This is a genomic window from Pseudarthrobacter ribosi, from assembly GCF_055412865.1.
On the sequence record NZ_JBVAYZ010000002.1, the window covers coordinates 73,679 to 129,156 of the forward strand.

The following is a 55,478-nucleotide window of genomic DNA, read 5'->3' on the forward strand; positions in this document are numbered from 1 at the left end:
CCCCCCCCCCCCCCCCCCCCCCCCCCGCCCGCAGGTCACGCGCAGTTTTCGCGCAGGGGAAATACAGGGAACGTGCAGTTTGGTAAGACTTGGCACAGGATCACACAAGAACGGATCGTCGGCGTGGCGGCGCTTGCTAAGTTCCTCTCAGTGCTGGTGCAGGGCCAGCCGCCAAACTCGCTCAGGAGCCGCCATGCTTTCTCTTATCGCAACCCTTCAGACACTTGGGTTCACTGCCAAGAACCGCCTTCGCGATGAGAAGGGTGCAACTGCTGTGGAATACGGCATTATGGTCGCCCTCATCGCCGTCGTCATCATCCTCGCCGTCACCGCCCTCGGCGGCCAGCTCACTACCGTCTTTACAGGAATTGTCGAAGACCTCGGCGGCACCGTCCCGGAGGGCTGATTAAGCGCAACCGTCGGAAGCCCTGGGGCGGGGAAGCGGCAGTTCGGACGACAGGTCCGGTGCCATCACACCCGCCCCTGGGCTTCTTTCGTCCGCGCCAGCGTAGATTCGGCAGATCTCAAAGCTCAGGAGGGGTCGTGCAAAGTCTCATAGTTGGGACGAAAGTCACTGCATCGCGAGTGATCGACGTTTGTTCTTCCGTGCGTTCGCCGCAATATGGCGGTCCTACAACCGTTCCTGGATTCCACTCCACTAAGGCCAACCTGTAATGAAAATCCGGGTCAATCGCCGTAGCGCGAAGAAATCCAAGGAGTTGGGAGCTGTCGCAGTGGAGTTCGCACTCCTGGCGCCCGTCCTCATAATGCTGCTGCTCGGCATCATGGAATTCGGCCGTGCCTACGATGCGCAGATCACGCTTTCGAGCGCCGCCCGCGAAGGCGTTCGGGTCATGGCAATCGGCAATAAACCCACAGATGCCCGAACCGCGGCCTTGAGTGCGGCCGTAGGGCTGCAACCCCCGCTGACAGACGGCGAAATCACCATAAGCCCGGCAAGCTGCACCACTGGCGCGCAGGTGACCTTCACGATCACGTACACCCTCTCGACCATGACACGCATGGCCGGGCCGTTCTCGATGGAAGGCAAAGGTGTGATGCTATGCGGCGGCTAGCTGGCGTTGTCCCGCCCAGGGAACGCGAGCGCGGGGCGATCAGCATCATGGTCGCCGTTCTCATGGTGACGATGCTGGGCTTCGCCGCCATCGCCGTCGACGTCGGAATGCTCCACGCCGAACGGACCCAGCTTCGCAACGGGGCGGATGCTGCCGCCCTCGCCATAGCCCAGAAATGCGCCCGAAACATCAACGATGCCGACTGCGCTGCCACTTCCGCGCTGGCAAGAGACCTCGCAAGCAACAACGCTGGCGACGGCACAACCAACATTGCGTCCATCGTCCTAGACAAGTCCGCGGGCACCGTGAAGGTGACGACCGGGGCGCAGGAAACAGGGCAAGCGCCTAACCGCGTTTCCCTCTTCTTCGCCCGGGCCTTGGGGATCAACGACGCCGCCGTAGCCGCCGCCGCCACCGTGCAATGGGGCCGCCCGGTGGCAGGCCCGACGGCGTTCCCCATCGCGTTCTCCATCTGCCAGGTTAAAGACCACGTCGATGGCGGTCTGCAACGTCTGGTGAGCCACGGAAGCAAGGGCGAGACGAGCTGCAATTACGGGCCGTCCGGAGCCGTCGTTCCGGGTGGATTCGGCTGGCTTCTGCGCCCCACAAGTACGTGTGCAGGAACTGTCAACGCCGCGAATTGGGCGGCTGGCGAACCCGGAAACAGCTATCCCAACATCTGCGATGACCAGTTGAGGGCCTGGGCAGCAGATATCACAGCAGGCAAGGACGTGACTGTCCTGCTCCCGATCTTCGACCAGGTCACCGGTACCGGAGCCAGTACCAGCTATAAGCTCGTGTCTTTTGCGGCCTTCGTCGTCAAAGGCTGGAGCTTCAACGGCAATACGTTCCCCCGCACTTATCACAACAAGCCTCCCTACGTCCCGTCGGCATTGACGTGCGACGGGAGCTGCACCGGTGTCATCGGCAGCTTTGTCCACTATGTCTCCCTCGATAAGGCATACACCTACGGGACACCGGAGGACTTTGGCGCCGGCGTCGTCAAACTCACGCAATAGCACCCATCGTTGACACACCGTCCACCAACCATTTCAGGAGCAGTTTTTGAAGTCACGCCTATTGGCCGGGATCGCCGCCGTGGTCCTGGCCCTCGTCGGAGCCATCCTCGTGATGTCCTACGCCAGCGGCGCGGACGAGCGGGCCGTCAAGGACCTCGAGCCTGAAGATGTCTTGGTGGTGGCGAAGCCCGTGCCGGCCGGCACCGCCGTTGAAAGTCTCCTGCCCTTCCTGACCGCCCAGAAACTTCCAGGCACCGCCGTGGCCAAGTCCGCGCTACAGAGCCTCGACGGCGTGGCCGGCAAGGTCACCGCAGTCGAACTGCTTCCGGGTGAGCAACTCGTCGCTGAACGACTGACCGCACCGGAAACCCTGCAGTCCAGCGGGGCTGTGCAGGTGCCGGAGGGGCTTCAGGAGCTCTCCTTCCAGCTGGACCCCCAGCGCGTTGTCGGCGGACGGCTCACTGCCGGAGACCACATCGGCATCTTCATCTCGCTGAAAAGTGGCGGCATCGAGGCCAAGCCGGAGAAGGAGACGACGCAGCTGGCCCTCCACAAGGTCCTGGTGACGTCAGTGCAGCGGGCTGCCAGCGCCGCCCCTTCTCCCGAACCCACGGCCAATGGCTCCGGGGCCCCGGTCGAGGATACGTCCCTGCCCACCGGATCGTTGCTGATGACCGTCGCCGTGAACGACGTGGACGCCACCAAAATCGTCTACGGCTCCGAATTCGGCACGCTCTGGCTGAGCAAGGAGCCGCTCAATGCCACGGACAGCGGCCGCCCTGGAATCATGACGAAACCGGAGCTTTACAAATGAGCCGTTTTGTACTGATCACGCCCAATGCCGACTTCGAGTCCCGCGTGCGTCTTGCCCTGGCCGGGAGCCTGCCGGGCGGTCTGCAGACCTTCGCCTTCGTCAATCCCGCAGATCCCGAAGAGTTGTTCGCAAAGCTGGACCAGCAGCGTCCCGAGGTCCTCATTCTGGGACCGGATGTGCCCGTCGATGACGCCCTACGGTTGGCCACGATCTTTGACGTGCAGCTTTCCGAGCTCAGCGTCATCCTGGTGGGCGAACCGGACCCCGACTTCTTGCTGCTGGCGATGCGCGCCGGCATTCGGGATATTCTCAGCCCACACGCCGATGCTGCCCAGATCCGGGTCATGCTGGAACGGGCATGCCAGTCCTATGCCAGCAAGAACAGGTCTGCGGCCGTCCAACTGCCGGATGCCCCGAGTGGTCTAGTGATCGGCGTCTTCTCGCCCAAAGGTGGAGTAGGCAAAACCACCATTGCCACCAACATCGCCATCGGGCTGGGGCAGGTGGCCCCGATGAGCGTTGTGATCGTGGATCTGGACCTCCAGTTCGGAGACGTCGCCTCAGGTTTATACCTCCACCCGGAGCACACCGTGACCGACGCGGTCTCCCCCGCGGCGAGCCACGATTCCCTGGTCCTCAAGGCGTTCCTGACCGTGCACCCCAGCAATATCTATGCTCTCTGCGCGCCCAGGAGCCCCGAAGAAGCAGACAACATCACGCCCGAGCAGGTGACGCGCCTGCTCGGGCAGCTCGCGCAACAGTTCCAGTACGTCATCGTGGACACGGCCCCGGGGTTACCGGAGGTGGGCCTGGCGGCCATGGAGCAGTGCACCGACATTGTCTGGGTGACCGCCATGGATGTTCCCAGCATCCGCGGGCTGAGGTCCGGCCTCGAAATCCTCCGACGCCTAGACCTCCAGCCGGAGACGCGCCATGTTGTCCTGAATCTGGCCGACTCCGCATCCGGACTCAGCGTTCAGGATGTCGAAGCCACCATCGGTGCGCCTGTGGACGTCAGTATCCCGCGGTCCAAGGCTGTGGCGTTCTCCACGAACCGCGGCATACCAGTGCTCCAGGAGGGTCGCAAGGACCCGGCCGTCAAAGGGCTGCGACAGTTGGTTGAACGATTCGATCCTGCTTGGCGTGCCAGGGCAAAAAAGAAACTGCACCGCCGAGTGGTGGTCCAGTGAAGCTCTCTGACCGGCTCGCCGCCGCTGAAAGCGGGTCCGCTGCAGCTCCCAGGCTCGCTCCCGAGTCCGCTCCAGCCGCACCTCCCCACATCCGCAAGGCACCGCCTGTGGAACGGCAGCGCACGCCAGTCGCAGCCCCCACTTTCGAAGAGCAAACAGACGTGCACCGGCCTTTTGGCCAGCAGCCGGTGGATGTCTTCGCTGCCCTCAAGCAGCGCGCCGCCACCGCCCTCTTCGAGCGCATGGGCGCACGTTTTAATGATTCCGGCGTCACGGAAGACGATTTGCGTTCGTCCGCCCGCGAAGAACTGATCCGCATCATCGACGCCGAACAGGTCCCGCTGTCCGGAGACGAACGGCTCCGGCTGGTCCAGGACGTGGCCGACGATGTGCTGGGCTACGGGCCGTTGCAGCGCCTCCTCGATGATTCCGCAGTGACGGAGATCATGGTCAACGGCATGGACCAGATCTACGTTGAGCGTCACGGCAAGCTCACGCTCACTGAATCTCGGTTCAGTTCCGAAGACCACCTGCGCAAGGTCATCGAGCGCATTGTCTCCAAGGTGGGGCGCCGCATCGATGAGTCATCCCCGCTCGTGGATGCACGCCTCGAAGACGGTTCCCGTGTCAACGCAGTCATACCGCCACTCGCGGTGGGTGGCTCCTCGCTGACGATCCGAAAGTTCAGCAAAGTTCCGCTCACGGTCCAAAACCTCATCGAGTTCGGCACCCTGACACCTGAGATGGCGGAACTCCTCAACGCCTGTGTCAAAGCAAAGCTCAATATCATCGTCTCCGGCGGCACGGGCACCGGCAAGACCACGCTGTTGAACGTTCTTTCATCGTTCCTGCCCCATGACGAGCGCATCGTGACGATCGAGGACGCCGTCGAACTCCAGATCCAGCAGCGCCACGTCGTACGGCTGGAAAGCCGGCCGCCAAATACCGAAGGCAAAGGTGAGGTCACCATCCGTGAGCTTCTGCGGAACTCACTGCGTATGCGCCCGGACCGGATAGTGGTCGGTGAGGTTCGTGGCGGCGAATCGCTGGACATGCTCCAGGCCATGAACACCGGCCATGACGGCTCGCTGTCCACAGTGCACTCAAACTCGCCCCGGGACGCCGTCGCCCGCCTGGAAACCCTGGTTCTGATGGCGGGCATGGACCTGCCGCTCCGCGCCATCCGCGAGCAGATCGCCTCCGCCGTCAACCTGATCATCCAGATTTCACGACTGCGCGACGGCACCCGTCGCATTACCCACGTCACGGAAGTGCAGGGCATGGAAGGGGACATCGTCACCCTGCAGGACGCCTTCGTCTTCGACTACTCCGCCGGTGTGGACGCCCACGGCCGGTTCTTGGGCAAACCGGTCCCCACCGGCATCCGGCCACGGTTCATCGACCGCTTCGAGGATTTCGGCATCCACGTCTCACCCAGTGTGTTCGCCGCTCCCCTGGCGCCGGCCGGAAGGCAGTGAGCCGGCCGTGACGGTACTGCCCTTCGGCGTTGGCCTGTTCTCAGCTGCCCTGTTTTTGTTCGGTTTCGTCTTGCTCGCCCCGCGAGGGGCACGCGTGCCGCTGGACCGCCGCCAGCCCCTCCAGAACCAACCAGACTCGCAGCTGACCAGGTTCGCCGGCTCGGCGGTCAACCTCGTCGACGGATACTTCGCGCAACGAAAAGTGCGGCTCTTCAGCCGGGAAGCACTCGAAAACGCCGGCCTGCGGATGAGCCAGTCCGACTTCTTTGTGCTGGTACTGGCCGGCGCCTTCGTCGGCGCATTGGCAGGGTTCGTCGTCGCGGGGCCGTTGCTGGCAATTCTGTTCGTGCTGCTGGCTCCGTTGGCGGGGCACCTCGTGATCGGCTACCTGACGGGTAAACGTCGAGTCATGTTTGACCAGCAACTCGGTGACACGCTCCAGCTGCTCTCCGGCGGCCTCAGGGCAGGCCACAGCATCCTCCGCGCCATTGACGCCGCGGCAGCCGAATCGCAAAGTCCCACGGCGGAAGAGATGCGCCGGGTCATTACCGAGACGAGCCTCGGCCGGGACCTCCAGTCATCCCTCACCGACACCGCCGAACGGATGCGGAGCGATGACTTCGTCTGGATCGCCCAGGCCATCCAGATCAACCGGGAAGTAGGCGGGAACCTCGCCGAGGTTTTGGATCAGGTGGGCGAAACCATCCGCGAGCGCAGCGAAATCAAGGGTCACATCAAGTCCCTGGCTGCCGAAGGAAAGTTCTCCGCATACATCCTGATGGCTATGCCGTTCGGCATCGTCGCGATGCTCATGCTGGCCAACCCGGGCTATATGAACTCCATGTTCACCAGCCTGCTTGGTTGGTTCATGATCGGCGCGTCCCTGATCATGATGACCATCGGCGGCCTGTGGATGCGCAAAATCATTGATCTGAAGTTCTGAGGCGGCCATGGATACGTCGGTACTGCTCGCCCTGCTCCTGGTCTCCCTGCCGCTCGGCTATCTCGCCTGGTCAGCGCTCTCCGTCGATCGGAAGTCCCACCGGGCCACCCGCGAGCTGCTCGCGGCGGGCACGGAGACCGCTGAGTTCACCGAGGCACAGCGGACCTCGCCGCTGGAACGGATCGGCTACCGTCTGACGCCGGCCGGTTATGTCCGCAAACTCGACAAGCTGCTCTCCCTGGCTGGCCGTCCCACGTCCCTTCCCCTCGGACGTGTGCTGGCGGCCAAGCCCTTGCTGGGCCTGACCGGCGCACTGCTGGGCTTCTACATCAGCGCGACTGGACCCACGCCCATCATCAAGGCGGTGGGGATCTTTGTGGCTCTGCTGGGCTACTTCATCCCCGATTTGATGCTCTACAGCAAGGGGCAGGAGCGGCAGACAGCCATGCAGCTGGAACTGGCCAACACCCTCGACCAGATGCTCATCTCCGTGGAAGCGGGCCTGGGCTTCGAAGGAGCCATGGCCCGCGCCGGCGAGAACGGCAAGGGGCCGCTGGCGGAAGAACTGGTCCGCACGCTGCAGGACATGCAGGTGGGACGCAGCCGCCGCGAGTCCTACCTCGCCCTCGCCGAACGCACCAACATCCCCGAGCTGCGCAGCTTCGTCCAGGCCGTGGTGCAGGCGGACACCTACGGCATCGCCATCAGCCGGGTCCTGCGCGTCCAGGCCAAGGTGATGCGCGTCAAGCGCCGTCAGCGGGCAGAAGAGAAGGCGATGAAGCTGCCGGTGATGATCCTGTTTCCGCTGCTCTTCTTCATCTTTCCGGTCCTCTTCATCGCCATCCTGGGGCCCGCCGTCATCAACACGATCGAGACGTTCAGCGGCCAGTAGCGTGCCCGCACACGCCCTGGACCGTGGCCTGCAGGGAACCCTCAGGAAGCCATCGGGATAGCGCAAGGGTTTGCGCAGGATCGCCCGGAGCACGGGGCAGCGGCCGGGGCAGGCAGTAGCGTGGACGCATGTCCTTTCAGGGTGCTCCAGACGACGGCGACGCAAACACCGGCCTCTCCGCCGAGGCGTCCCCCGGCGGTGCGGGGCTGTCCCGCGCGTCGGCCAGGGACACTGTCCCTGACTCGACGCCGCCGCTCGTGGACCCCTCCGCCCTCCAGGAGCTCGGATCCCAGCTGGAGAGCCCCGCCGTGGCCAAGGGATTCGCGCGGGACTACACCAACCTGTGGGACCGGCGCTACCAGTCCCTCGCCAGGTCCCTCGACAGCGGGGACGAGGCAGCGGCACTGGATGCTGTGCTCAGCCTGAAGACATCCTCAGCCATGGTGGGCGGGGTCCGGCTGGCCGGGCTCGCCAGGGAGCTGGAGGACGCCATCCGGGTCCGCGACGCCGACCGCGCGCGGCTGCTCCTGCAGGAAGTCGCCGAAAGCGGCAACGAAACAGTCCACGAACTGCAGTTCAGCTACCTCAAGGACAGCTAGTCCACGGCCGGCGCGAGCCGGTACCCCACGCCACGGACCGTCTGGAGCCAGCGCGGCTGCAGCGGATCCTCCCGCAGTTTGCGCCGCAGGTTGCCGATGTGGACCTCGACGGCACGCTCGTCGGATTCGCTGATGTACGCATCCGCGCCGTAATACTCTCCCCGCACCACCCGCACCAGATCGACCTTGGTCCGGACGGCGCCGGACGCCTTCAACAAGGCGTGCAGCAGGTCGAACTCACTGCGGGTCAGACTGGCGGGGATGCCATCAAGGGTGACCGAACGGGTGTGCGGGTTCAACACCAGGCCGTTGTGCCGAAACACCGAATCCGGGGGCAGGACCCGACTCGCCGACGGCGCTGCCCCCGGTTCCGGGGACGTGCCCCCGAATTCCTTCCGGGGCCGGCGCATCATCGCGGCGACCCGGGCCCGGAGCTCGCGCGGGCGGAACGGTTTAGTCATAAAATCGTCGGCGCCGGTGTGCAGCGCGGTAAGTGTGTCCAGCTCATCCGTCCGTCCGGACAGCATGACCACATAAGCGTCACTGAACTGCCGGATCTGGCGCAGGACTTCAAAGCCGTCAATGTCGTTCAGGCCAATGTCCAAGGTGACAACGCTGGCCTTCTGGCTCCGCACCACCTCGACCCCCTCCCGCCCGCTGGCGGCGCCGTGGACGTCAAATCCCGCCTGGCTCAGCACCGCTTCGACGAGGTTACGTACGTCTTCGTCGTCCTCAACGACGACTGCTACTCCCAAGTCAGTCATGGTCCCCCTCTACATTCTGATGATGCGGCATCCACCCCCATAGAGGCCGCATTGTTACAGCTGCGCACTCGTGGTGCGCCAGTAATGTCAGGGTACCCACGGTATAACGGTAATTGTTGTTTAGGCACAGCCACGGCCACAAATATTCATCCTGTGTCAAGCTAACGTGACGCACGCTGTTAAATTGAAGCAGCGAGAAAAGGGGCGCGGCTTCATTGGGTAAAGAAGAACTGGTCCGGGACCCGGAAGGATTCTTTGCGGGGATACCGCGGCGTGCGCAGCTGGCTTTCGTCAAGCTGACGGGGTCCCGGGAAGCCGAGCTGCACGCCCTTCTCGCGGACAGCGGCGAACGCGAACGGCTGCTCACCGACGAGGTCACCGCGCTTGCCGCTGCCCTGATGGCCAAGGACAGCCTTGTCTCCACCGTCTCGCACGAGTTCCGTACCCCGCTGACCTCGATCATCGGCAACCTGGACCTGGTCCTCGGCGAATCTGCGGACTTCTCCCCTGCCACCGTGCGCCGGCTCCAGGTTGCGCAGCGGAACGCCGAACGGTTGCAAGCACTCGTGTCGGACCTGATGATGTCCGCCGACGCCGCGGTCCACGTCCACCCGCGCCGGACCGATCTGGCGGGCCTGGTCGAAGCCAGCCTCGGCTCGGCCCAGGCCCACGCCCAGGCAGCCCGGGTCTCGCTCTCCATGGACCTCCCGGCTCCGCTCTGGGCCGAGGTGGATCCGCTGCGGATCGGCCAGGCCCTCGACAACCTCGTCTCCAATGCCATCAAGTACTCGCCCGACGGCGGCGCCGTCCACGTGTCCGCCAGCTGCTCGGGAGGCCGGGTGCGGCTGCACGTCAAGGATGCCGGAATGGGCATGACAGCCGCCGACGCCGAACGGGTCTTCACCCGCTTCTTCCGCAGCCCCGCCGTCCGCGAAGGCCCGATCCCCGGAGTCGGGCTGGGGCTGGCCATCACGAAGGCGATCGTCGAACGGCACGGCGGCTCCATTTCCTGCAGCACGCGTCCCGGCTGCGGGAGCACGTTCACCGTGGAGCTTCCCACGGAAGCGGCGCCAGCCGCCTAATCCGGGGCGCCAGCCAACTAGGTTCCGCGGACGCGGACGTCGCTACCGGCGCCTAGCGCGCGTCAGCTCGGCCCTGGCCAGCAGTCCGCTGGCCAGGGGGTAGGCCACCTCTTCGAGCACCAGCGGATGCGGGGCGGCCAGCACGGACTTGGCGTCCCGCTGCCGGGTGATCAGCCGTTCGTGCAGCCAGCCGGGCGCCTCGATGCCGGCCCCCACAAACAGTGCCGATCCCACGAGCGAGCGGACCATGTTGTGGCAGAACGCATCGGCCTGGACCGTGGCCACCACTACGCCGTCGGCGCCGCGGGCGAACTCGAAGCGCTGGAGTTCCCGGATGGTCGTGGCGCCCTCGCGCGGCTTGCAGTAGGACCGGAAATCCTGCAGTCCCACCAGCTGGGAGGCGCCTTCGTTGAGCAGACCGACGTCGAGCGGTTCCTGATGCCACAGCGTGGAGCTGCGGCCCAGCGGGTCCCAGAGGAGCGGGCCGTCTGCAATCCGATAGCTGTAGCGGCGCCAGAGCGCGGAGAACCGCGCGTCGAAGCCCTTGGGTGCGACGGTGACCTTGTGGACCTCGATGGACCCGGTGAGGTCGCCCAGCCCGCGGCTGAGGGCGCCGCGGAGCCGCCGCAGCAGCGCGACGGCCGGATCCAGCTCCACGCCGCGGTTCAGGCCCAGCCACTCCGCCTCCGTGAAGTCGACGTGAACCACCTGGCCGCGGGCGTGCACCCCGGCGTCGGTCCGTCCGGCCACGGTGACGCGGATGGGCCGGCGGATGAGCAGCGCCAGGGCTTCCTCCAAGGTGCCCTGGACGGTACGCCGTCCGGGCTGGACGGCCCACCCGCTGAAGGGTCCGCCGTCGTACGCAAGATCAAGCCGGACACGCAAAAACCCGCCGCCCCCTCTAACGGGGGCAGCGGGTTTCTGGTCGTTCATAGACTTAAGTCTATGCGAAGAAGTCAGCGAATTATTTCGCTTCCTTCTCGGACTTAGCGGGTGCTTCCTCAGCGGCCGGAGCCTCTTCGGTAGCTGCTGCTTCAGTCTCAGCTGCTTCAGCGGCCGGAGCCTCTTCGGTTTCAGCGGCTTCGGTCTCGGCAACCGGAGCAGCTTCTGCCTTGTCGGCGTCCTTCTTGTCAGCATCGCGCTTGGCGGCGGAGGTAGCCTCGGCTACGACAGCCTGCTTGGCGGAAACCGGCTCGAGAACCAGTTCGATGACAGCCATGGGAGCGTTGTCGCCCTTGCGGTTGCCGATCTTGGTGATGCGGGTGTAGCCGCCGTTGCGGTTCTCCACTGCCTGGGCAATGTCGGTGAACAGCTCGTGGACGATGCCCTTGTCGCTGATCAAGCCGAGTACACGGCGGCGGGAAGCCAGGTCGCCACGCTTGGCGAAAGTCACCAGGCGCTCGGCGTACGGCTTCAGGCGCTTGGCCTTGGTCACCGTGGTGGTGATCCGCTTGTGCTCGAACAGTGCGGCGGACAGGTTCGCGAGCATCAGACGCTCGTGACTCGCTCCGCCTCCGAGGCGCGGACCCTTAGCGGGGGTAGGCATAATAGTTTCTCCTCATATGGAAGCCGTTGGGCTGCGCACACCGTGGTGCATCCAGCCGGCAGGCCAAGATCTGTTTGTTAGAGCTCGTCGTCGCTGAAAGCGGCGTCGTCCTCTTCAATTGCTGCGGCGCGGGCTGCGAGGTCAAAACCGGGAGGCGAGTCCTTGAGGGACAGGCCCAGTTCAACCAGCTTTGCCTTGACCTCATCGATGGACTTCGCACCGAAGTTACGGATGTCCATGAGGTCGGCCTCGGAGCGGGCCACGAGTTCACCCACGGTGTGGATGCCCTCACGCTTGAGGCAGTTGTAGGAACGGACGGTGAGATCCAGATCCTCGATCGGCAGGGCCATGTCTGCTGCCAGGGCAGCATCCGTCGGCGACGGGCCAATCTCGATACCTTCAGCTGCGGTGTTCAGCTCGCGGGCCAGACCGAACAGTTCCACCAGGGTGGTACCTGCCGAAGCAACGGCATCGCGCGGGGCGATGGCCTGCTTGGTCTCGACGTCGACAATGAGCTTGTCGAAGTCAGTGCGCTGCTCAACACGGGTAGCTTCCACGCGGAAAGTAACCTTCAGGACCGGCGAGTAGATCGAGTCGACCGGAATGCGGCCGATCTCGGAGTCGCCGGACTTGTTCTGAGCTGCCGAAACGTAGCCGCGGCCGCGCTCGATGGTCAGTTCGAGTTCGAACTTGCCCTTCGAGTTCAGCGTGGCAATGTGCAGATCCGGGTTGTGGAATTCGACGCCGGCCGGCGGAGCGATGTCCGCGGCGGTGACGACTCCCGGGCCCTGCTTGCGCAGGTAAGCAACAACCGGCTCGTCGTGCTCGGAGGAAACCGACAGGTTCTTGATGTTCAGGATGATCTCGGTGACATCTTCCTTGACACCCGGAACCGTGGTGAACTCATGCAGCACGCCATCGATCCGGATGCTCGTGACAGAGGCACCGGGGATGGAAGAGAGCAGGGTACGGCGGAGGGAGTTTCCGAGGGTGTAACCGAAACCGGGCTCCAGCGGTTCAATAATGAAACGGGAGCGGTTGTCGGAGACGACCTCTTCGGAGAGGGTGGGGCGCTGTGCAATGAGCACTTAGGTTTCCTTTCGGCGAGCATCCGCTATATGACGCAACACAGGTGGTGGAAAGATCGGTCTGAGACTTAACGCGGCTGGGCTTGCCCGGACCCGCGAAGGTCCGGGCAAGCACCGGTGCGCTGGAAAGCCTTAGACGCGGCGGCGCTTCGGCGGACGGCAGCCGTTGTGGGCGCTGGGGGTTACATCCTGGATGGATCCAACCTCAAGGCCAGCGGCCTGGAGTGAACGGATTGCCGTTTCGCGTCCTGAACCCGGGCCCTTGACGAATACGTCAACCTTGCGCATACCGTGCTCCTGCGCACGCTTTGCGGCGGCTTCGGCGGCCATCTGGGCTGCGAACGGGGTGGACTTACGTGAGCCCTTGAAGCCAACTTCACCGGACGAAGCCCAGGAGATGACAGCACCGTTCGGGTCCGTGATGGACACGATGGTGTTGTTAAAGGTGCTCTTGATGTGCGCCTGGCCCAGCGCGATATTCTTTTTGTCCTTCTTACGCGGCTTGCGAACCGCGCCACGAGTCTTCGGGGGCATTATTTCTCCTACAGAAAGTTATCGGGGGGAAGACGAGCGGTTTAGCGCGTCTTCTTCTTGCCTGCAACGGTGCGCTTCGGACCCTTACGGGTACGTGCGTTCGTCTTCGTACGCTGTCCGCGCACTGGCAGGCCCTTACGGTGGCGAATACCTTCGTAGCTGCCGATTTCAACCTTGCGGCGGATATCTGCTGCTACTTCGCGGCGAAGGTCACCCTCAACCTTGTAGTTGCCTTCAATGTAATCACGCAGCTGGACGAGCTCGGCGTCGGACAGGTCCTTGACCCGAACGTCCGCGCTGATGCCGGTGGCAGCCAGGGTTTCGTGTGCACGGGTCTTGCCCACGCCGTAGATGTAAGTAAGCGCAATTTCCAACCGCTTTTCGCGGGGAATGTCTACGCCAGCGAGACGAGCCATAGAGGCAGTGCTCCTTGAATAAACCGGAGGTCGTAGGCAGTACACCCGCACATTCCGTGCGGCCCCAGCCTCCGACCGGGGGTTGGCTGTCCGGACTCGTTCTAGCTCAGTGTCCCAGATCAGCTTGTGCTGCCTTTTATTTACTTGCGTGGGTTAGCAACCCAGGATTTCCCGAAGAGGGAAATTAGCCCTGGCGCTGCTTGTGGCGCGGGTTCTCGCAGATCACCATGACCCGGCCATTACGGCGGATCACTTTGCACTTTTCGCAGATCTGCTTGACGCTCGGCTTGACCTTCATGGCGTTCCTTTGCGTGTTGCAGTGGTCAGCTGGACCGGCCTTCGGCTATTGCTCTGGCCGCCCAGTGTTTACTTGTAGCGGTAGACGATACGACCACGTGTCAGGTCGTACGGGCTCAGCTCCACCACTACCCGGTCCTCAGGGAGAATCCTGATGTAGTGCTGGCGCATCTTTCCAGAGATGTGTGCCAGAACGATGTGCTTGTTGGTGAGCTCAACGCGAAACATCGCGTTAGGCAGCGCCTCAGTCACAACGCCCTCGATCTCAATGACCCCGTCCTTCTTGGCCATACCCTCCGCTAACTGTTGTTTGCCGCAGCCCTTCGGCTTGCACCGGAAAGCACCGCGGACGTTTTTGATTGATTGGCTGATGCCTCCCGGCCCCAAAAGGGCACAACAGGGCAGACAACCAACAGACAACACTACGCCATCACGGCCCGAATGTTAAATCCAGCAAGCGTAGCGCACTCAGCGTCCGTATGCACCAAATTCGCCCGCCGGCGTGCTCACGGCCTCCGCACAGTCGATCCCGTCCAGGATGGCCAGGCGCACGACGTCGGCTGCCGCGCTCTGCAGGGTGATGAGGCTCGCGTGCCGTGCGGCATCGCTGCTGCGGTCGAGTGCGAGCGCGCCGGTGGCGAGGCAGAAGACGGTGTCCCCGTCCGCGAGGGTGTGGCTGGGGTTCAGCGCCCGGGCCAGCCCGGCGTGGGCGGCCGACGCGGTGCGTTTGCATTCGGCCTTGTCCAGGATCGCGTTCGTGGCGACGACGACAAGGGTGGTGTTGAGCGCCGGTGGCGTCTGCTGCACGGATTTCGATGCGGGATCCGGCTGGGGCGTCGAGTTAAAGGGCAGTCCCAGGGCGTTCACGACGGCGAGCGCTCCGACGACGACGCCGTTGTCCAGGGTGATCGAGGCCGTGCCCACTCCCCCTTTGTATTTGCCCCGGCCGATTGCCGCTCCGGTGCCGGCGCCGACGTTGCCTCGTTCGACGTCGTGTTCGATTTTGCGCACGGCGGCGTCCGCGGTGGCCGCGTAGCCCATGGCCGCGTCCGGGCGGGCGGCGAAGTTGCCGCCGCGGCCGAGGTCGAAAATGGCGGCGGCCGGGACGATCGGGACCACGCCGCCGGTCACGGCGAATCCCCGGCCGTGCTCCTCGCACCATTGCTGGGCGCCGTGGGCCGCGGCGAGGCCGAAGGCGCTGCCCCCGGTGAGCACGACGGCGTCGACGATCCGGCTCAGGGTGGTGGGGTCCAGGGCGTCGGTTTCATGGGTCCCGGGTCCCCCGCCGCGGACGTCGACGGAACCCACCGTCCCGACCGGAGGCAGCACCACCGTCACCCCGCTCAGCCAGCCCTCATCCGTCCTGCCGGCGTGGCCCACCCTCAGGCCCGGCACATCAGTAATCGCAGTCATGGCTCTATTGTGCTCCACGGCGACGGCCGCCGCCCCGGTCGTCTTTTCCATCGTCTGGACGAATCGCGCCCGTTTGCCTGTGGTCCAAACGATCGTTATGTAATACTGCATGCAACACAGCGTGAACGGGCAACGAAGCCTAGGACAACAAAGCTCTACTGGTGTCTCGTGCGGGGTTCTGCCCACCAACCTTGTGGTGAAGTGATAGCAAGGTATCCCCGCCCACCCGCCTGCCCCGGCAGGCACGGACCCGTTAGAGACCTGAATGACGCGACAATTGACCGACCGGCCCCGCGCCGTCGTCGAGGCTAAACCGGCCGCGGCGCCGCGTGCCCGCTGGTCCGCCAGAACCCGCCGGGACTTCTTCGTCTTCCTGGCCCTGGCCCTGCCCAACCTTCTTCTGATTGCGGTGTTCACTTACCTCCCGCTCTTCAACAACATCTACTACTCGACCCTGGACTGGACGCTGGGCTCCGCCTCGGCCACGGTGGTGGGCCTGGATAACTACGTCACGTTCTTCACGAGTTCGGACGCCACCAAGGTCCTGGGCACCACCGCCATTTTCACCCTCGTCACGGTCGGCGGGTCCATGGTGCTGGCCCTGCTGGTGGCCCTTGCCCTGAACTCCAGGATCCGCGGCACAACGTTCGCGCGCTCAGCCGTCTTCGCCCCCTACGTGCTCAGCGGCGTCGGCGTCGGCCTCGTCTGGCTGTTCATTTTCGATCCCGGCTACGGGGTGCTCGCCTGGCTGCTGCGCGGCCTTGGCCAGCAGAGTCCGCAGTGGATCAATGATCCCCAGTTGTCCCTGGTCATGGTCATGATCGTCTACATCTGGAAAAACCTGGGCTACTGCGCCGTCGTCTACCTCGCCGGGCTGCAGTCGCTCCCGCAGGATGTCATGGAGGCCGCGTCGCTGGACGGGGCCAACGGCTTCAAGCGCTTCGTGACGATGTCCCTGCCGCTGCTCTCCCCCACCACGTTCTTCCTGCTCATCACCACGATGCTCAGTTCGCTGCAGGCGTTTGACCTGATCCGGATCATGACCCCGCTGGGCAACGGCACCAGCACGCTGATCTACGAGGCCTACCTCCAGGCCTTCGGCGCGTTCAACCGGGCCGGCTACTCGGCGGCCATCTCGGTGATCCTGTTCGCCATCCTGCTCATCATCACCGTGCTGCAGCTGCGGTTCGTCGAACGGAAGGTGCACTACTCGTGAGCCTGCTCTCCCCCGTCAGTCCCGACCCCGCCGCCGATGCCGGCCCCGCCGCCCGTGCGGAGCCCGAGATCCCGCTGCACCGTCACCGGCCGTTCTCGCGGGCCAACCTGACCCAGACCATCGCCGGCGGCTATCTTCCGCTGGTCCTCAGCACCCTGGTGGTCTTCCTGCCGCTGTTGTGGATGGTGCTGAGCTCCTTCAAGCAGCCCGGCGAGATCATCACCATGGACCTGAAGATCCTGCCGGAAGGCCTGACCCTCGAGAACTACAACATCGCCATGACGACGGTCCCGTTCGCGCAGTTCTTTCTGAACAGCCTGATTGTCACCACCGTGGGCGCCACCATCAAGGTCCTCCTGGCCATTCTGACCGCCTACGCGCTCGTGTTTGTCCGTTTCCCGTACAAGAACGTCATTTTCGTGCTGATCCTCGTGGCCCTGATGGTCCCCCCGCAGGTGTCGATCCTGCCGAACTACATCCTGATCGCTGGGATGGGCGGCAAGAACACCCTGTGGGGCATCATCCTCCCGGGCCTCGGCACGGCGTTCGGCACGTTCCTGCTCCGCCAGCACTTCATGACGCTGCCGGCGTCGATCCTGGAATCGGCAGAGATCGACGGCGCCGGCCACTGGCGCCGCCTCTGGCAGATCGTGGCGCCGGTCTCCGGCCCGTCGATCGCCACGGTAGCCCTCGTCGTCGTCGTGAGCGAATGGAACGACTACATCTGGCCGCTCATCATCACGGACCGTCCCGAGACGATGACCCTGCCGGTCGGCCTGACGCTGCTGCAGAACTCCGAGGGCAACGGCTCCGGCTGGGGCATCCTGATGGCCGGCGCCGTGCTGGTGATCGTCCCCATTTTGCTGGTTTTCGCGGCTTTGCAGCGTTACATCGTGGCCGGCCTCACCCAGGGCAGCGTCACCGGGTGACGGCGCCTTCGACAGCTTCAACCCAAACACAGCCATTCAACGAGTCAGCATCATCGAGAGGATCCACCATGGCATTGAATCTTGACCGCAGGCACTTCCTGGGACTGGCAGGTGCCGGCGCCGGCGCCGCCGCACTGTCGGCCTGCGGAGGCCCGTCCACCGCAGGCCCCGCAGCTGCGACCGCGGCCGCCGACATCGACTTCAGCGGCGTCAAGCCCGCAGCCTCCATCGATTTCTGGTCCAGCCACCCGGGCAAGTCCCAGGACGTGGAGAAGGCCATTATCGAGAAGTTCCACGCCAAGTTCCCGGAGATCAAGGTCAACCTGGTCACCGCCGGGGCGAACTATGAGGAAATCGCCCAAAAGTTCCAGACCTCGCAGGCCGCGAAGTCCGGCCTTCCGGGCCTCGTGGTGCTCTCGGATGTCTGGTGGTTCCGGTACTACTCCAACGGCAACATCATCGCCCTGGACAGCCTGATCAAGCAGCTGGACGTCAAGGTCGATGACTTCCAGAAGTCCCTTATCGCGGACTACCGGTACGAGGACAAGCAGTGGGCGCTCCCCTACGGCCGTTCCACCCCGCTGTTCTACTACAACAAGGACCACTTCAAGGCCGCCGGGCTGCCGGACCGCGCCCCGAAAACGTGGCAGGAGTTTGCCGAGTGGGCGCCCAAGCTGAAGGCCAGTTCCGGCGCCCAGTACGCGTACATCTACCCGGCGCTGGCCGGCTACGCGGGCTGGACGCTGCAGAACAACCTGTGGGGCTGGGGCGGCAGCTGGTCCAACGAGTGGGCCTTCAACTGCGATTCCGCCGAGTCGGTCGCCGCACTGCAGTGGGCCCAGGACTCGATCTTCAAAGACAAGTGGGCCGGGGTCTCATCCAAGGAGGCTGCCGATGACTTTGCTGCGGGGATCACCTCGTCAACGATTTCCTCGACCGGTTCCCTGCTGGGGGTGCTGAAGTCCGCGAAGTTCAACGTGGGCGTCGGCTACCTGCCGGGCGGTCCCAAGAACGAAAGCCCGGTGTGCCCCACCGGCGGCGCAGGACTGGGCATCCCCAGCGGCGTCAGCAAGGAAGTGCAGCTCGCCGCCGCCACCTTCCTGAAGTTCATGACGGAACCGGAAAACACGGCGCAGTTCTCCGCGGCCACCGGCTACATGCCCACCCGCACCTCGGCCGACATGACAGCGGTGCTGGCCGCCACCCCGCAGATCAAGACCGCCATGGACCAGCTCACCGTCACCCGTGTGCAGGACAACGCCCGCGTGTTCCTGCCGGGCGCCGACCAGGAGATGGCCAAGTCCGCCGCGGCGATCCTCACCCAGCAGGGCGACGTCCAGGCCACCATGACGGCGCTCAAGGCCACCCTGGAAGGCATCTACACCAAGGACGTGAAGCCCAAGCTCAAGAGCTGACGGCGCACCCCCACCCAACTAGCTCGCAGTTAAGGCCGTCTTGAGCGCTCAAAACGGCCTTAACTGCGAGCTAGTTGGGTTTAAAGCGGGCTTACGGGATCGGGACGGGCACGACGCCGAGCGGGGCCAGCTTCGCCGCTCCCCCGTCGGGCGCGGAGAGCACCCAGATGCCCTGCTCGTGGACCGCAACGGAATGCTCCCACTGGCAGGAACGCTTGCCGTCGGTCGTGACCACGGTCCAGTCGTCCTCCAGCACGGCGGTCTCGATGCCGCCGCGCACCAGCATCGGCTCGATGGCCAGGCACAGCCCCGGCCGGATCTTCGGCCCGCGGTGGTTGGTGCGGTAGTTCGGTACGTCCGGTGCCATGTGCATTTCGGAGCCGATTCCGTGGCCCACGTAGTCCTCCAGGATGCCCAGGGGCTTGCCGGGCACAGAGGAGACATAATCGTCCACGGCATTGCCGATGTCGCCGATGAACTTGCCGGTCGCCAGCGCGGCAATCCCGTGCCACATCGCGGCCTCGGTGACATCGGAGAGCCGCTGGTCCTCCGGATCCGCGGCTCCCACGATCACCGAGCGGGCCGAGTCGGAGTGCCAGCCGCCCAGGATCGCGCCGCCGTCGATCGAGAGGATGTCCCCGTCCTGCAGGACGCGGTCGCCGGGGATGCCGTGCACGACCTCCTCGTTGACCGAGGTGCAGATCGTGGCCGGGAAGCCGTGGTAGCCCAGGAAATTCGACGTGGCACCGGCGTCCTTGAGTACCGCGGCGAAGACGGCGTCAAGGTCCTTGGTGGTCTTGCCCGGCGCGGAGGCCGAAACCGCGGCGTCGAGGGCCCGGCTGAGCACAAGCCCGGCCTCGTGCATGGAGCGCATCTGGGCGTTGGTCTTGTATTCGATGCGTGGCTGGCCGAATGCCATCCGCAACTTCCTTTCAATGGGGCTGTGCCAGGGCGGGAAAGCCGCCGGCGAAATGGCTGAGGCCCCTCCCGATAATCCGGGAGGGGCCTCGAGGTTCGCGGGCCGGTCAGGCCGCCTGAGCCTCTTTGATGGCCTGCATAACGCGGTCGGTGACCTCGTCGATGCCGCCGATGCCGTCAACGCGGGTCAGGATGCCGCGCTCTGCATACTTGGCGACAACGGCCTCCGTCTGCTCGTGGTAGAGGTCAAGGCGGTGCCGGATGACGGCTTCGTTGTCGTCAGTGCGTCCGGTTTCCTTGGCGCGGCCGAGCAGGCGAGTGACGAGTTCCTCGTCATCGGCCGTGAGCTGCAGGACGACGTCGAGCTTCTGGTCGCCGTCGGCCAGGATCCCGTCGAGGTAGTCCACCTGCGCGGTCGTGCGGGGGTAGCCGTCCAGAAGGAAGCCGTTCTCCACGTCGCCCTCGCCGAGCCGGTCGCGGACCATCTTGTTGGTCACGCTGTCCGGGACAAAGTCCCCTGCATCCATGTACGTCTTGGCTTCGATGCCCAACGGCGTCTCACCCTTGACGTTGGCGCGGAAGATGTCCCCGGTGGAGATCGCAGTCACGCCGAGGCGCTCCGAAATACGCTCCGCCTGCGTTCCCTTGCCGGAGCCGGGAGGTCCGATAATCAACATTCTCGTCATCGCAAAAGCCCTTCGTAGTGACGCTGCTGTAGCTGCGCATCAATCTGCTTGACGGTCTCCAAACCTACGCCGACCATGATCAGGATCGAGGTGCCACCGAACGGGAAGTTCTGGTTGGCGTTGATCAGGACCAGTGCGACCAGCGGGATAAGTGCCACAAAAGCCAGGTAAATGGCACCGGGTAGCGTGATCCTGGCAAGCACATACTGCAGGTAATCTGCGGTCGGCTTGCCGGCACGGATACCCGGAATGAAGCCGCCGTACTTCTTCATGTTGTCAGAAACTTCTTCAGGGTTGAAAGTGATCGCAACATAGAAGTACGTGAAGAACACAATCATGGAGAAGTAGAGCACCATGTAGATCGGCTGGTCACCGCGGACCAGGTTGTTATTGATCCACTCCACCCAGGGCGCAATCGGCTCGCCGGGCTGGGGCTGGTTGAACTGCGAGATCAGGCCCGGCAGGTACAGCATCGAGGAAGCGAAGATGACGGGCACGACGCCGGCCATGTTCACCTTGATCGGGATGTACGTGCTGGTGCCGCCCACGGTCCGCCGGCCTATCATCCGCTTGGCGTACTGCACCGGAATGCGGCGCTGGGACTGCTCCACGAAGACCACGGCGGCCACGGTCAGCAGGCCGATGACCAGAACCATGAAGAAGGTGCCGGGGCCCTGCGAGGTCCAGATGGCGCCGAGCGAGCCCGGGAAGCTGGAAACGATCGAGGTGAAGATGAGCAGGGACATGCCGTTGCCGACACCCTTTTCGGTCACGAGCTCGCCCATCCACATGATGAGGCCGGTGCCGGCCGTCAACGTGATGATGATCAGGATCGTGGTGACGATGCTGTCGTCCGGGATGATCGGCAGCTGGCAGTTCGGCAGCAGCTGGCCCGAACGTGCGAGGGACACCAGGGTCGTGGCGTTGAGCAGTCCGAGGGCGATCGTCAGGTAACGCGTGTACTGCGTCAGCTTCGACTGGCCCGAGGCGCCCTCCTCGTACAGCTGCTGGAAGCGGGGAATAACCACCCGGAGCAGCTGAACGATGATGCTGGCCGTGATGTACGGCATGATGCCCAGGGCGAAGACGGACACCTGGAGCAATGCACCGCCGCTGAACAGGTTGACGAGCTGGTAGATGCCGCCCGTGGTCTGACCGTTCTGCAAGCATTGCTGGACATTCTGGTAGTTCACACCAGGCGAGGGGATGAAGGCACCCAAGCGGAAGATTGTGATGATTCCCAGCGTGAACAACAACTTGCGTCGCAGATCAGGCGTGCGAAAGGCCCGGCCAAATGCGCTAAGCAAGCGTCCTCCTGATTAATAAGTAAAGTCGTGTGAGATAGGTCAAATAAACCCAACAACCGAGTCTAACGGGTGGACGCGCCCTGCGGACAATCGCAGGGCCGGGAAAAAAGAAAAACTCCCGGCACCTAAGGGCCTGAGCCCCTGGTACCGGGAGTTTCCACAACGGGCAACTGCCCCGCCGCCTCGTTAGAGGGCGGTGGTGCTTCCGCCTGCTGCAGCAATCTTTTCTGCGGCGCTGGCCGAGAATGCGTGGACGGTGACGTCAACCTTGACGGTGATGTCGCCGGTGCCAAGCACCTTGACGGGCTGGTTCTTGCGAACGGCACCCTTTTCGACCAGGTTCTCCACGGTGACTGCGCCACCTTCCGGGAACAGCTCGTTGAGCTTGTCCAGGTTTACAACCTGGTACTCAACCCGGAACGGGTTCTTGAAGCCGCGCAGCTTCGGCAGGCGCATGTGCAGCGGCAGCTGGCCGCCGGCAAAGCCAGCCTTGATCTGGTAGCGGGCCTTCGTGCCCTTGGTACCGCGACCGGCGGTCTTACCCTTGGAACCTTCACCACGACCAACACGGGTCTTGGCGGTTTTGGCACCCGGGGCGGGACGCAGGTGGTGAACCTTCAGTGCGTTCTGCTTCTCAGCAGCGGCGCCCTGTGCCTTTTCGGCGGTGTTCTTCTCTGCCATTTACTTCGCCTCCTCTACCTTTATCAGGTGCGGAACCGTGTTGACCATGCCAACGGTCACGGGATCGGCGGTGCGGACAACGGTGTGTCCGATCCGCTTCAGGCCGAGGGACCGAAGGGTGTCGCGCTGGTTCTGCTTGCCGCCAATGGCGGACTTAATCTGAGTGATCTCCAACTTTGCGTCGGAGACAAGCACGTTCTTAGCCAACTCAGACACCTGCCTTCTGGTTCAGGAGTGCCTTCACCATTGCCGGCGGAGCGATCTCGTCGAGCGGGAGGCCGCGGCGTGCTGCCACTGCTGCCGGCTCTTCGAGGCGCTTCAGCGCGTCAACGGTCGCGTGCACGATGTTGATGGCGTTGGAGGAACCGAGCGACTTGGAGAGGATGTCGTGGATGCCCACGCACTCCAGTACTGCACGGACCGGACCGCCGGCGATAACACCGGTACCGGCGGAAGCCGGACGCAGCATAACGACGCCTGCGGCGGCTTCACCCTGAACACGGTGCGGGATGGTGCTGCCGATGCGGGGAACGCGGAAGAAGGACTTCTTGGCTTCTTCAACGCCCTTCGCGATTGCGGCAGGAACTTCCTTAGCCTTGCCGTAGCCAACGCCGACCATACCGTTGCCGTCACCGACGACGACGAGGGCGGTGAAGCTAAAGCGACGACCACCCTTGACGACCTTGGAAACACGGTTGATGGTTACGACGCGCTCTACGAACTGGCTCTTTTCGGCTTCGCGGCCACCATCGCGGCCACCACGGCCACCACGGTCGCCACGGCCCTGGCCGCGGTCGCCACGCTCGCCACGACGAGCGCCACCACGGGCGGCGTCGGTGGTAGCAGGCGCAGCGGTCTCAGTTGCCGGAGCAGCTACAGCTTCAGTCACCTGAATGTCCTTTTCGTTATTTTCGGTCACAGTGACAGCCCACCTTCACGTGCGCCGTCAGCGACGGCGGCGATCCGGCCGTGGTACTTGTTACCACCGCGGTCGAAGACAACAGCTTCGATTCCGGCAGCCTTGGCACGCTCGGCGACGAGCTCGCCAACGCGCTTGGCCTTGGCAGTCTTGTCACCGTCGAATGCACGAAGGTCGGCTTCCAAAGTGGAGGCGCTCGCTACGGTCAGGCCCTGGGTGTCATCGACAACCTGGACGAATACGTGGCGTGCGGAACGGTTGACGACCAGACGAGGACGTACAGCCGTTCCGGAAATGCGCTTGCGGATACGAAGCTGGCGGCGGCTGCGCTGGGCAGACTTGCTCTTGTTCGTACGCTTCTTGTTAATTGCGATCGCCATGGTTACTTACCAGCCTTTCCGACCTTGCGGCGGATGACTTCGCCTGCGTAACGGATGCCCTTGCCCTTGTAGGGGTCCGGCTTCCGCAGCTTGCGAATGTTGGCAGCAACCTCGCCGACCTGCTGCTTGGAGATGCCTGAAACAGAGAGCTTGGTCGGGGTCTCTACTGCAAAGGTGATGCCGTTCGGTGCCAAGACGCTAACCGGGTGGCTGTAGCCCAGAGCGAACTCCAGGTCAGAACCCTTTGCCTGAACGCGGTAACCGGTACCGACGATTTCAAGCTTCTTCTCGTAGCCTGCGGTGACACCCTGGATCATGTTGGCGATCAGGGTGCGGGTCAGGCCGTGCAGCGAACGTGAGGCGCGCTCGTCGTTCGGGCGGGCGACAGTCAGGGTGCCATCTTCCAGGGAAACCTCGATCGGGCTGGGCACAGTGTGGCTCAGCTCGCCTTTGGAACCCTTGACATTGACGACAGAGCCGTCAACCTTGACCTCAACGCCGGCAGGAACGGTGATGGGGAGACGTCCAATACGTGACATTATTCTCTTCCTTTCCCGTTACCAGACGTAAGCGAGGACTTCGCCGCCCACGCCCTTCTTGCCGGCCTGCTTGTCAGTCAAGAGGCCGGAAGAGGTGGACAGGATTGCGACACCCAGGCCACCGAGCACGTGCGGCAGGTTGGTGGACTTTGCGTAAACGCGCAGTCCCGGCTTGGAAATACGACGAACGCCAGCGATTGAACGCTCGCGGTTCGGACCGAACTTGAGCTCGAGGGTCAGCTTCTTGCCAACCTCAGCGTCTTCTTCTTTCCAGGAGGCGATGTAACCTTCGGCCTTCAGGATGTCGGCAACGCGTGCCTTGAGCTTGCTGTACGGCATAGACACAGAATCGTGGTATGCCGAGTTTGCGTTGCGCAGACGCGTAAGCATGTCTGCGACGGGATCTGTCATTGTCATGGTGGGCTCTTGCCCTTCCTCATAACGGTTTCCGCCGTGCAGTCATCCCCGAGGGGAACCGGCACGGTCGGACCTTTTACGTAGCTAGATTAATCTTCGGTCTTGAACGGGAAGCCAAGCGCCTTGAGCAGCGCGCGGCCTTCGTCGTCGGTCTTGGCAGTGGTCACGACGGTGATGTCCATGCCGCGAACGCGGTCGATGGAATCCTGGTCGATCTCGTGGAACATAACCTGCTCGGTCAGACCGAAGGTGTAGTTGCCGTTGCCGTCGAACTGCTTGCCGCTGAGGCCCCGGAAGTCACGGATACGCGGCAGAGCCAGCGTGACCAGACGGTCCAGGAATTCCCACATGCGGTCCCCACGCAGAGTTGCGTGTGCACCGATCGGCATGCCTTCGCGCAGCTTGAACTGTGCGATCGACTTGCGGGCCTTGGTTACCTGCGGCTTCTGGCCGGTGATCAGGGTCAGATCGCGGACAGCGCCGTCGATCAGCTTGGAGTCCTTAGCGGCATCTCCAACACCCATGTTCACAACGACCTTGACCAGACGGGGAACCTGGTTGACGTTCTCGTACTTGAATTCCTCAACGAGCGTGCTCTTGATGGAATCCGCGTACTTGGTCTTCAGACGAGGAACGATCTTGCTTGCCGGAGTCTCGAGAGTCTCAGTCATTAGATGTCCTTCCCTGAGCTCTTGGCCACGCGGACACGCACGTCGCGCTTCACGCCATCGCGCTCAACGGTCTCGGTGCGGAAACCGACGCGGGTGGGCTTCTTGGTGGACGGGTCAACCAGAGCCACGTTGGAGATGTGGATCGTAGCCTCGACGACTTCGATGCCACCGGTCTTGGTGCCGCGCTGCGACTGACCGACCTTGGTGTGCTTGGTTACGCGGTTAATGCCTTCGACCAGCACGCGGTTGGTCTCGGGGAAAACGCGCAGAACCTTGCCCTGCTTGCCCTTGTCGCCGCCGCGCTCAGCCTTGGCGCCAGTGATGACCTGAACGAGGTCACCCTTTTTGATCTTAGCCATGGACTAAAGCACCTCCGGAGCCAGAGAAACGATCTTCATGAACTTCTTATCGCGAAGTTCACGACCAACCGGTCCGAAGATACGGGTACCGCGGGGGTCACCGTCGTTCTTCAGGATCACAGCTGCGTTCTCGTCAAACTTGATATAGGAACCATCCGCACGGCGGCGTTCCTTCTTGGTACGGACGATGACAGCCTTGACGACGTCGCCCTTCTTTACGTTGCCGCCCGGAATTGCGTCCTTGACGGTAGCGACGATTACGTCGCCAATGCCTGCGTAGCGACGGCCAGATCCACCGAGAACGCGAATGGTAAGGATTTCCTTAGCACCCGTGTTGTCGGCGACCTTGAGTCGCGACTCCTGCTGAATCACTATTTACTCCTTGCGTCGCGCGGGTTCTCAGACCGAAAATCTTCCTACGGAATGAGCCTTGCGGAACGGTTGATCGGGGTGTCTCTTGACCTGCCTGGATTTTGCCAGACCAGGCCTAAACTCCCGTGCCAAAAACATTTGCTTCCCACGCGGATCCCGACGAATCGGGGCGCTAGGGGGCACTATGCCGTGGCACGATTGTTTACGAGGTTGATGACGGCGCACAGAGGGCGCCATACAAACTCAAAATCTTAGCACATTTCGGGCGTATCCCCATATCACAGCTGCGCCGCCGCTGCACAGGCCAACGCCGTCACGCCCGGCAGCCTTTTGGCCCCGCTGGTGCCGCACTCCCCCGGAATGCCGGCCCGCCGGCGTCGACCGCTGCCGAAACCCTGCCCTGCGTGACGCGCAGCCCGCGGGTCCGCCGACGTCCCGGCCGAACGAGGTTGTACAGGCCAGCACGGCACAGCAGCGCCCGACGGCGTCACGCCCGGCAGTCTTTTGGCCCCGCTGGTGCCGCACTCCCCCGGAATCCCGGCCCGCCGGCGTCGACCGCTGCCGAAACCCTGCCCTGCGTGACGCGCGGCCCGCGACGCGCAGCCCGCTGGGAACCCGGCGCCGGATACGGAGAAACCCCCGTTCCCAAAAGGGAACGGGGGTCCTCGTACAGCCAGGCTGCGGGTGTTACTTGGCCTTCTCGATGATCTCCACCAGACGCCACCGCTTGGTAGCGGAGAGCGGGCGGGTCTCGGCGAGGAGAACGAGGTCGCCGATGCCGGCGCTGTTCTCTTCGTCGTGAGCCTTGATCTTCGTGTTGCGGCGAAGGACCTTGCCATAGAGGGCGTGCTTCACACGGTCCTCGACCTGGACAGTGATGGTCTTTTCCATCTTGTCCGAGACCACATAGCCGCGCTTCGTCTTACGGTAACCGCGCTCGTCAGCCTTAGCTGCGCCGGAAACAGTTTCCGTCACGTTCTCGTCCTTTTCACTCACTTGGCGTCCTCCTCGGTCTCAACCGTTTCAGCCTTGTCGGCCTTCTTGGTTGCAGCCTTCTTGGACTTCTTTTCTTCCTTGGCTTCCACAACCGGTGCGGCAACCTCGGCACGAATGCCCAGCTCGCGCTCACGGAGAACGGTGTAGATGCGTGCGATGTCCTTCTTTACCGCGCGCAGTCGACCGTGGTTCTCCAGCTGACCGGTGGCGGACTGGAAACGCAGGTTGAACAGCTCTTCCTTGGCCTTACGGAGTTCCTCAACGAGTCGCTCGTTGTCGAAACCGTCCAGCTGTGCGGATGCAAGTTCCTTGGATCCTACTGACATTTCTATTCACCACCTTCGCGACGCAGAATGCGTGCCTTCAACGGGAGCTTGTGGATCGCCAGGCGCAGTGCCTCGCGGGCCGTTTCTTCATCGACACCTGAGATCTCGAAGAGAACCCGGCCCGGCTTGACGTTTGAGACCCACCATTCCGGAGAACCCTTACCGGAACCCATGCGGGTTTCGGCAGGCTTCTTCGTCAGCGGACGGTCCGGGTAGATGTTGATCCAGACCTTTCCGCCACGCTTGATGTGGCGGGTCATCGCGATACGGGCAGACTCGATCTGACGGTTCGTGACGTATGCCGGGCTCAGAGCCTGGATACCCCATTCACCGAAGGAGACCTTCGTGCCGCCCGTTGCAGCCCCGGAACGACCCGGGTGGTGCTGCTTACGGTGCTTGACTCGACGTGGGATAAGCATTTAAGCCTGTCCTCCTTCTACAGCCGGTGCTGCTGCTTCAACCACCGGAGCTTCAGCAGCAGCGGGTGCAGCCTCGGCGGGGCGGTCAGTACGACGGCGGCGGTCACCACGGTCAGCGCCACCCGGGCGGCCCGGGCGGTCGCTGGCACCACGGCCGCGGGACGGAGCAGCAGCTGCCTGCTGAGCCAGTTCCTTGGCGGTGATGTCACCCTTGTAGATCCAGACCTTCACGCCGATGCGGCCGAAGGTGGTCTTTGCCTCGTAGAAGCCGTAGTCGATGTTCGCGCGGAGGGTGTGCAGGGGCACACGGCCTTCGCGGTAGAACTCCGAGCGGGACATTTCTGCGCCGCCCAGTCGACCCGAGCAAGCGATACGGATGCCCTTGGCACCAGCACGCTGCGCGGACTGCATGGCCTTCTTCATCGCACGGCGGAAAGCCACGCGGGAAGTCAGCTGCTCAGCAACGCCCTGCGCAACAAGCTGTGCTTCCATCTCGGGGTTCTTGACCTCGAGGATGTTCAGCTGGACCTGCTTGCCCGTGAGCTTTTCGAGCTCGCCGCGGATGCGGTCTGCTTCTGCGCCGCGGCGGCCGATAACGATGCCCGGACGTGCCGTGTGGATATCCACACGGACACGGTCGCGGGTGCGCTCGATTTCGACCTTGGCGATACCGGCGCGCTCCATGCCCGTGGACATGAGCTGGCGGATACGGATGTCTTCGCGGACGAAGTCCTTGTACCGCTGGCCGGGCTTGGTGCTGTCAGCAAACCAGTGCGATACGTGATCGGTGGTGATGCCGAGTCGGAACCCGTGCGGGTTAACTTTCTGTCCCACTTAGCGAGCCTCCTCTTTCTCCGGGGTAGCGACTACCACGGTGATGTGGCTCGTGCGCTTCTTGATCTGAAATGCACGACCCTGGGCTCGCGGCTGGAACCGCTTCATGGTCGGGCCTTCATCAACATACATTTCGCTGATGATGAGGTCACCCTCGTCAAACGCCACGCCGTCGCGGTCCGCGAGGACCCGGGCGTTGGAGATTGCCGACTGAACTACCTTGAATACCGGCTCTGAAGCTGCCTGCGGGGCAAACTTCAGAATTGCCAGAGCCTCATTCGCTTGCTTACCACGAACAAGGTTGACGACGCGCCGGGCCTTCATAGGCGTTACGCGGATGTGACGCGCAATTGCCTTGGCTTCCATTGCTTTCCTTCTCTCGTCTTTGACGTAAGTGCAGGCGCCTAGCGGCGCTTGCCCTTACGGTCGTCCTTGACATGGCCGCGGAATGTCCGCGTGGGAGCGAATTCGCCGAGCTTGTGCCCGACCATCGACTCAGTGACAAACACGGGGATGTGCTTGCGTCCGTCGTGTACGGCGATCGTGTGGCCGAGCATGTCGGGGACGATCATCGAGCGGCGGGACCAGGTCTTGATGACGTTCTTGGTGCCCTTTTCGTTTTCCCTGGCTACCTTTACAAAGAGGTGCTGGTCAACGAAAGGACCTTTTTTCAGGCTGCGTGGCATGTGTCCAGGCTCCTATCGCTTGTTCTTGCCAGTACGACGGCGACGAACAATAAGCTTGTCGCTCTCTTTGTTGGGACGGCGGGTGCGGCCTTCGCGCTTACCGTTCGGGTTGACGGGGTGACGTCCACCGGACGTCTTACCCTCGCCACCACCGTGGGGGTGGTCAACCGGGTTCATGGCGACACCACGGACGGTCGGGCGAACGCCCTTCCAGCGCATACGGCCGGCCTTACCCCAGTTGATGTTCGACTGCTCGGCGTTGCCGACCTCGCCGACGGTTGCGCGGCAGCGCACGTCAACGTTGCGGATTTCGCCGGAAGGCAGACGCAGCTGGGCGAAACGGCCTTCCTTAGCAACGAGCTGGATCGATGCGCCGGCGGAGCGGCCCATCTTGGCGCCGCCACCCGGACGCAGTTCGACTGCGTGGACTACGGTACCGACCGGGATGTTGCGCAGCGGGAGGTTGTTGCCGGGCTTGATATCAGCGTCGGCACCTGCCTCTACGGTGTCACCCTGGGCCAGCTTGTTCGGGGCAATGATGTACCGCTTGGTGCCATCAATGTAGTGCAGGAGTGCGATGCGAGCCGTGCGGTTCGGATCGTACTCGATCTCGGCAACGCGGGCGTTGACGCCGTCTTTGTCGTGGCGACGGAAGTCGATCAGACGGTACTGGCGCTTGTGGCCACCACCCTTGTGACGGGTCGTGATCTTACCGGTGTTGTTACGGCCACCCTTTTTCGGGAGGGGACGTACCAACGACTTTTCCGGCGTCGACCGCGTGATTTCAGTGAAGTCCGCTACGCTCGAGCCGCGACGGCCCGGGGTAGTCGGCTTATATTTACGGATTCCCATAATTTAATTTCCTCGTTAAAGTGGTCTCCGCTACGAGAGCGGACCGCCGAAGATGTCGATCGTGCCTTCTTTGAGGCTCACAATTGCACGCTTGGTGTTCTTGCGGGTACCCCATCCGAATTTGGTCCGCTTGCGCTTACCGGCACGGTTGATGGTGTTGATCGAGTCGACCTTGACGGAGAAGATTTTCTCCACGGCCAGCTTGATCTCGGTCTTGTTCGAGCGGGGGTCCACCAGGAAGGTGTACTTGCCCTCATCGATCAGGCCGTAGCTCTTTTCCGAGACGACGGGTGCAAGCACGACGTCGCGCGGGTCTTTGATGGTGGCTGCACTCACTTGGCATCCTCCTCGTTCTTTGCCACTGCCTTGGAAGCAACGAATGCTTCGTAGGCAGCCTTGGTGAAGACAACGTCATCGGAGACGAGAACGTCGTAGGTGTTCAGCTGGTCTGCGTACAGAACGTGAACATCCGTGAGGTTGCGCACGGAGAGTGCAGCAACATCGTTGGCGCGCTCGATGACAACGAGCAGGTTCTTGCGCTCGGAGACATCCCGCAGGGTAGCCAGTGCGGCGCTGGAGGACGGCTTGGTGCCGGGAACCAGTTCAGCAACGACGTGGATGCGGCCGTTACGGGCGCGGTCAGAGAGAGCGCCGCGCAGGGCAGCAGCAATCATCTTCTTGGGGGTGCGCTGGCTGTAGTCACGCGGCGTGGGGCCGTGGACAACGCCACCACCGGTCATGTGAGGAGCACGGATTGAACCCTGACGGGCGCGGCCGGTGCCCTTCTGCTTGAACGGCTTGCGACCTGCACCGGAAACCTCGGCGCGGGTCTTGGTCTTGTGGGTACCCTGGCGAGCAGCAGCGAGCTGGGCAACGACGACCTGGTGCATCAGCGGCACGTTGGTCTGTACGTCGAAGATCTCTGCAGGCAGGTCAACCTTGACAGTGCTAGTCATTGAACTAGGCTCCCTTCACGGCGGTGCGTACGAGTACGACCTGGCCGCGGGCGCCGGGGACGGCGCCCTTGATCAGGAGCAGCGACTTCTCGACGTCAACCGCGTGGACCGTGAGGTTCAGCGTGGTGTGACGAACGGCGCCCATGCGGCCGGCCATTTTCATGCCCTTGAAGACGCGGCTCGGGGTGGATGCGCCACCGATTGAACCGGGCTTACGGTGGTTCTTGTGGGCACCGTGGGAAGCTCCAACGCCGTGGAAGCCGTGACGCTTCATAACACCGGCGAAGCCCTTACCCTTGGTGGTGCCAACGACGTCGATCTTCTGGCCGGCTTCGAAGAGCTCTACGGAGAGCTCCTGGCCCAGCTCGTAAGAGTCAGCATCTGCAGTGCGCAGTTCGACGACGTGACGGCGAGGCGTGACGCCTGCCTTTTCAAAGTGACCAGCCAGCGGCTTGGTGACCTTGCGGGGATCGATCTGGCCGTAGCCGATCTGAACGGCGACATAGCCATCAGTGTCTGCATTGCGCAGCTGCGTGATGACGTTCGAGTCAGCCTGGACCACAGTGACGGGGATGAGTTTGTTGTTCTCGTCCCAGACCTGGGTCATGCCGAGCTTCGTGCCCAGCAGGCCCTTTACGTTACGGGTTGCGGTCATAGTTTCTCAGCACCTCCCTACAGCTTGATTTCGATGTTCACGTCGGCCGGCAGGTCGAGACGCATAAGCGAATCAACAGCCTTGGGCGTGGGGTCGATGATGTCGATCAGACGCTTGTGAGTACGCATTTCGAAGTGCTCACGGCTGTCCTTGTACTTGTGCGGAGAGCGGATGACGCAGTAGATGTTCTTCTCCGTCGGCAGCGGCACAGGGCCTACTACCGTGGCGCCTGCGCGCGTGACCGTCTCAACGATCTTCCGTGCTGAAGAGTCAATGACCTCGTGGTCGTATGACTTCAGCCGGATGCGGATTTTTTGTCCCGCCATGTCGCCTGACTCTCTTTCGTTAGTGCTGCTCCAGTGAGGGCTGCTCTGTTTACTTGCGTGTTGCATGTGGCTGCCGAAGCAATTGAAGTCGTAACTACCACCCGCCGCACAAGCTGAATCCGGATAAATCCGGGTTCCTCAACCTGCCGACGTAACCGACCCCCGCGGTCGGGCGTGTCGCGCTTTTCACGCGTACTCGTCCGCAGTTCCTTGGGGCGTGGGTTATGTTTGGTCTCCTACTTGGACCCTGACACCCGGCATTATCCGGATCGGGACGCGAAAGAGCGCTTGAACAACTCATCTAGTATGCCGGAATTGCCGGGCAGAAGCGAATCGGCGGCCGGGCGGGGTGGGGCATTCTCCGGGCAGCCACCGGGCGGGTCACGCCGTTTCGGAACGGTCGACGGCGGGACAAGACGTCCGCTCATTGCCTTCGGCAGGCGCCGTGGGCATGATGGGGGCATGACTGTGCAGGATTCCGTAGCAGTTCAGGCCCTTGCCGCGCGCCTGCGCCCGGATTTCCAGCTGGGAGTTGCCTCGGCCGCTTTCCAGATAGAAGGATCGCTCGCGGCCGGCGGCCGAGGGCCCTCCGGCTGGGACGCGTTTGTCGAGAAGCCCGGCACCATCCAGGACGGCCACTCCCCCGCCGTCGCCTGCGACCACTACAACCGCACCGCGGAAGACGTCGAACTAATGCGCACGCTCGGCATCGACTCCTACCGGTTCTCCCTCTCCTGGCCCCGGATCCAGCCGGACGGGACCGGTCCGTTCAACAGCGCCGGGCTCGACTTCTACGACCGGCTCATCGACCAGCTGCTGGCAGCCGGCATCTCCCCCATGGCCACCCTGTACCACTGGGACACCCCGCTGCCGCTGGAACACCGCGGGGGCTGGCTGCAGCGGTCCACCGCGGAACGCTTCGCCGAGTACAGCGCGGCGGCCGGCCGCCGCTTCGGCGACCGCGTCGCGCAGTGGGTGACGCTCAACGAACCGGTCTCGGTCACGCTCAACGGCTATGCCCTCGGGGTCCATGCCCCGGGCCATGACCTGCTCTTCGATGCCCTGCCCGCCGTGCACCACCAGCTCCTGGCGCACGGCCTGGCCGTGCAGGCGCTGCGCGCGGAGGGTGTCACCGGCGCTGTTGGTGTCACCAACCTGCATTCCCCGGTCCGGCCTGCGTCCCGATCGGTGACGGACCGGTTCCTGGCCAACATCTTCGACCTAGTCCTGAACCGGGTCTATGCGGATCCGATCCTCCTGGGCCGCTACCCGAAAGTGCCGCTGATCGCCAAGCCGTGGTTCCGTTCGATGGGGAAGATCTCCGACGCCGACCTGCGGACCATCCACCAGCCGCTCGATTTCTACGGGCTGAACTACTACTACCCCGTGAAGGTCGCGACCGGACGCGGCGCGGGCGAGAGCCCCGCGGGCACCGCGGACGCGATGCTGAAGATGCCCTTCCATATGGCGGCGTTCCCGGAATACCCGACGACGGGGTTCGGCTGGCCGGTGGCGCCGGACCATCTGGGCCCGCTGCTCCGGGAACTGAAGGACAGGTACGGTGCGGCGCTGCCCCCGCTGTACATCACCGAAAGCGGGGCCAGTTTCCCCGAGCCCGAGCACGTGTCCGGCCCTATCCCGGATACGGACCGGATCAGTTACATCGCATCCCACCTGGGGCACGCCGTGGACGCCACCGCGCCGGGCGGCATCGCCGAGGACGTTGAACTGCTGGGCTATTACGTCTGGACCCTGATGGACAACTTCGAGTGGGCGGCCGGGTACTCGCAGCGCTTCGGGCTGGTCCACGTCGATTTCGACACCCAGGAGCGCACGCCCAAGGAGTCGTATTACTGGTACCAGGCCCTCAGCCGGGCCCGCAAGCTCTGAGCCGGCAGGACCCGCCGGCGGCGGGCCGGCACCGGCCCGGTCGCCTGCCCGGCTTTGGACGTTTACGCGCTATTTCTCCCGGTTCGCCCGGTTAATGCGCTTGGCCCGCTCAATCTCGTCGCGGAAGTGCTTTTTGGCCCAAAAGACGGCGGCGACGACGGCAACGGCCACCAACAGAAAAATCAACCAGCTCATTGTGAGCTCCCTTCGTTGGGAGCTACGATATCAGCGCCCGGCCCCCGTCAACTATGGTCCGCCGGCTCACGGTGCGGTGCTGGCACGTCAGCCACGGGCTTGCTGCGGTTTAGCCTCCAGACCGCCAGCACGATGAGGCCCACGGCAATGAGGGCCAGCAGCGCGAAGGTGTACTGGCGCATCGCCCACATGATGCACAGCGCCACTCCCGCCGCACCCCACCAGACGAACAACCGTTCACCGAAGGCCAGCCCGGCCATCAGCACCACGGCCATCAGCGCCAGGACCCACAGCTGCTGCCCGGAATCACCGCCGAACATGATCCCCAGCCCGGAGAGCGTCAGCACCCCGGCGGCGCCGGACACCAGCACCCGGCCGGTTCTTCGGTGGTCCGCCCCGCGGTAACCGGAGGCCAGGCGGAGGGCTCCCAGCACCCCTGCGAGAACGACATACCACTGCAGCGCCCAGAACACGTCGGGCCACTCGGAGCCTGAGTCGAGCCCGGTGAACAGCACCGCGCGCTGCACCGCCGCCGTCGTGGCGAAAAGTCCGAGTTCCGCGCCCGCCCTGCGGGCCGCCGCCGGCACCTCGGCGCAACACACCGCGGCGGTGGCGGCCACGAGCGCAACCACGGCCCACGCCGTTTCGTCCCACCGCAGCCCGGCTGCCGCGCCGAGGCCAAGCCCCAGGACCGCTGCCGACACCAGGGACCAGCGGCGGACCGGATCGGCGGCCAGCGGTTCGCGGCGCAGCCATCGGACGGCATACAGCGCCGCCGCCGCCGGAACGCAGCCCGCCAGCCACGGAAGGTAGCTGCCCCCGGCACCCGGCACGGCTTCCGGGAGCACGGACGCCGCCAGCGCGGCACCGGACAAGGTGGCGCCGGACAGCGCCGCCGCCACGGCCGGCATGTAGAGCGCCGGCCACCGTTCCAGGTGCGACGCCGCAAAACAGGCCGCTGCCAGCGCCAGGACCGACGCCCCGGTCAGCCAGTGGGCGGCGAGCGGAGCCAGCACCAGGGCAGTCAGGACGAAACCACCGGACGCTGCCAGCCAGAGCCAGCGTTCGACGTCGGCCCGCGCGTTCCGCCGGAAACGCAGGCCGGCGGCGGTGGCGGCCAGCGACAGCACGAGCAGCATCACGACGACCCCGTCGTGGCTGAGCACCGGCTGGTCCAGCAGACGGCCGGCAGGGGTGCCGCCGTCGAACTGCGCCAGCGGCCCCAGCGCCACGGTGCCGAACACGGCGGCATAGACCGTCAGGTAGGCCGCCCCGCGGGCCGCAAACACCCGGCTGGCCACGGCCGCGGCGACCAGCAGCAGGGCCACGTGCAGCAGCATGACCCAGCGGCCGCCGTCGTCCGGCGCCGCTCCCAGATAGCCGAGCGGAAGCACCGTCTGGGCCGCGAGCGTGATCCATACCGCTGCCTGCTGGAACGGGACGTCCGCCAGGCGGTGCCGCATGAGCCAGCGGATCACGTGCTGGGCGGCAAGGACCAGCCCGAAGGTCACCGAGACGGCGGTGACCGAGACCGTCGCGTCGTAGCTCAGGACGAGCGCGAGTGCCAGGGTCAGCAGCCGGGCCGACGCGAAGTAGACGCCCCTGGCCGTGCGCGGGTTGGAAGCCACCACCATCGCGGCGCTGAAGGCGGCAAAGATGCCCAGAACCAGCTCGACGTCGAGCGCCGAACCCGCACGGGTCAGCAGCAGCACCGCCAGCACCGCCGGGGCAAACACCGCTGCGCGCGAGCGGGCTCGCAGCACAAACCCCGCCGCCGCTGCGCTGAGGGCCATCACGACGACGGCAGCGGTCAGCTGCCATCCCGCGGTCGACTGGGGCTGGAGGCCGGACGCCGTGAGGACAGACAGTGCGGCGGCCTGCAGCACCAGCACCGCGGTGGCGTCGGCGACCACGCCGTCGGGAGCCCGGCCCCGGAGCTCGGCCAGCAGGGGGAAAGCCAGCTGCAGCCCCAGCACCAGCACCGCCAGCGAAGCGCCCATAAGCTCCTGGCCGCCGGGCAGCAGCGGTCCGGTCTCCTGCCGCAGCTGCTGGAAACCCGTCAGGACCAGGATGGTGCCGGTCCCGCGGGCCATCCACCAGTAGCTCCACCGCTGCTGCAGCAAACCGCGGCGCAGCGCCGTTGCCACGAGGTAGAGCACCGTCAGGGCGAGGCTGATGTTGCCGCTCCGGAGCGAGACCCCGGTAAGCGCCAGACCGGCCAGCGCCGCCGCCATGCCCAGCGGCAGCAATTCACGGACACCGGACCACCGGGGAGTTCCGGCCGAAGCTTCCCCGGAGAGGGCCCAGCCGATGCCAAGGGATGTGAGGAGCTGGAGCACGACGGCGGCTCCGGCGAGCGTTCGCCCCGGCGAGCCGTCCACGAAGGCCAGCGCGGCGAGGGCGGGGAGTGCCGCCAGGGAGAAGGCCGCGAGGCTGGCGTCCGGGGCCAGCGACGGCGCTCCCGCCCGGACCAGGGCTGCCGTGGCGAGCTGCTGCACCACAAGGGCCAGCAGGAATGCTGTCAGCACCGGAACAGCGCCGCCGCCGGTCACGGCCGCGGCCACCGCCGGAACGGCCAGCGTGACTGCGATGCGGGCGGCGAGCACGAAGTGCCGGCGCAGGGGCTCCGCCGGGGGCAGGGAACGCAGGACCCAGAACAGCGCGACCAGCAACAGGAACACCGCCGGGCTCCAGACGCCGGCGCGGCCGCCGAACGCCGCAGCCACCAGAAGCGCGGCCACGGGGGCCCCTTCCGCCATCCCTTCCAGGCCCACGGCGAGGGCCATGCCGGTGAGCAGCGCCAGCAGCAGCGGCAGCCACACCGGGACGTCGACGGCGGGGGCGACGGCGGGGTCGACGGCGGCTAAGAACATGGTGGCGGCGCCCCACAGCAGGGTCAGGAGCAGTTGCAGCCCGAAGGTGCCGAGGGCGTCCGCGCGCCGTCGGCCGTCCGAGCCCAGGAGCGCGGCCGGAACCACGGTCAGCCCGGACGCCAGCAGCACGGACTGGAGGGCTGCCAGCATGATGGCGGTCAGCACCATCCACGGCTGGCTGTCGGTCGCCGCCCAGACCGCGGCCGCCGGCGCCACGGTAAGGCTGACCCGCGCGCCGTAGTACTGGCCGACCCGGAACTGGCTCTGCGGGAGCGCCGCCATCAGGGCGAAGTACGTTCCGCACAGGAACATGATGAACGCGTACTCGCCCCTGCCCAGCAGCATCGGAAGGAAGGTCACAGCGACTGCGACGGCGGGGACCACAAACGGGTGCAGGTCCATCAGCGGTCTGAGGAACACCGATGGCATCCAGTGCGGACGCGTCAGGGCCAGCAGCGTCAGGAGGACCGCGATGGCGATCAGCGCCGCGAAGTACCAGAGCAGCGCCCCGCCCACGACCGAAATCCCGGACCACGCCGTCGACACGACGAACGTCAGGGACAGGTAGGCGAGAACCCTGCTGTCCATCCGGACGGCGGCGGCAACATAGGCCACGGTGCCGATGAACGAGGTGACCAGCCAGGCGGCGGGGCCGTCGGGCAGGGTGAAGTTGTACATGGCCAGGCCGACCACCGGGATCAGGGCCAGGCCGGTTCCGACGAAGGCGACGGCGGCCGGCCTGAGCCGCGGGGCCTTCGCATGCAGGACCAGACCGCCGGCATAGAACAGCACGGTGATGGCGACAACGCCGGCGAAGCGGAGGATTACCGGGAGGGCGGTGCCGATGAACAGGGCACCGGCAGCCACCAGCAGGAGGCTGGCGACGTAGAGGGTGATGTTGATGTTCTGCCGGTCCCGTTTCTCCTCCCGGGCAGCCAGTTCCGCGGCGGACTCCCGCGGAACTGCCGGGGGCGCGGCCACCTGCGGCGCGGGCCGCTGCATGGGGACGGGCCAGTGCTGTTGGTGCGCTGCAGGCTGGGCCGGCGGTGGAGCCGCTGCCGGCGCCGGCGGGATGGTCGCGGGCACCGGCTCCCGTGCGACCTGACCGTCCCGCCAGCCCTGGAGGTGCCCGGCGCGGAAGCCGGCCGCGAAGGCCTGGCTGTTCGCGTCAGCGTCACGCCGGCGTTCCCGGGTCCTCCCCCAGCGGAGGCCCAGCAGGAGGGCGCCCGCCACCAGGAGTATAGCCAGCAGGGGGTGCACAGCGGTCGACATGGATATCCTTCGTGACTCCGGCTGTCCGTACCGCCCAGCTCCCATTAAATCCAATGACTAGATGAAATATAGCACCGGTGGGTGGTCAGCGGATGCCTGTCCACAGGGCCCGTTCCCAGGGGGCCTTGCGACCGCTGCCCGGGCAGCGAACCCGGAACGCAAAAAAGAACAGCCCCGCTGCGAGTGCAGCGGGGCTGTTCTTTGCTTCACGGGGGCCGTCAGACGGCCATCCGATCAGGGATCTAACTCAGATCAGCAAGTACTACTTGAGGATCTTGGTAACGCGTCCCGAACCAACGGTGCGGCCGCCTTCGCGGATAGCGAAGCCGAGGCCCTCTTCCATGGCGATGGGCTGGATGAGCGCGACGGTCATCTCAGTGTTGTCGCCAGGCATAACCATTTCCGTGCCTTCCGGCAGGGTGATAACGCCGGTTACGTCCGTGGTGCGGAAGTAGAACTGCGGGCGGTAGTTGGAGTAGAACGGGTTGTGACGTCCGCCTTCGTCCTTGGAGAGGATGTAGACGTTAGCCTCGAAGTCGGTGTGCGGGGTAATGGAACCCGGCTTGACGACAACCTGGCCACGCTCGACATCGTCGCGCTTCAGACCGCGGAGCAGGAGGCCACAGTTCTCGCCGGCCCATGCTTCGTCGAGCTGCTTGTGGAACATCTCGATACCGGTAACCGTGGTCTTCTGGACCGGGCGGATGCCGACGATCTCGACCTCGGAGTTGATGGCGAGGGTTCCACGCTCGGCGCGGCCCGTAACAACGGTGCCACGGCCGGTGATCGTGAAGACATCTTCGATCGGCATCAGGAACGGCTTGTCGCGGTCACGTACCGGGTCCGGCACAGAGTTGTCGACAGCTTCCATGAGGTCCTCGACGGACTTGACCCAAACCGGGTCGCCTTCGAGAGCCTTCAGGCCCGAGACGCGAACGACCGGAGCCTCATCGCCATCGAAGCCCTGAGCCGAAAGCAGCTCGCGAACTTCCATTTCGACGAGGTCGAGGAGCTCTTCGTCATCGACCATGTCCGACTTGTTCAGTGCAACCAGCAGGTAGGGAACGCCAACCTGGCGGGCGAGCAGGACGTGCTCGCGGGTCTGAGCCATCGGGCCGTCAGTGGCGGCAACCACGAGGATTGCACCGTCCATCTGTGCAGCGCCGGTGATCATGTTCTTGATGTAGTCAGCGTGACCCGGAGCGTCTACGTGTGCGTAGTGGCGCTTCTCGGTCTGGTACTCAACGTGGGAGATGTTGATGGTAATGCCGCGCTGACGCTCTTCGGGAGCAGAGTCAATAGACGCGAAGTCGCGCTGCTCGTTGAGTGTCGGGTACTTGTCGTACAGCACCTTGGAAATCGCGGCCGTCAACGTCGTCTTACCGTGGTCAACGTGACCAATGGTGCCGATGTTAACGTGCGGCTTAGTCCGCTCGAACTTTGCCTTTGCCACAGGTTCCTCCTAGAACGTTTTCAAATGACTTACTCTTCGACCGCGCTTGTCGCGGCGAAACTTCAGTAAGTCTACTTGGGGGGCTTTGGATTGATGAAATTGCAGATTCAGGAACTAATACTAGTCCCTCGAGTCTGTCGGTGCAGATGGCCGGCCGGCGAGGCCGGAGCCGGCCACCTGCACCAGGTGAATCTCCGTTGACGAAGACGCACCCGAGTTCTTTGCTGCGAGAGTCCTAGGGACTACTCGCCGCGGGTCTTCTGGATGATCTCGTCGGCGAATGCCTTCGGGACCTCGGCGTAGCTGTGGAACGTCATGGAGTACACAGCGCGGCCCTGGGTCTTCGAGCGCAGGTCACCGATGTAGCCGAACATGCCGGACAGCGGGACGTGCGCGCGGATGACCTTGACGCCCTGGGCATCTTCCATGGACTGCATCTGGCCACGGCGGGAGTTGAGGTCACCGATAACTTCACCCATGTATTCCTCAGGGGTGCGGACCTCGACATCCATCAGCGGTTCGAGCAGGATGGGGTTCGCCTTGCGTGCGGCTTCCTTGAAAGCCATACGGCCGGCGATCTTGAACGCCATTTCCGAGGAGTCAACATCGTGGTACGCGCCGTCAATCAGCGTGGCCTTGATGCCGACAACCGGGTATCCGGCGAGGACGCCGTCGTTCAGCGCATCCTGGATACCGGCGTCAACCGAGGGGATGTATTCGCGCGGAATACGTCCACCGGTGACCTTGTTCGAGAACTCGTACAGCTCGCCCTCGGTCGTGTCCAGCGGCTCGATCGCGATCTGGATCTTTGCGAACTGGCCGGAACCACCGGTCTGCTTCTTGTGCGTGTAGTCGTGACGCTCTACAGCACGCTTGATGGTTTCGCGGTAGGCAACCTGGGGCTTGCCCACGTTTGCCTCGACCTTGAATTCGCGGCGCATGCGGTCCACCAGGATGTCCAGGTGGAGCTCGCCCATGCCGGCGATGATGGTCTGGCCGGTGTCCTCGTTGAGGGAGACCTGGAAGGTCGGGTCCTCAGCGGAGAGCTTCTGGATGGCCGTGGAGAGCTTCTCCTGGTCACCCTTGGTGTTCGGCTCGATCGCAACAGAGATCACGGGCTCCGGGAAGCTCATGGACTCGAGGACGATCTGGTTGCTGGGATCACACAGGGTGTCGCCCGTGGTGGTGTCCTTCAGACCGATCGCTGCGTAGATGTGGCCAGCGGTAGCGCCGTCAACGGGCATTTCCTTGTTGGCGTGCATCTGGAACAGCTTGCCGATGCGCTCCTTCTTGCCCTTGGTGGAGTTGACCACCTGGGAGCCTGCTTCCACGTGACCGGAGTACACGCGGATGAAGGTGAGCTGACCGAAGAACGGGTGCGTAGCAATCTTGAACGCCAGAGCCGAGAACGGCTCCTCGGAGGACGGCTTGCGCGTCAGTTCCTTCTCTTCGTCGCGGGGATCGAGACCGATCATCGGCGGGACGTCGAGCGGGTTCGGCAGGTAGTCCACGACGGCGTCAAGCATCGGCTGGACGCCGCGGTTCTTGAACGCGGAGCCGCAGAAGACCGGGTAGAGCTCGGAGTTGATCGTCATCTTGCGGATGCCGGCCTTGAGCTCGTCTTCGGTGATTTCTTCACCTTCGAGGTACTTCTCCATGAGCTCTTCGGAGGACTCAGCAACGGTCTCAATGAGCGTTGCGCGGTACTCCTCGGCCTTTTCCTTGAGGTCAGCCGGGATCTCCTGGATCTCGTACTTGGCACCCATGGTGACGTCACCCTTGGAGTCGCCGGGCCAGACCAGTGCGCGCATGTAAAGCAGGTCGACGACGCCGATGAAGTCGTTCTCGGCGCCGATCGGCAGCTGCATAACGAGCGGCTTGGCACCCAAGCGGCTGATGATGGTGTCGACGGTGAAGTAGAAGTCAGCGCCGAGCTTGTCCATCTTGTTGACGAAGCAGATGCGCGGGACGTTGTACTTGTCAGCCTGGCGCCAGACAGTCTCAGACTGCGGCTCCACGCCTTCCTTGCCATCGAACACGGCAACTGCACCGTCGAGGACGCGCAGGGAGCGCTCAACCTCAACCGTGAAGTCAACGTGGCCGGGGGTGTCGATGATGTTGATCTGGTTGTTTTCCCAGAAGCAGGTCACGGCGGCAGACGTGATGGTGATGCCGCGTTCCTTTTCCTGTTCCATCCAGTCAGTCGTCGAAGCGCCGTCGTGCGTTTCGCCGATCTTGTGGTTCACACCTGTGTAGAACAGGATGCGCTCGGTAGTAGTGGTCTTGCCGGCATCAATGTGGGCCATGATGCCGATATTGCGGACCTTGCTAAGGTCGGTAAGCACGTCCTGTGCCACGGTGTCTCCCTTTCGGATGGACTGCACGATCGCCGCCCGCTCGGTGGAGCCGGCGGCGTCCGGGAAGTATTACCAGCGGTAGTGTGCGAAGGCCTTGTTGGACTCGGCCATCTTGTGGGTGTCTTCGCGACGCTTCACAGCGGCACCGAGACCGTTGGAGGCATCCAGAATCTCGTTCTGGAGGCGCTCGGTCATGGTCTTCTCGCGGCGGGCCTTGGAGTAGCCAACCAGCCAGCGCAGGGCGAGTGCGGTGGAGCGGCCCGGCTTGACCTCAACCGGAACCTGGTAGGTGGCGCCACCGACACGGCGGGAGCGGACCTCGAGGGAAGGCTTGACGTTCTCCATGGCCTTCTTGAGGGCTGCAACCGGGTCGCCGCCGGACTTGGCACGAGCACCTTCGAGTGCACCGTAAACGATGCGCTCTGCGGTGGACTTCTTGCCGTCAACGAGCACCTTGTTGATCAGCTGGGTGACCAGCGGGGAGCCGTAAACGGGATCTAGAACTAGCGGCCGCTTGGGGGCCGGACCCTTGCGAGGCATATTACTTCTTCTCCATCTTTGCGCCGTAGCGGCTACGAGCCTGCTTACGGTTCTTGACACCCTGGGTATCGAGGGCGCCACGGACGATCTTGTAACGGACACCCGGAAGGTCCTTAACGCGGCCGCCACGGACGAGCACAATGGAGTGCTCCTGCAGGTTGTGGCCTACACCGGGGATGTACGCGGTAACTTCAACGCCGCCGTTGAGGCGCACACGTGCAACCTTACGCAGAGCCGAGTTCGGCTTCTTCGGGGTCGTCGTGTACACGCGGGTGCAAACACCGCGGCGCATCGGGCTGCCGTTAAGGGCGGGGGCCTTGGTCTTCTTGACCTTAGGCGTGCGGCCCTTGCGGACCAGCTGGTTAATCGTAGGCACTCTCGTGTTCTCCGTTTTATCCGGAGCGGCCGTTGGCAGCCGCTCTCTTGTCGCTGCGCCCCGCCGCTCGAGCTTTGAAGTTCTCTCCAGAGCAGCTGAGGCGAAGCCTTAATAGTCGGACCGCAGGCCGGGCCCACGGACTTTCATCCTGAATGGCCTCTAGGCATGCGAAAATGTGGCATACGTTGCACAAGAACCCTGCAAACCGGAAACGTCGACCTGGTTCAGCCTTTCAGCTTCTACCGGCGCACTCATCCACTGCCACAATAACAATTAGTCTCAAGTCTAACACGGACGGGTCCGGGCCCTTAATCGGCGCGGAACCACGCCCCTCCTCCCCCATCGATTGCTCCGGTACCGCCCTTATGGGGCCCCAAAAGGGCGGTACCGGAGCAGTCGATGGGTTAAAGGGGGATGGTCCCCCACCTTGCGGTGCGGGACCATCCCTTGTGAAAGCTATGACGGCCGGAAGGGCCCGTCCTGCCCGTTAGCGGAAGTCGCTGCCCAGGTCGTAGTCATCCAGCGGGATGGCATGGAACTCAGGAGCTCCGTCGCCGCCCAGGGAATCGTAGGAGAAGTCACTGAATGCGCTGGGGCCGGTGAACAGGTTGGCCTTTGCTTCTTCAGTGGGCTCCACGGTGACCTCGGTGTAGCGCGGGAGACCCGTGCCGGCCGGGATGAGCTTACCGATGATGACGTTTTCCTTGAGGCCGAGCAGCGGATCGCTCTTGCCTTCCATGGCCGCCTGCGTCAGGACGCGGGTGGTCTCCTGGAAGGAAGCTGCGGACAGCCAGGACTCGGTCGCCAGGGACGCCTTGGTGATGCCCATGAGCTCAGGACGGCCGGAAGCCGGCGTCTTGCCCTCGGACACAACACGGCGGTTGGCATCTTCGAAGCGGCTGCGCTCGGCGAGCTCGCCGGGCAGCAGGTCCGATTCGCCGGACTCGATGACCGTGACGCGGCGCAGCATCTGACGGACGATAACCTCGACGTGCTTGTCGTGGATACCGATGCCCTGGCTGCGGTACACGCCCTGGACCTCGTCGACCAGGAACTTCTGCGCGGCACGGGGGCCCATGATGCGCAGAACCTGCTTGGGGTCGACCGGACCGTTGATGAGCTTCTGGCCGACGCTGACGTGCTCGCCGTCTTCGATGAGAAGACGTGAACGGCGCAGGACCGGGTAAGCGATCTCTTCGGATCCGTCATCCGGGGTGATGACCAGGCGCATCTGGCGCTCGGACTCTTCGATGGTGATGCGGCCGGCTGCTTCAGCAATCGGTGCGACACCCTTCGGAGTACGGGCTTCGAAGAGCTCCTGGATACGGGGCAGACCCTGGGTGATGTCGTCGCCACCGCTGGAGGAAACAGCACCACCGGTGTGGAACGTACGCATGGTCAGCTGGGTACCCGGCTCACCGATGGACTGTGCGGCGATGATGCCGACTGCCTCACCGATGTCGACGGTCTTACCCGTGGCCAGCGACCGGCCGTAGCACAGGGCGCAGGTACCGACGCTGGACTCACAGGTGAGTACGGAGCGGACCTTGACCTCGGTGATGCCGGCGGCGAACAGTTCGGCTATGACAACGTCGCCGCAGTCAGTGCCGCCCGCTGCCAGGACCTTGCCCTTGGAGTCAACGACATCCACAGCCAGGGTACGGGCGTACGCGCTGTTCTCGACGTTCTCGTCCAGGACCAGCTCGCCGTTGGAGTCTGCGACCGCGATGGCGGTCATCAGACCGCGCTCGGTGCCGCAGTCCTCTTCGCGGACGATGACGTCCTGCGACACGTCCACCAGACGACGGGTCAGGTAACCCGAGTTGGCGGTACGCAGCGCGGTGTCAGCCAGACCCTTACGGGCACCGTGCGTGGCGATGAAGTATTCCAGCACCGACAGGCCCTCGCGGTACGAGGACTTGATCGGACGCGGGATGATCTCACCCTTAGGGTTGGCCACCAGGCCACGGATACCCGCGATCTGCCGGACCTGCATCCAGTTACCTCGTGCGCCGGAGGACACCATGCGGTTGATCGTGTTCATCGGGGACAGGTTGTCACGCATCGCCTGGGCGATCTCGTTCGTTGCCTTGTTCCAGATCTCGATCAGTTCCTGGCGACGCTCGTCGTCGTCGATCAGGCCCTTGTCGTACTGGCCCTGGATCTTGGCGGCCATGGTCTCGTAACCGGCGAGGATCCGCGGCTTGTCCTTGGGCACCTCGATGTCGGAGATGGCGACGGTGACACCGGACCGGGTGGCCCAGTAGAAACCGGCATCCTTCAGGTTGTCCAGGGTTGCCGCCGTGACCACCTTCGGGTAGCGCTCGGCGAGGTCGTTGACGATGGTGGACAGTTCGCCCTTGTCGGCAACGTTCTCAACCCACGGGTAGTCCGCCGGCAGCGTCTCGTTGAAGAGGACCTGGCCCAGGGAGGTCTGGACGAGCACGGTCTGACCCGGCTCGTAGCCTTCCGGAGCTTCCCAGCCGGCGTAAGGGACAAAGCCCTCAAGACGGATTTTGACCTGGGAGTTCAGGTGCAGCTCGTGCAGGTCGTACGCCATGATGGCTTCCGCGACGGAGGAGAAGATCCGGCCCTCGCCAGCTGAACCGACACGCTTGGTGGTCAGGTGGTAGAGGCCGATGATCATATCCTGCGAAGGCAGCGTCACCGGGCGGCCGTCAGACGGCTTCAGGATGTTGTTCGAGGACAGCATCAGGATGCGGGCCTCAGCCTGGGCTTCGGGGCTCAGCGGCAGGTGCACTGCCATCTGGTCGCCGTCGAAGTCAGCGTTGAAGGCGCCACAAACCAGCGGGTGAAGCTGGATTGCCTTGCCTTCCACAAGCTGCGGTTCGAACGCCTGGATGCCGAGACGGTGCAGGGTAGGTGCACGGTTCAGCAGCACCGGGTGCTCGGTGATGATCTCTTCGAGGACATCCCAGACCTGCGGGCGGTAGCGCTCAACCATCCGCTTGGCCGACTTGATGTTCTGGGCGTGGTTGAGGTCAACCAGGCGCTTCATCACGAACGGCTTGAAGAGCTCCAGCGCCATCTGCTTCGGCAGGCCACACTGGTGCAGCTTCAGCTGCGGGCCGACGACGATCACGGAACGGCCGGAGTAGTCAACGCGCTTACCCAGGAGGTTCTGGCGGAAACGACCCTGCTTGCCCTTGAGCATGTCGCTCAGGGACTTCAGCGGACGGTTGCCCGGTCCGGTGACCGGACGGCCGCGGCGGCCGTTGTCGAACAGGCTGTCAACGGCTTCCTGAAGCATGCGCTTCTCGTTGTTGACGATGATCTCCGGAGCACCGAGATCAAGCAGGCGCTTGAGGCGGTTGTTGCGGTTGATCACGCGGCGGTAGAGGTCGTTGAGGTCGGAGGTCGCGAAGCGGCCACCGTCCAGCTGGACCATCGGGCGCAGTTCCGGCGGGATCACCGGGACGGCGTCCAGCACCATGCCGAGCGGGCTGTTGTTGGTCGTCAGGAACGCATTGACCACCTTGAGCCGCTTCAGGGCGCGGGTCTTGCGCTGGCCTTTGCCGTTGGCAATGATGTCGCGGAGCATGTCCGACTCAGCCTGCATGTCGAAGTTCTCAAGACGCTTCTTGATCGCTTCGGCACCCATGGAGCCTTCGAAGTACATGCCGTAACGGTCGCGCAGTTCGCGGTACAGGCCTTCGTCGCCTTCAAGGTCAGCGACCTTGAGATTCTTGAAGCGGTCCCAGACCTGCTCGAGGCGCTCGATTTCAGCATCCGCGCGCTTGCGGACGTTAGCCATCTGGCGGTCAGCGGAGTCGCGGGCCTTCTTCTTGTCGGCAGCCTTGGCGCCTTCGCCTTCGAGACGGGCAAGCTCGTTCTCAAGGTCGCGGGCGATCGTGGCGATGTCCGAGTCGCGGTTGTCGATCAGCTGCTTCTTCTCGATGTCGTGCTCAACCTGGAGGTTGGGCAGTTCTTCGTGGCGGCTGTCGGCGTCGACGCTCGTGATCATGTAGGCGGCGAAGTAGATGACCTTTTCGAGGTCCTTCGGCGCCAGGTCGAGGAGGTAGCCCAGGCGGGAAGGAACACCCTTGAAGTACCAGATGTGCGTGACCGGGGCGGCCAGCTCGATGTGGCCCATGCGCTCACGGCGGACCTTTGCGCGGGTGACCTCAACGCCACACCGCTCGCAGATGATGCCCTTGAAGCGCACGCGCTTGTACTTACCGCAGTAGCACTCCCAGTCGCGGGACGGGCCGAAGATCTTCTCGCAGAAGAGGCCGTCCTTCTCAGGCTTGAGCGTGCGGTAGTTGATGGTTTCCGGCTTCTTAACCTCGCCGTAAGACCAGCCACGGATGTCTTCCGCGGTGGCGAGGCCGATCTGCATGAGGCCGAAGGAGGATTCGCTGGACATATGGTCCCTGTTCTCTCTTGTTCTCTAAATTCTGAAGTCTTGGGTTACGGGAAGAGGGAGGGGAGGCCCGGGAAAAGTCAGCGCGGCGGGGCCGCATGCTTTTCCCGGGACGCCCTCTGCTAAACCTCTTCTACGGAACTGGGCTCTGCACGAGACAGATCGATGCCCAGTTCTTCCGCAGCCGTGAAGACTGCGTCATCAGAGTCACGCATTTCAATTGTGGTTCCGTCCGTGGAAAGAACTTCCACGTTCAGGCACAGCGACTGCATTTCCTTGATCAAGACCTTGAAGGACTCAGGAACCCCCGGCTCGGGGATGTTCTCGCCCTTGACGATGGCTTCGTAGACCTTCACACGACCATGGATGTCATCCGACTTGATCGTGAGGAGCTCCTGGAGCGTGTAGGCGGCGCCGTAAGCTTCGAGCGCCCACACTTCCATTTCACCGAAGCGCTGGCCACCGAACTGTGCCTTACCACCCAGCGGCTGCTGCGTGATCATGGAGTACGGGCCGGTGGAGCGCGCGTGGATCTTGTCGTCCACCAGGTGGTGGAGCTTCAGGATGTACATGTAGCCGACCGAGATCGGATCCGGGAACGGCTCGCCGGAGCGGCCGTCGAACAGACGGGTCTTACCTGAGGAGTTGATCAGGCGGACACCGTCGCGGGTGACGTTGGTGGAGTCGAGGAGACCGGTGATTTCCTCTTCACGCGCACCGTCGAAGACCGGCGTTGCAACAGTGGTCGAGCCACTCTCGCGCGGCAGGTTCGGCAGCTGCTTGACCCACTCGGGCTCGCCCTCGATCTTCCAACCGGTCTTGGCAACCCAGCCGAGGTGCGTTTCCAGCACCTGGCCAACGTTCATACGGCCCGGAACACCCAGCGGGTTCAGGACGATATCAACGGGGGTACCGTCGGCCATGAAGGGCATGTCCTCGATCGGGAGGATCTTGGAGATAACACCCTTGTTGCCGTGACGGCCGGCGAGCTTGTCGCCGTCGGTGATCTTGCGCTTGGCAGCGACGTAGACGCGGACCAGCTGGTTGACGCCCGGGGGCAGCTCGTCGTCGTTGTCGCGGTCGAAGACGCGGACGCCGATGACGGTGCCGGACTCGCCGTGCGGAACCTTCAGGGAGGTGTCGCGCACTTCGCGGGACTTCTCACCGAAGATGGCGCGCAGCAGGCGCTCTTCCGGGGTCAGCTCGGTCTCGCCCTTGGGCGTGACCTTTCCGACCAGGATGTCGCCGGCTTCAACCTCGGCACCGATGTGGATGATGCCACGCTCGTCCAGGCCTGCCAGGACTTCCTCGGACACGTTCGGGATGTCACGGGTGATTTCCTCGGCACCAAGCTTGGTGTCGCGGGCATCGATCTCGTGCTCCTCGATGTGGATGGAGGAAAGAACGTCCTCGGCCACGATCCGCTGGGACAGGATGATGGCATCCTCGAAGTTGTGGCCTTCCCATGACATGAATGCCACGAGCAGGTTCTTTCCGAGGGCCAGTTCGCCCTGGTCCGTTGCCGGGCCGTCAGCGATGATGCCGCCGACCTCCAGGCGCTGGCCTTCGCTCACCAGAACGCGGTTGTTGTAGCAGTTGCCCTGGTTGGAGCGGGCGAACTTGTTGATGCGGTAGTTGGTTTCCGTGCCGTCATCGTTGAGCATGATGACGAGCTCGGCGGAAACCTCGGTGACCACACCGGCCTTTTTCGCGATGGTGACGTCACCGGCGTCGACTGCTGCGGCGCGTTCCATGCCGGTACCGACGAACGGCGCCTCGGAACGGACCAGCGGCACGGCCTGGCGCTGCATGTTGGCACCCATGAGTGCGCGGTTAGCATCGTCGTGCTCGAGGAACGGGATCAGGGCGGTAGCCACGGACACCATCTGGCGCGGGGAAACGTCCATGAACTCGACGTCGCCGGCGGGAACCAGCACGGGCTCGCCTCCACCACCACGGGCGCGGACCAGGACGGTCTCTTCGGCGAACTTCTTGTTCTCGTCGAGCGGAGCGTTGGCCTGTGCGATCAGGACCTCTGCTTCGTCATCTGCCGTGAGGTACTGGACCTCATCGGAGACAACACCCTCGGCCACAAGGCGGTACGGGGTCTCGATGAAACCGAACGGGTTGATGCGGCCGTAGGAAGCCAGCGAACCGATCAGGCCAATGTTCGGGCCTTCAGGGGTTTCGATGGGGCACATACGTCCGTAGTGCGACGGGTGAACGTCTCGGACTTCCATGCCTGCACGGTCACGGGACAGACCACCCGGGCCAAGCGCCGACAGGCGGCGCTTGTGGGTCAGACCCGACAGCGGGTTGTTCTGGTCCATGAACTGGGACAGCTGGGAGGTTCCGAAGAACTCCTTGATCGCTGCCACGACGGGGCGGATGTTGATCAGCGTCTGCGGCGTGATGGCCTCGACGTCCTGGGTCGTCATACGCTCGCGGACAACGCGCTCCATACGGGACAGGCCGGTGCGGACCTGGTTCTCGATGAGCTCGCCGACGGCGCGGATGCGGCGGTTGCCGAAGTGGTCGATGTCATCGATCTCAACGCGCAGCTCGTGGTCCTGGCCGTCGCGCTTGCCCGTGAGGGTCTTCTCACCGGCGTGCAGGGCAACGAGGAACTTGATCATCGCGACGATGTCTTCAACGTGCAGGACAGACGCTTCCTTGTCACCAAGGGAGCGGTCGATGCCGAGCTTGCGGTTGATCTTGTAACGGCCAACCTTGGCCAGATCGTAGCGCTTGGAGTTGAAGTACAGGTTGTCCAGCAGGGACTGGGCAGCCTCGACCGTGGGCGGCTCGCCCGGTCGCAGCTTCCGGTAGATGTCCAGCAAGGCATCTTCGCGGGTTTCGGTGGCGTCCTTCTCCAGCGTTGCGCGCATGGAGTCGTACTGGCCGAACTCTTCGAGGATCTGGCCTTCGGTCCAGCCGAGGGCCTTCAGCAGCACCGTGACGGACTGCTTGCGCTTGCGGTCGAGGCGAACGCCGACCTGGTCGCGCTTGTCGATTTCGAGTTCGAACCAGGCGCCGCGGGACGGGATGATCTTCGCGGTGAAGATGTCCTTGTCGCTGGTCTTGTCGGCGGTGCGCTCAAAGTAGGCGCCCGGGGAGCGGACCAGCTGCGAGACAACGACACGCTCGGTGCCGTTGACGACGAAGGTGCCCTTCTCGGTCATCAGCGGGAAGTCACCCATGAACACGGTCTGCTGCTTGATTTCGCCCGTGTTGTTGTTCATGAATTCGGCCTTGACGTACAGCGGAGCCGAGTACGTTGCGTCCCGGTCCTTGCACTCAGCCATCGTGTATTTCGGATCAGCGAACTCCGGCTCCGAGAAGCTCAGGGACATGGTGCCCTGGAAATCCTCGATCGGGGAGATCTCTTCGAAGATGTCGGACAGACCCGAGGAGGTGGCGACGCTGAGGTCGCCTTCTTCGACGGCCTTGGCTACGCGTGCCTGCCAGCGTTCGTTTCCGACCAGCCAGTCAAAGCTGTCCGTTTGCAGGGCAAGCAGATTCGGAACATCAAGAGGTTCGTGAATCTTTGCGAATGAGAGCCGGCGGGTTGCACCGTCGGTGCTGTCGGCATTGATAGCGGTTGCAGCGTTGTTTACATTAGAGGTGCTCGAGGCGACCAAGAGGGATCCTTCCACAGACCTTCAGGCGTTTTCAGATCTCCCCCGTTATGCACCCTGCGGAGTGACTCCGCAGTGCTACCAATCCGGTTCCGCTATATGACCCGGGACCCGCGCTGACCATTCTGGTGCCGTTGTTGACGGCACATTGATGGCGCAGCTGCCAGGCTAAGCCCACCGCTATATGAAGGCTGAAGGTAAACAGGGAAGACGCAAATATCTACGATACGGCAAAGCAACCTACTTGTCTACCCCACTTCGCCCGGGATTGCAAGCACTGGTCGCGGCTCCCGGATCGGGTATAAGACCCGCGGATCGCGGCGGCGCTTCGCCGGCGGGAAGGGACGCGGATGGCTCGGTGACCGGGGTCACGATAACCTTGCTGTACATCGTTCAAGATCGGAAGAGAAAACCATGAGCAACTCTGCAGACAACAATGATGTTGTCATCCTCGCTGCCGCCCGCACGCCCCAGGGCCGCCTCAACGGGCAGCTCGCCAGCTTCACGGCCGTGGAGCTCGGCGCGCACGCCATCCGCGCGGCCCTGGCCGCCAGCGGAGTGAAGGCCGAGCAGGTGGAATCGGTGATCATGGGCCAGGTGCTGCAGGCCGGGGCAGGCCAGAACCCGGCCCGCCAGAGCGCCATCGGCGCCGGCATCGGCTGGAATGTTCCCACCGTGACGATTAACAAGGTCTGCCTGTCCGGGCTGACCGCGGTGATCGATGCGGCGCGGATGATCCGCAGCGGCGACGCCACCGTCGTCGTCGCCGGCGGCCAGGAGTCGATGACCCGCGCGCCGCACCTCCTCCCCGGCTCCCGGCAGGGCTGGACCTACGGTTCCATCCAGGCGCTCGACGTCGCGGCGCATGACGGCCTGACCGACGCCTTCGACGGGCAGTCCATGGGCCTGTCCACGGAAACCAAGAACCTCACGCTGGGCATCGACCGGACCTCCCAGGACGAAGTGGCGGCCGCGTCCCACCAGCGCGCTGCCCGCGCCGCCAAGGACGGGGTGTTCGACGGCGAAATCGCCCCGATCAGCGTGAAGCAGCGCAAGGGGGATCCGGTCATCCTGGCCGCGGATGAAGGTATCCGGCCGGACACGACCGTCAGTTCGCTGGCCGGGCTGCGGGCGGCGTTCGTCACGGACGGCACCATCACCGCCGGCAACTCCTCTCCCCTGTCCGACGGCGCCTCCGCCCTTGTGCTGTCCTCGCGGAAGTTCGCCGAGGACAACGGCCTGGAGTACCTCGCCGTCGTCGGGAAACCCGGGCAGGTGGCCGGTCCGGACAATTCGCTGCACTCCCAGCCCTCCAACGCGATCAAGAGTGCGCTGCAGAAGGCCGGCTGGTCCGCCGCGGACCTGGACTTCATCGAGATCAACGAGGCGTTCGGCTCCGTCGCCGTCCAGTCACTCAAGGACCTCGACTACCCGCTGGAGAAGTGCAACATCCACGGCGGCGCGATCGCCGTGGGCCACCCGATCGGCGCCTCCGGTGCCCGGCTTGCCCTGCACGCCGCGCACGAGCTGAAACGCCGCGGCGCCGGCAAGGCCGCGGTGTCCCTCTGCGGCGGCGGCGGCCAGGGCGAAGCGCTCCTGCTGTACCGCGACTGAGCGCCATGCCGGACCCTGTGATGCCCGGGCAGGACCCGGCCGGGGGCGGCGCCGCCGGTGGTGGCACCGGGGGCGGCGGCGCCGGCCGGGAGCGGTTCCTTGCGGACGCCGCCGCCCGCGGCCTCAGCGTCCAGCTCGTGGAGCGCCTTGCCGCCAACAGCCTGGAGGACGCGGCCCGGATCCTGGGGATCCAGCCCGGGGACATCGTGAAGTCCCTGGTGGTCAAGCACAAGGACGGCAGTTTCCTGTTCGCCCTGATTCCGGGCGACCGGCAGATTTCCTGGCCGAAACTCCGCGCGCTGCTCGGGGTGAACAAGCTGTCCCTTCCGGCGGCGGACGTGGCCCTGGCCGCCACGGGCTACGAGCGCGGCACGATCACCCCGCTCGGAAGCACCGTGGCCTGGCCGGTGTACGCGGACCGGACCATCACCGGGCGCCGGATTTCCATGGGCGCCGGGGAGCACGGCTTCAGCGCCTTCGTCGACGCCGACGCCCTGACCGCAGCCCTCGCCGCCGTCGTCGCGGACATCTCCGAACCCAACTGACTCCCGGAGGATCTAACCCGGCCGAGTTAACTCCTCCCCTGGGTTAACAAAACGTGAGGTCGGTTCCGGGCCCGTACCGAACCGTGGGAGAGGCACTGATCCCGCGTGGCTAGTGGAGGGACAGCCGGCCCCTGGAGCGCCCGCTAATCCGAGAAGCCGTTAACGCAGGAAACCCCGCCCACCGGAGTGGACGGGGTTTCCCGGAGCAGAACGGGAACGCGTGGTTCCCGGACAGTTCCTGAAGCGGCGAGTTACTTGAGGGTAACGCGAGCGCCGGCTTCTTCGAGCTGTGCAACAGCCTTCTCGGCAGCTTCCTTGGTGACACCTTCGAGGATGGCCTTCGGAGCGCTGTCAACAACGTCCTTTGCTTCCTTGAGGCCCAGGGAAGTGATCGCGCGAACTTCCTTGATGACTGCAATCTTCTTGTCGCCCGGGTGCTCCAGGATGACGTCGAATGCGGTCTGCTCTTCTTCTTCGGCAGGCCCGCCGGCAGCGGGGCCAGCAACTGCAACAGCAGCAGCCGTAACTTCGAAGGTCTCTTCGAAGAGCTTTACGAACTCAGAGAGCTCGATGATGGTCAGTTCCTTGAAAGCTTCAATGAGCTCTTCGTTGGTGAGCTTCGCCATGGTGTGGCGTCCTTCCTATAGTGGTGCTCGGCGGCCGGAGCCGTGCCTTCGCACCGGAGTCTGGTTTAGAGAGTTAGTTCTCTTCGGGGGCTGCGGCGTCGGCCGGAGCGTCAGCGGGAGCTTCAGCTGCTGCGTCGGCCGGAGCTTCGTCAGCGGCGGGCGCCTCGGCTTCAGCCGGGGTGCCGTTCTCTTCTTCAAGCTTGAGGCGCAGCGCGTCGATGATGCGGACAGCGGCGGCAGCAGGAGCCTTGAGGATGCCTGCAACCTTGGCGAGCTGCAGCTCGCGGGACTCGAGTGCTGCCAGGGCAGCAACTTCGCTGGCGTTCAGTGCCTTGCCCTCGAAGTAACCGGTCTTGATAACCAGCTGCTTGTTGGTCTTGGCAAAATCCGTCAGGCTCTTGGCAGCGGCAACTGCGTCACCCTTGATGAACGCGATTGCAGTGGGGCCGGCGAGCTGGCCGTCGAATGCTTCGACACCAGCTTCCTTGGCTGCAATAGCGGTCAGGGTGTTCTTGACGACCGAGAACTTGGTGTCCTGGCCGAGAGAGACACGCAGCTGCTTGAGCTGTGCAACGGTGAGCCCGCGGTATTCGGTCAGGACAGCGGCGTTCGATTCCTTGAAATCGTTAGTGATCTCAGCTACTGCTGAAACCTTGCTAGGCGTTGCCATAACCCTCCTTCCGGGGATAGTGCCGGTGTTTCCCGGTCCCCGCTCAAAAGAGCTAAAAACTAAAAACGCCCCGCGCAGATGCACGGGGCTTGTCTCGACGCAGTCCATGACTGCGGAGCTTTGCTTCGTTCACCTGCGCCGGCCGCCCTATGTTCAGGGTCCTTCGTCTGGAGATCCACTGGCTCTCCCGGCGCGACTGCAGAAGTGAGTCTTGCTTGGGAGAGTGGATTTCCAACAACCGACGGTCTTTGGTCCCCCCAGCCTACGCGAGCCGGGGCGTGTGCTCCAAATCGGGCGCCCCGGACACGGTTCAGCTGTTGCTGGGGCCGAAGTTGGGGAGCTCCTTTTGCCAGATTCCCGTCACGCCGGCGGTGGCGAACCCCAGCTGCAGGTTGACCTTGAGCAGGTACCGGTTTTCGGGCGCGTTCCAGGTGTAGAGCACCCGGGCATCCGGGAACTGCTCGGAGAGCCGCTCCATGTTCGCGACCTTGATCAGCAGGCCCAGCTTGTTGCCGCGGTGGTCCCGCAGCACCACCGTGTCGTCCTGGAACACGACGTCGGGGCGCAGCGCGAGGACGCTGATGGTGGTCAGGCCAACGAGTTCACCGCTGTCGATATGTTCGATGGCGGTAACCACCGTCCGGCGGCCCTGCGCGATGGCGACGTCTTCCGCCTGACGGAGGATGCCGCCGTCGAACACCATGTCCGTATCGTCGACGCCGGGCACGCCGTCTTCGCCCGCGCTGTTTTCCAGCGCAGCGACCGCCTCAAGCCACTGCTCCGGGCACCGGTCCGTCCAGTGGTGCAGTCGGTAGCGGCCGCCGTTGGCTTCCTCGGCCTCGCTTTGCAGCTCCTCCACGAGCCCGCTGTCCAGCGGCAGCGCACAGGCACTGAACTTTTCGATGTGCTGGAGGGTGTAGCCGTTGTGGCGGGCGAACTCCACCTCCCTGCTGTTCACCGGCACGAAGCCGACGCCGGTGCCGGGCACCAGCTGGCCAGCTTCGCTGTCCCCCAGCGAGGAGCTCGGATGGTTCG

At 64.1% G+C, this 55,478-nt stretch carries 59 protein-coding genes (1 of these 59 cut by a window edge); 16 read left to right on the top strand and 43 right to left on the bottom strand.

Annotated elements, in window-relative coordinates:
* Positions 1-193: 193 nt before the first annotated feature.
* From ACZYZ5_RS02125 to ACZYZ5_RS02165, 9 genes are all read left to right on the top strand, one after another.
* Positions 194-406, top strand: a complete 213-nt coding sequence (locus ACZYZ5_RS02125; RefSeq protein ID WP_463898846.1) for a Flp family type IVb pilin — start codon at positions 194-196, stop codon at positions 404-406.
* Positions 407-674: 268 nt separating this feature from the next.
* On the top strand, positions 675-1,076 hold the full coding sequence (locus tag ACZYZ5_RS02130; protein ID WP_463898847.1) for a TadE/TadG family type IV pilus assembly protein: 402 nt from the start codon (positions 675-677) through the stop codon (positions 1,074-1,076).
* Positions 1,064-2,095: a pilus assembly protein TadG-related protein gene (locus ACZYZ5_RS02135; protein ID WP_463898848.1), complete on the top strand. Its 1,032-nt coding sequence runs from the start codon at positions 1,064-1,066 to the stop codon at positions 2,093-2,095. Before ACZYZ5_RS02130 ends, ACZYZ5_RS02135 begins: the two co-directional genes overlap by 13 nt.
* Before the next feature lie 46 nt (positions 2,096-2,141).
* On the top strand, positions 2,142-2,909 hold the full coding sequence (gene cpaB, locus ACZYZ5_RS02140; protein ID WP_463898849.1) for a Flp pilus assembly protein CpaB: 768 nt from the start codon (positions 2,142-2,144) through the stop codon (positions 2,907-2,909).
* Positions 2,906-4,099 carry a CpaE/TadZ family protein gene (locus tag ACZYZ5_RS02145; RefSeq protein ID WP_463898850.1) on the top strand — a complete coding sequence of 398 codons (1,194 nt, stop codon included), beginning with the start codon at positions 2,906-2,908 and terminating at the stop codon, positions 4,097-4,099. The genes cpaB and ACZYZ5_RS02145 overlap by 4 nt, the downstream gene beginning before the upstream one ends.
* 161 nt (positions 4,100-4,260) lie before the next feature.
* Positions 4,261-5,577: a TadA family conjugal transfer-associated ATPase gene (locus ACZYZ5_RS02150; protein ID WP_463898851.1), complete on the top strand. Its 1,317-nt coding sequence runs from the start codon at positions 4,261-4,263 to the stop codon at positions 5,575-5,577.
* 7 nt (positions 5,578-5,584) lie between these two features.
* Positions 5,585-6,520, top strand: coding sequence for a type II secretion system F family protein (locus ACZYZ5_RS02155; protein ID WP_463898852.1), 936 nt, complete (start codon positions 5,585-5,587; stop codon positions 6,518-6,520).
* 7 nt (positions 6,521-6,527) lie between these two features.
* Positions 6,528-7,412: a type II secretion system F family protein gene (locus tag ACZYZ5_RS02160; RefSeq protein WP_463898853.1), complete on the top strand. Its 885-nt coding sequence runs from the start codon at positions 6,528-6,530 to the stop codon at positions 7,410-7,412.
* A 128-nt stretch (positions 7,413-7,540) separates the two neighbouring features.
* Positions 7,541-8,011 (top strand): Hpt domain-containing protein, encoded by a 471-nt coding sequence (locus ACZYZ5_RS02165; RefSeq protein ID WP_463898854.1) that lies wholly within the window; start codon positions 7,541-7,543, stop codon positions 8,009-8,011.
* Here ACZYZ5_RS02165 and ACZYZ5_RS02170 read toward each other — a convergent pair.
* Positions 8,008-8,775, bottom strand: coding sequence for a response regulator transcription factor (locus tag ACZYZ5_RS02170; protein ID WP_463898855.1), 768 nt, complete (start codon positions 8,773-8,775; stop codon positions 8,008-8,010). The genes ACZYZ5_RS02165 and ACZYZ5_RS02170 overlap by 4 nt on opposite strands.
* A 215-nt stretch (positions 8,776-8,990) precedes the next feature.
* On the opposite strand from ACZYZ5_RS02170, the gene ACZYZ5_RS02175 reads away from it, so the two are divergent.
* Entirely contained in the window at positions 8,991-9,857 is an 867-nt protein-coding gene (locus tag ACZYZ5_RS02175; protein WP_463898856.1) for a sensor histidine kinase, read from the top strand.
* A 42-nt stretch (positions 9,858-9,899) separates the two neighbouring features.
* Here the strand turns inward: ACZYZ5_RS02175 and ACZYZ5_RS02180 are convergent, their stop codons facing one another.
* From ACZYZ5_RS02180 to ACZYZ5_RS02215, 8 genes are all read right to left on the bottom strand, one after another.
* Positions 9,900-10,790 carry a tRNA pseudouridine synthase A gene (locus ACZYZ5_RS02180; protein WP_463898857.1) on the bottom strand — a complete coding sequence of 297 codons (891 nt, stop codon included), beginning with the start codon at positions 10,788-10,790 and terminating at the stop codon, positions 9,900-9,902.
* Positions 10,791-10,821: 31 nt separating this feature from the next.
* The gene (rplQ, locus tag ACZYZ5_RS02185; protein ID WP_463898859.1) at positions 10,822-11,403 is read right to left on the bottom strand and encodes a 50S ribosomal protein L17; all 582 of its coding nucleotides are present in this window, start codon (positions 11,401-11,403) and stop codon (positions 10,822-10,824) included.
* A gap of 77 nt (positions 11,404-11,480) precedes the next feature.
* The gene (locus ACZYZ5_RS02190) at positions 11,481-12,491 is read right to left on the bottom strand and encodes a DNA-directed RNA polymerase subunit alpha (RefSeq protein ID WP_024366109.1); all 1,011 of its coding nucleotides are present in this window, start codon (positions 12,489-12,491) and stop codon (positions 11,481-11,483) included.
* Between the two features lie 132 nt (positions 12,492-12,623).
* Positions 12,624-13,025, bottom strand: a complete 402-nt coding sequence (gene rpsK / locus ACZYZ5_RS02195; RefSeq protein WP_018773682.1) for a 30S ribosomal protein S11 — start codon at positions 13,023-13,025, stop codon at positions 12,624-12,626.
* A gap of 41 nt (positions 13,026-13,066) precedes the next feature.
* On the bottom strand, positions 13,067-13,441 hold the full coding sequence (gene rpsM / locus ACZYZ5_RS02200; protein WP_024366110.1) for a 30S ribosomal protein S13: 375 nt from the start codon (positions 13,439-13,441) through the stop codon (positions 13,067-13,069).
* 184 nt (positions 13,442-13,625) lie between these two features.
* The gene (gene rpmJ, locus ACZYZ5_RS02205) at positions 13,626-13,739 is read right to left on the bottom strand and encodes a 50S ribosomal protein L36 (RefSeq protein WP_009358722.1); all 114 of its coding nucleotides are present in this window, start codon (positions 13,737-13,739) and stop codon (positions 13,626-13,628) included.
* Between the two features lie 68 nt (positions 13,740-13,807).
* Positions 13,808-14,029, bottom strand: coding sequence for a translation initiation factor IF-1 (gene infA / locus ACZYZ5_RS02210; RefSeq protein WP_009358723.1), 222 nt, complete (start codon positions 14,027-14,029; stop codon positions 13,808-13,810).
* Between the two features lie 177 nt (positions 14,030-14,206).
* Positions 14,207-15,151, bottom strand: coding sequence for a P1 family peptidase (locus tag ACZYZ5_RS02215; RefSeq protein WP_463898861.1), 945 nt, complete (start codon positions 15,149-15,151; stop codon positions 14,207-14,209).
* Between the two features lie 265 nt (positions 15,152-15,416).
* On the opposite strand from ACZYZ5_RS02215, the gene ACZYZ5_RS02220 reads away from it, so the two are divergent.
* The 3 genes from ACZYZ5_RS02220 to ACZYZ5_RS02230 all read left to right on the top strand — a co-directional run bounded on the left by ACZYZ5_RS02220 (position 15,417) and on the right by ACZYZ5_RS02230 (position 18,711).
* A complete protein-coding gene (locus ACZYZ5_RS02220) occupies positions 15,417-16,367 on the top strand; it encodes a carbohydrate ABC transporter permease (RefSeq protein ID WP_463898862.1) in 951 nt (316 codons plus the stop codon).
* Complete coding sequence (locus tag ACZYZ5_RS02225; RefSeq protein WP_463898863.1) at positions 16,364-17,296, top strand: carbohydrate ABC transporter permease; 933 nt, start codon at positions 16,364-16,366, stop codon at positions 17,294-17,296. The genes ACZYZ5_RS02220 and ACZYZ5_RS02225 overlap by 4 nt, the downstream gene beginning before the upstream one ends.
* Before the next feature lie 68 nt (positions 17,297-17,364).
* Complete coding sequence (locus tag ACZYZ5_RS02230) at positions 17,365-18,711, top strand: ABC transporter substrate-binding protein (RefSeq protein ID WP_463898865.1); 1,347 nt, start codon at positions 17,365-17,367, stop codon at positions 18,709-18,711.
* 91 nt (positions 18,712-18,802) lie between these two features.
* Here ACZYZ5_RS02230 and map read toward each other — a convergent pair whose 3' ends face one another.
* The 23 genes from map to rpsJ form a co-directional block, all read right to left on the bottom strand.
* Entirely contained in the window at positions 18,803-19,630 is an 828-nt protein-coding gene (map, locus tag ACZYZ5_RS02235; RefSeq protein ID WP_463898866.1) for a type I methionyl aminopeptidase, read from the bottom strand.
* A 106-nt stretch (positions 19,631-19,736) separates the two neighbouring features.
* A complete protein-coding gene (locus ACZYZ5_RS02240; RefSeq protein ID WP_463899221.1) occupies positions 19,737-20,306 on the bottom strand; it encodes an adenylate kinase in 570 nt (189 codons plus the stop codon).
* 5 nt (positions 20,307-20,311) lie between these two features.
* Complete coding sequence (gene secY, locus ACZYZ5_RS02245; RefSeq protein WP_463898868.1) at positions 20,312-21,622, bottom strand: preprotein translocase subunit SecY; 1,311 nt, start codon at positions 21,620-21,622, stop codon at positions 20,312-20,314.
* A gap of 186 nt (positions 21,623-21,808) precedes the next feature.
* On the bottom strand, positions 21,809-22,303 hold the full coding sequence (gene rplO, locus ACZYZ5_RS02250) for a 50S ribosomal protein L15 (protein WP_011692793.1): 495 nt from the start codon (positions 22,301-22,303) through the stop codon (positions 21,809-21,811).
* A complete protein-coding gene (gene rpmD, locus ACZYZ5_RS02255; protein WP_463899223.1) occupies positions 22,304-22,510 on the bottom strand; it encodes a 50S ribosomal protein L30 in 207 nt (68 codons plus the stop codon).
* A 1-nt stretch (position 22,511) separates the two neighbouring features.
* Positions 22,512-23,192: a 30S ribosomal protein S5 gene (gene rpsE / locus ACZYZ5_RS02260; protein ID WP_307460639.1), complete on the bottom strand. Its 681-nt coding sequence runs from the start codon at positions 23,190-23,192 to the stop codon at positions 22,512-22,514.
* A 26-nt stretch (positions 23,193-23,218) separates the two neighbouring features.
* Positions 23,219-23,602, bottom strand: coding sequence for a 50S ribosomal protein L18 (gene rplR / locus ACZYZ5_RS02265; protein WP_307460555.1), 384 nt, complete (start codon positions 23,600-23,602; stop codon positions 23,219-23,221).
* A 2-nt stretch (positions 23,603-23,604) separates the two neighbouring features.
* A complete protein-coding gene (gene rplF / locus ACZYZ5_RS02270) occupies positions 23,605-24,141 on the bottom strand; it encodes a 50S ribosomal protein L6 (RefSeq protein WP_282379793.1) in 537 nt (178 codons plus the stop codon).
* 18 nt (positions 24,142-24,159) lie between these two features.
* Positions 24,160-24,558: a 30S ribosomal protein S8 gene (gene rpsH / locus ACZYZ5_RS02275; protein ID WP_056425243.1), complete on the bottom strand. Its 399-nt coding sequence runs from the start codon at positions 24,556-24,558 to the stop codon at positions 24,160-24,162.
* Between the two features lie 89 nt (positions 24,559-24,647).
* Complete coding sequence (rplE, locus tag ACZYZ5_RS02280) at positions 24,648-25,229, bottom strand: 50S ribosomal protein L5 (protein WP_024366124.1); 582 nt, start codon at positions 25,227-25,229, stop codon at positions 24,648-24,650.
* The gene (rplX, locus tag ACZYZ5_RS02285; RefSeq protein WP_307460561.1) at positions 25,229-25,588 is read right to left on the bottom strand and encodes a 50S ribosomal protein L24; all 360 of its coding nucleotides are present in this window, start codon (positions 25,586-25,588) and stop codon (positions 25,229-25,231) included. Before rplX ends, rplE begins: the two co-directional genes overlap by 1 nt.
* Positions 25,589-25,591: 3 nt before the next feature.
* Positions 25,592-25,960 (bottom strand): 50S ribosomal protein L14, encoded by a 369-nt coding sequence (gene rplN / locus ACZYZ5_RS02290; RefSeq protein ID WP_003803789.1) that lies wholly within the window; start codon positions 25,958-25,960, stop codon positions 25,592-25,594.
* Between the two features lie 687 nt (positions 25,961-26,647).
* The gene (gene rpsQ / locus ACZYZ5_RS02295; RefSeq protein ID WP_463898869.1) at positions 26,648-26,956 is read right to left on the bottom strand and encodes a 30S ribosomal protein S17; all 309 of its coding nucleotides are present in this window, start codon (positions 26,954-26,956) and stop codon (positions 26,648-26,650) included.
* A complete protein-coding gene (rpmC, locus tag ACZYZ5_RS02300; protein ID WP_069949295.1) occupies positions 26,953-27,282 on the bottom strand; it encodes a 50S ribosomal protein L29 in 330 nt (109 codons plus the stop codon). The genes rpsQ and rpmC overlap by 4 nt, the downstream gene beginning before the upstream one ends.
* Before the next feature lie 2 nt (positions 27,283-27,284).
* On the bottom strand, positions 27,285-27,701 hold the full coding sequence (gene rplP / locus ACZYZ5_RS02305) for a 50S ribosomal protein L16 (RefSeq protein ID WP_024366129.1): 417 nt from the start codon (positions 27,699-27,701) through the stop codon (positions 27,285-27,287).
* Positions 27,702-28,535, bottom strand: a complete 834-nt coding sequence (rpsC, locus tag ACZYZ5_RS02310) for a 30S ribosomal protein S3 (RefSeq protein ID WP_463898871.1) — start codon at positions 28,533-28,535, stop codon at positions 27,702-27,704.
* Positions 28,536-28,901 carry a 50S ribosomal protein L22 gene (gene rplV / locus ACZYZ5_RS02315; RefSeq protein WP_069949298.1) on the bottom strand — a complete coding sequence of 122 codons (366 nt, stop codon included), beginning with the start codon at positions 28,899-28,901 and terminating at the stop codon, positions 28,536-28,538.
* A gap of 38 nt (positions 28,902-28,939) precedes the next feature.
* Positions 28,940-29,221, bottom strand: a complete 282-nt coding sequence (rpsS, locus tag ACZYZ5_RS02320) for a 30S ribosomal protein S19 (protein WP_018773666.1) — start codon at positions 29,219-29,221, stop codon at positions 28,940-28,942.
* 12 nt (positions 29,222-29,233) lie between these two features.
* Positions 29,234-30,073, bottom strand: a complete 840-nt coding sequence (rplB, locus tag ACZYZ5_RS02325) for a 50S ribosomal protein L2 (RefSeq protein WP_463898872.1) — start codon at positions 30,071-30,073, stop codon at positions 29,234-29,236.
* A gap of 30 nt (positions 30,074-30,103) precedes the next feature.
* Positions 30,104-30,409, bottom strand: coding sequence for a 50S ribosomal protein L23 (rplW, locus tag ACZYZ5_RS02330; RefSeq protein ID WP_024366132.1), 306 nt, complete (start codon positions 30,407-30,409; stop codon positions 30,104-30,106).
* Positions 30,406-31,029 (bottom strand): 50S ribosomal protein L4, encoded by a 624-nt coding sequence (rplD, locus tag ACZYZ5_RS02335; protein ID WP_282379776.1) that lies wholly within the window; start codon positions 31,027-31,029, stop codon positions 30,406-30,408. Before rplD ends, rplW begins: the two co-directional genes overlap by 4 nt.
* Before the next feature lie 4 nt (positions 31,030-31,033).
* Positions 31,034-31,684, bottom strand: a complete 651-nt coding sequence (gene rplC, locus ACZYZ5_RS02340) for a 50S ribosomal protein L3 (RefSeq protein ID WP_024366134.1) — start codon at positions 31,682-31,684, stop codon at positions 31,034-31,036.
* A 17-nt stretch (positions 31,685-31,701) separates the two neighbouring features.
* Positions 31,702-32,010, bottom strand: coding sequence for a 30S ribosomal protein S10 (rpsJ, locus tag ACZYZ5_RS02345; RefSeq protein WP_024366135.1), 309 nt, complete (start codon positions 32,008-32,010; stop codon positions 31,702-31,704).
* A gap of 462 nt (positions 32,011-32,472) precedes the next feature.
* Here rpsJ and ACZYZ5_RS02350 point away from each other — a divergent pair, with 462 nt between their 5' ends.
* A complete protein-coding gene (locus ACZYZ5_RS02350) occupies positions 32,473-33,900 on the top strand; it encodes a GH1 family beta-glucosidase (RefSeq protein WP_463898874.1) in 1,428 nt (475 codons plus the stop codon).
* 69 nt (positions 33,901-33,969) lie between these two features.
* Here the strand turns inward: ACZYZ5_RS02350 and ACZYZ5_RS02355 are convergent, their stop codons facing one another.
* From ACZYZ5_RS02355 to rpoB, 8 genes are all read right to left on the bottom strand, one after another.
* Positions 33,970-34,095 (bottom strand): hypothetical protein, encoded by a 126-nt coding sequence (locus ACZYZ5_RS02355; RefSeq protein ID WP_463898876.1) that lies wholly within the window; start codon positions 34,093-34,095, stop codon positions 33,970-33,972.
* Between the two features lie 47 nt (positions 34,096-34,142).
* Positions 34,143-38,240, bottom strand: a complete 4,098-nt coding sequence (locus ACZYZ5_RS02360) for a hypothetical protein (protein WP_463898877.1) — start codon at positions 38,238-38,240, stop codon at positions 34,143-34,145.
* Positions 38,241-38,502: 262 nt separating this feature from the next.
* Positions 38,503-39,693 (bottom strand): elongation factor Tu, encoded by a 1,191-nt coding sequence (gene tuf / locus ACZYZ5_RS02365; RefSeq protein WP_069949303.1) that lies wholly within the window; start codon positions 39,691-39,693, stop codon positions 38,503-38,505.
* A gap of 242 nt (positions 39,694-39,935) precedes the next feature.
* On the bottom strand, positions 39,936-42,050 hold the full coding sequence (gene fusA, locus ACZYZ5_RS02370) for an elongation factor G (RefSeq protein WP_463898878.1): 2,115 nt from the start codon (positions 42,048-42,050) through the stop codon (positions 39,936-39,938).
* A 69-nt stretch (positions 42,051-42,119) separates the two neighbouring features.
* Complete coding sequence (rpsG, locus tag ACZYZ5_RS02375; protein ID WP_011692813.1) at positions 42,120-42,590, bottom strand: 30S ribosomal protein S7; 471 nt, start codon at positions 42,588-42,590, stop codon at positions 42,120-42,122.
* Position 42,591: 1 nt separating this feature from the next.
* Positions 42,592-42,966 (bottom strand): 30S ribosomal protein S12, encoded by a 375-nt coding sequence (rpsL, locus tag ACZYZ5_RS02380; RefSeq protein WP_011692814.1) that lies wholly within the window; start codon positions 42,964-42,966, stop codon positions 42,592-42,594.
* Positions 42,967-43,453: 487 nt separating this feature from the next.
* Positions 43,454-47,353, bottom strand: coding sequence for a DNA-directed RNA polymerase subunit beta' (locus ACZYZ5_RS02385; RefSeq protein WP_307465583.1), 3,900 nt, complete (start codon positions 47,351-47,353; stop codon positions 43,454-43,456).
* 119 nt (positions 47,354-47,472) lie between these two features.
* The gene (gene rpoB / locus ACZYZ5_RS02390) at positions 47,473-50,991 is read right to left on the bottom strand and encodes a DNA-directed RNA polymerase subunit beta (RefSeq protein ID WP_463898880.1); all 3,519 of its coding nucleotides are present in this window, start codon (positions 50,989-50,991) and stop codon (positions 47,473-47,475) included.
* A gap of 411 nt (positions 50,992-51,402) precedes the next feature.
* Here rpoB and ACZYZ5_RS02395 point away from each other — a divergent pair, with 411 nt between their 5' ends.
* Positions 51,403-52,602, top strand: coding sequence for an acetyl-CoA C-acetyltransferase (locus tag ACZYZ5_RS02395; protein WP_463898882.1), 1,200 nt, complete (start codon positions 51,403-51,405; stop codon positions 52,600-52,602).
* Positions 52,603-52,622: 20 nt separating this feature from the next.
* The gene (locus ACZYZ5_RS02400) at positions 52,623-53,147 is read left to right on the top strand and encodes an aminoacyl-tRNA deacylase (protein ID WP_463899225.1); all 525 of its coding nucleotides are present in this window, start codon (positions 52,623-52,625) and stop codon (positions 53,145-53,147) included.
* A 251-nt stretch (positions 53,148-53,398) separates the two neighbouring features.
* Here the strand turns inward: ACZYZ5_RS02400 and rplL are convergent, their stop codons facing one another.
* From rplL to ACZYZ5_RS02415, 3 genes are all read right to left on the bottom strand, one after another.
* Positions 53,399-53,773, bottom strand: coding sequence for a 50S ribosomal protein L7/L12 (rplL, locus tag ACZYZ5_RS02405; protein ID WP_301226786.1), 375 nt, complete (start codon positions 53,771-53,773; stop codon positions 53,399-53,401).
* Positions 53,774-53,846: 73 nt separating this feature from the next.
* Entirely contained in the window at positions 53,847-54,443 is a 597-nt protein-coding gene (rplJ, locus tag ACZYZ5_RS02410; RefSeq protein WP_463898883.1) for a 50S ribosomal protein L10, read from the bottom strand.
* Between the two features lie 310 nt (positions 54,444-54,753).
* Positions 54,754-55,478: the 3' portion of a GNAT family N-acetyltransferase gene (locus ACZYZ5_RS02415; RefSeq protein WP_463898885.1), read on the bottom strand. Its footprint extends 385 nt past the window's final position; the window shows 725 of its 1,110 coding nt (coding positions 386-1,110); its start codon lies beyond the right edge, outside the window; the stop codon is at positions 54,754-54,756.

Excerpts from the sequence above, each read along its gene's own strand:
- ACZYZ5_RS02130 (WP_463898847.1), top strand. The coding sequence starts at position 675 with ATGAAAATCCGGGTCAATCGCCGTAGCGCGAAGAAATCCAAGGAGTTG.
- ACZYZ5_RS02145 (WP_463898850.1), top strand. The coding sequence starts at position 2,906 with ATGAGCCGTTTTGTACTGATCACGCCCAATGCCGACTTCGAGTCCCGC.
- ACZYZ5_RS02385 (WP_307465583.1), bottom strand. The coding sequence starts at position 47,353 with ATGTCCAGCGAATCCTCCTTCGGCCTCATGCAGATCGGCCTCGCCACC.
- ACZYZ5_RS02400 (WP_463899225.1), top strand. The coding sequence starts at position 52,623 with ATGCCCGGGCAGGACCCGGCCGGGGGCGGCGCCGCCGGTGGTGGCACC.
- rplC (WP_024366134.1), bottom strand. The coding sequence starts at position 31,684 with ATGACCGCAACCCGTAACGTAAAGGGCCTGCTGGGCACGAAGCTCGGC.
- ACZYZ5_RS02350 (WP_463898874.1), top strand. The coding sequence starts at position 32,473 with ATGACTGTGCAGGATTCCGTAGCAGTTCAGGCCCTTGCCGCGCGCCTG.
- rpsK (WP_018773682.1), bottom strand. The coding sequence starts at position 13,025 with ATGCCCCCGAAGACTCGTGGCGCGGTTCGCAAGCCGCGTAAGAAGGAC.
- ACZYZ5_RS02360 (WP_463898877.1), bottom strand. The coding sequence starts at position 38,240 with ATGTCGACCGCTGTGCACCCCCTGCTGGCTATACTCCTGGTGGCGGGC.
- ACZYZ5_RS02125 (WP_463898846.1), top strand. The coding sequence starts at position 194 with ATGCTTTCTCTTATCGCAACCCTTCAGACACTTGGGTTCACTGCCAAG.
- ACZYZ5_RS02220 (WP_463898862.1), top strand. The coding sequence starts at position 15,417 with ATGACGCGACAATTGACCGACCGGCCCCGCGCCGTCGTCGAGGCTAAA.
- rplX (WP_307460561.1), bottom strand. The coding sequence starts at position 25,588 with ATGGCTAAGATCAAAAAGGGTGACCTCGTTCAGGTCATCACTGGCGCC.
- rplE (WP_024366124.1), bottom strand. The coding sequence starts at position 25,229 with ATGACTGAGACTCTCGAGACTCCGGCAAGCAAGATCGTTCCTCGTCTG.
- rplJ (WP_463898883.1), bottom strand. The coding sequence starts at position 54,443 with ATGGCAACGCCTAGCAAGGTTTCAGCAGTAGCTGAGATCACTAACGAT.
- rpsG (WP_011692813.1), bottom strand. The coding sequence starts at position 42,590 with ATGCCTCGCAAGGGTCCGGCCCCCAAGCGGCCGCTAGTTCTAGATCCC.
- rplL (WP_301226786.1), bottom strand. The coding sequence starts at position 53,773 with ATGGCGAAGCTCACCAACGAAGAGCTCATTGAAGCTTTCAAGGAACTG.
- ACZYZ5_RS02395 (WP_463898882.1), top strand. The coding sequence starts at position 51,403 with ATGAGCAACTCTGCAGACAACAATGATGTTGTCATCCTCGCTGCCGCC.
- ACZYZ5_RS02160 (WP_463898853.1), top strand. The coding sequence starts at position 6,528 with ATGGATACGTCGGTACTGCTCGCCCTGCTCCTGGTCTCCCTGCCGCTC.
- rplB (WP_463898872.1), bottom strand. The coding sequence starts at position 30,073 with ATGGGAATCCGTAAATATAAGCCGACTACCCCGGGCCGTCGCGGCTCG.
- rplF (WP_282379793.1), bottom strand. The coding sequence starts at position 24,141 with ATGTCACGTATTGGACGTCTCCCCATCACCGTTCCTGCCGGCGTTGAG.
- rplV (WP_069949298.1), bottom strand. The coding sequence starts at position 28,901 with ATGGAAGCCAAGGCAATTGCGCGTCACATCCGCGTAACGCCTATGAAG.
- ACZYZ5_RS02180 (WP_463898857.1), bottom strand. The coding sequence starts at position 10,790 with ATGAACGACCAGAAACCCGCTGCCCCCGTTAGAGGGGGCGGCGGGTTT.
- ACZYZ5_RS02355 (WP_463898876.1), bottom strand. The coding sequence starts at position 34,095 with ATGAGCTGGTTGATTTTTCTGTTGGTGGCCGTTGCCGTCGTCGCCGCC.
- ACZYZ5_RS02165 (WP_463898854.1), top strand. The coding sequence starts at position 7,541 with ATGTCCTTTCAGGGTGCTCCAGACGACGGCGACGCAAACACCGGCCTC.
- infA (WP_009358723.1), bottom strand. The coding sequence starts at position 14,029 with ATGGCCAAGAAGGACGGGGTCATTGAGATCGAGGGCGTTGTGACTGAG.
- rpmC (WP_069949295.1), bottom strand. The coding sequence starts at position 27,282 with ATGTCAGTAGGATCCAAGGAACTTGCATCCGCACAGCTGGACGGTTTC.
- ACZYZ5_RS02215 (WP_463898861.1), bottom strand. The coding sequence starts at position 15,151 with ATGACTGCGATTACTGATGTGCCGGGCCTGAGGGTGGGCCACGCCGGC.
- rpsJ (WP_024366135.1), bottom strand. The coding sequence starts at position 32,010 with ATGGCGGGACAAAAAATCCGCATCCGGCTGAAGTCATACGACCACGAG.
- rplR (WP_307460555.1), bottom strand. The coding sequence starts at position 23,602 with ATGGCGATCGCAATTAACAAGAAGCGTACGAACAAGAGCAAGTCTGCC.
- ACZYZ5_RS02240 (WP_463899221.1), bottom strand. The coding sequence starts at position 20,306 with ATGTTGATTATCGGACCTCCCGGCTCCGGCAAGGGAACGCAGGCGGAG.
- rpsH (WP_056425243.1), bottom strand. The coding sequence starts at position 24,558 with ATGACAATGACAGATCCCGTCGCAGACATGCTTACGCGTCTGCGCAAC.
- ACZYZ5_RS02135 (WP_463898848.1), top strand. The coding sequence starts at position 1,064 with ATGCGGCGGCTAGCTGGCGTTGTCCCGCCCAGGGAACGCGAGCGCGGG.
- rplD (WP_282379776.1), bottom strand. The coding sequence starts at position 31,029 with ATGACTAGCACTGTCAAGGTTGACCTGCCTGCAGAGATCTTCGACGTA.
- ACZYZ5_RS02230 (WP_463898865.1), top strand. The coding sequence starts at position 17,365 with ATGGCATTGAATCTTGACCGCAGGCACTTCCTGGGACTGGCAGGTGCC.
- ACZYZ5_RS02170 (WP_463898855.1), bottom strand. The coding sequence starts at position 8,775 with ATGACTGACTTGGGAGTAGCAGTCGTCGTTGAGGACGACGAAGACGTA.
- rplQ (WP_463898859.1), bottom strand. The coding sequence starts at position 11,403 with ATGCCTACCCCCGCTAAGGGTCCGCGCCTCGGAGGCGGAGCGAGTCAC.
- map (WP_463898866.1), bottom strand. The coding sequence starts at position 19,630 with ATGGCATTCGGCCAGCCACGCATCGAATACAAGACCAACGCCCAGATG.
- rpsM (WP_024366110.1), bottom strand. The coding sequence starts at position 13,441 with ATGGCTCGTCTCGCTGGCGTAGACATTCCCCGCGAAAAGCGGTTGGAA.
- rpmJ (WP_009358722.1), bottom strand. The coding sequence starts at position 13,739 with ATGAAGGTCAAGCCGAGCGTCAAGCAGATCTGCGAAAAGTGCAAAGTG.
- rplP (WP_024366129.1), bottom strand. The coding sequence starts at position 27,701 with ATGCTTATCCCACGTCGAGTCAAGCACCGTAAGCAGCACCACCCGGGT.
- rpsS (WP_018773666.1), bottom strand. The coding sequence starts at position 29,221 with ATGCCACGCAGCCTGAAAAAAGGTCCTTTCGTTGACCAGCACCTCTTT.
- rplO (WP_011692793.1), bottom strand. The coding sequence starts at position 22,303 with ATGGCAGAGAAGAACACCGCCGAAAAGGCACAGGGCGCCGCTGCTGAG.